Annotated in this window: 46 protein-coding genes and 1 riboswitch (2 of these 47 cut by a window edge); of the genes, 11 read left to right on the top strand and 35 right to left on the bottom strand. The window is 61.0% G+C overall.

The annotated features are described in order from the left end of the window. On the bottom strand, window positions 1-1,181 hold the 5' portion of the coding sequence (gene serB, locus QMK55_RS16070) for a phosphoserine phosphatase SerB (RefSeq protein WP_102358159.1). The gene continues 34 nt to the left of window position 1, outside the view; only the first 1,181 of its 1,215 coding nucleotides appear in the window; it begins with the start codon at window positions 1,179-1,181; the stop codon falls past the left edge of the window. A gap of 134 nt (window positions 1,182-1,315) precedes the next feature. Here serB and QMK55_RS16065 point away from each other — a divergent pair, with 134 nt between their 5' ends. After that, complete coding sequence (locus QMK55_RS16065) at window positions 1,316-2,830, top strand: AhpA/YtjB family protein (protein WP_102358158.1); 1,515 nt, start codon at window positions 1,316-1,318, stop codon at window positions 2,828-2,830. 148 nt (window positions 2,831-2,978) lie between these two features. Here the strand turns inward: QMK55_RS16065 and QMK55_RS16060 are convergent, their stop codons facing one another. The 11 genes from QMK55_RS16060 to QMK55_RS16010 all read right to left on the bottom strand — a co-directional run bounded on the left by QMK55_RS16060 (window position 2,979) and on the right by QMK55_RS16010 (window position 15,109). Beyond that, window positions 2,979-3,926 carry an IS110 family transposase gene (locus tag QMK55_RS16060; RefSeq protein ID WP_102359176.1) on the bottom strand — a complete coding sequence of 316 codons (948 nt, stop codon included), beginning with the start codon at window positions 3,924-3,926 and terminating at the stop codon, window positions 2,979-2,981. A gap of 485 nt (window positions 3,927-4,411) precedes the next feature. Beyond that, window positions 4,412-5,122 carry a membrane integrity-associated transporter subunit PqiC gene (locus QMK55_RS16055; RefSeq protein ID WP_102355533.1) on the bottom strand — a complete coding sequence of 237 codons (711 nt, stop codon included), beginning with the start codon at window positions 5,120-5,122 and terminating at the stop codon, window positions 4,412-4,414. 186 nt (window positions 5,123-5,308) lie between these two features. Then, complete coding sequence (gene parC / locus QMK55_RS16050; protein WP_102355534.1) at window positions 5,309-7,573, bottom strand: DNA topoisomerase IV subunit A; 2,265 nt, start codon at window positions 7,571-7,573, stop codon at window positions 5,309-5,311. Between the two features lie 7 nt (window positions 7,574-7,580). Next, complete coding sequence (locus tag QMK55_RS16045) at window positions 7,581-8,105, bottom strand: TIGR02281 family clan AA aspartic protease (protein WP_102355535.1); 525 nt, start codon at window positions 8,103-8,105, stop codon at window positions 7,581-7,583. Between the two features lie 2 nt (window positions 8,106-8,107). Continuing rightward, on the bottom strand, window positions 8,108-9,106 hold the full coding sequence (locus tag QMK55_RS16040; RefSeq protein WP_178082117.1) for an esterase-like activity of phytase family protein: 999 nt from the start codon (window positions 9,104-9,106) through the stop codon (window positions 8,108-8,110). Window positions 9,107-9,429: 323 nt separating this feature from the next. Then, the gene (locus tag QMK55_RS16035) at window positions 9,430-10,419 is read right to left on the bottom strand and encodes an esterase-like activity of phytase family protein (protein WP_102355537.1); all 990 of its coding nucleotides are present in this window, start codon (window positions 10,417-10,419) and stop codon (window positions 9,430-9,432) included. After that, window positions 10,419-12,326, bottom strand: coding sequence for a DNA topoisomerase IV subunit B (gene parE, locus QMK55_RS16030; RefSeq protein WP_320329541.1), 1,908 nt, complete (start codon window positions 12,324-12,326; stop codon window positions 10,419-10,421). Before parE ends, QMK55_RS16035 begins: the two co-directional genes overlap by 1 nt. Before the next feature lie 42 nt (window positions 12,327-12,368). Next, window positions 12,369-12,977 (bottom strand): YqiA/YcfP family alpha/beta fold hydrolase, encoded by a 609-nt coding sequence (locus QMK55_RS16025; protein WP_102355539.1) that lies wholly within the window; start codon window positions 12,975-12,977, stop codon window positions 12,369-12,371. A 156-nt stretch (window positions 12,978-13,133) separates the two neighbouring features. Beyond that, window positions 13,134-13,949 (bottom strand): 3',5'-cyclic-AMP phosphodiesterase, encoded by an 816-nt coding sequence (gene cpdA / locus QMK55_RS16020; RefSeq protein ID WP_102355540.1) that lies wholly within the window; start codon window positions 13,947-13,949, stop codon window positions 13,134-13,136. A 99-nt stretch (window positions 13,950-14,048) separates the two neighbouring features. Then, window positions 14,049-14,501 carry a DUF1249 domain-containing protein gene (locus QMK55_RS16015; RefSeq protein WP_007967395.1) on the bottom strand — a complete coding sequence of 151 codons (453 nt, stop codon included), beginning with the start codon at window positions 14,499-14,501 and terminating at the stop codon, window positions 14,049-14,051. Further along, on the bottom strand, window positions 14,492-15,109 hold the full coding sequence (locus tag QMK55_RS16010; RefSeq protein WP_102355541.1) for an NUDIX domain-containing protein: 618 nt from the start codon (window positions 15,107-15,109) through the stop codon (window positions 14,492-14,494). Before QMK55_RS16010 ends, QMK55_RS16015 begins: the two co-directional genes overlap by 10 nt. Window positions 15,110-15,337: 228 nt before the next feature. On the opposite strand from QMK55_RS16010, the gene QMK55_RS16005 reads away from it, so the two are divergent. Continuing rightward, complete coding sequence (locus QMK55_RS16005) at window positions 15,338-16,084, top strand: RsiV family protein (RefSeq protein ID WP_102355542.1); 747 nt, start codon at window positions 15,338-15,340, stop codon at window positions 16,082-16,084. Here QMK55_RS16005 and cytX read toward each other — a convergent pair. Then, complete coding sequence (gene cytX, locus QMK55_RS16000) at window positions 16,053-17,345, bottom strand: putative hydroxymethylpyrimidine transporter CytX (protein WP_102355543.1); 1,293 nt, start codon at window positions 17,343-17,345, stop codon at window positions 16,053-16,055. The genes QMK55_RS16005 and cytX overlap by 32 nt on opposite strands. 160 nt (window positions 17,346-17,505) lie before the next feature. After that, window positions 17,506-19,398, bottom strand: coding sequence for a phosphomethylpyrimidine synthase ThiC (gene thiC / locus QMK55_RS15995; RefSeq protein ID WP_102355544.1), 1,893 nt, complete (start codon window positions 19,396-19,398; stop codon window positions 17,506-17,508). Between the two features lie 145 nt (window positions 19,399-19,543). After that, window positions 19,544-19,649: riboswitch (TPP riboswitch) on the bottom strand. Window positions 19,650-19,855: 206 nt separating this feature from the next. Between thiC and QMK55_RS15990 the strand changes: the two genes are divergently transcribed. Then, window positions 19,856-21,289, top strand: a complete 1,434-nt coding sequence (locus tag QMK55_RS15990) for a TolC family outer membrane protein (protein WP_102355545.1) — start codon at window positions 19,856-19,858, stop codon at window positions 21,287-21,289. A 185-nt stretch (window positions 21,290-21,474) separates the two neighbouring features. Here QMK55_RS15990 and waaA read toward each other — a convergent pair whose 3' ends face one another. Both waaA and QMK55_RS15980 read right to left on the bottom strand, forming a co-directional pair. Further along, window positions 21,475-22,749, bottom strand: a complete 1,275-nt coding sequence (waaA, locus tag QMK55_RS15985; protein WP_320329540.1) for a lipid IV(A) 3-deoxy-D-manno-octulosonic acid transferase — start codon at window positions 22,747-22,749, stop codon at window positions 21,475-21,477. 11 nt (window positions 22,750-22,760) lie between these two features. Then, window positions 22,761-23,663 (bottom strand): LysR family transcriptional regulator, encoded by a 903-nt coding sequence (locus tag QMK55_RS15980; RefSeq protein ID WP_102355633.1) that lies wholly within the window; start codon window positions 23,661-23,663, stop codon window positions 22,761-22,763. 103 nt (window positions 23,664-23,766) lie between these two features. Between QMK55_RS15980 and QMK55_RS15975 the strand changes: the two genes are divergently transcribed. The 4 genes from QMK55_RS15975 (at window position 23,767) to QMK55_RS15960 (ending at window position 27,282) form a co-directional block, all read left to right on the top strand. After that, entirely contained in the window at window positions 23,767-24,099 is a 333-nt protein-coding gene (locus QMK55_RS15975; protein WP_102355547.1) for a DMT family transporter, read from the top strand. A gap of 198 nt (window positions 24,100-24,297) precedes the next feature. After that, window positions 24,298-25,473 carry an NAD(P)/FAD-dependent oxidoreductase gene (locus tag QMK55_RS15970; protein ID WP_102355548.1) on the top strand — a complete coding sequence of 392 codons (1,176 nt, stop codon included), beginning with the start codon at window positions 24,298-24,300 and terminating at the stop codon, window positions 25,471-25,473. Then, the gene (locus tag QMK55_RS15965) at window positions 25,470-26,282 is read left to right on the top strand and encodes an aldo/keto reductase (protein ID WP_320329539.1); all 813 of its coding nucleotides are present in this window, start codon (window positions 25,470-25,472) and stop codon (window positions 26,280-26,282) included. Before QMK55_RS15970 ends, QMK55_RS15965 begins: the two co-directional genes overlap by 4 nt. 31 nt (window positions 26,283-26,313) lie before the next feature. Beyond that, window positions 26,314-27,282: a metal ABC transporter ATPase gene (locus QMK55_RS15960; protein ID WP_102355550.1), complete on the top strand. Its 969-nt coding sequence runs from the start codon at window positions 26,314-26,316 to the stop codon at window positions 27,280-27,282. Between the two features lie 90 nt (window positions 27,283-27,372). Here QMK55_RS15960 and hldE read toward each other — a convergent pair whose 3' ends face one another. The 4 genes from hldE to msbA form a co-directional block, all read right to left on the bottom strand. Beyond that, window positions 27,373-28,794: a bifunctional D-glycero-beta-D-manno-heptose-7-phosphate kinase/D-glycero-beta-D-manno-heptose 1-phosphate adenylyltransferase HldE gene (gene hldE / locus QMK55_RS15955; protein ID WP_047600743.1), complete on the bottom strand. Its 1,422-nt coding sequence runs from the start codon at window positions 28,792-28,794 to the stop codon at window positions 27,373-27,375. A gap of 102 nt (window positions 28,795-28,896) precedes the next feature. Continuing rightward, window positions 28,897-29,508, bottom strand: a complete 612-nt coding sequence (gene cysC / locus QMK55_RS15950) for an adenylyl-sulfate kinase (protein ID WP_102355552.1) — start codon at window positions 29,506-29,508, stop codon at window positions 28,897-28,899. Beyond that, window positions 29,501-30,205 (bottom strand): sulfotransferase family 2 domain-containing protein, encoded by a 705-nt coding sequence (locus QMK55_RS15945; RefSeq protein WP_102355553.1) that lies wholly within the window; start codon window positions 30,203-30,205, stop codon window positions 29,501-29,503. The genes cysC and QMK55_RS15945 overlap by 8 nt, the downstream gene beginning before the upstream one ends. Window positions 30,206-30,438: 233 nt before the next feature. Then, on the bottom strand, window positions 30,439-32,241 hold the full coding sequence (gene msbA, locus QMK55_RS15940; protein ID WP_102355554.1) for a lipid A export permease/ATP-binding protein MsbA: 1,803 nt from the start codon (window positions 32,239-32,241) through the stop codon (window positions 30,439-30,441). Between the two features lie 153 nt (window positions 32,242-32,394). On the opposite strand from msbA, the gene QMK55_RS15935 reads away from it, so the two are divergent. Together QMK55_RS15935 and QMK55_RS15930 are read left to right on the top strand one after the other, a co-directional pair. Continuing rightward, window positions 32,395-34,257, top strand: a complete 1,863-nt coding sequence (locus tag QMK55_RS15935) for a bifunctional O-antigen ligase/aminoglycoside phosphotransferase family protein (RefSeq protein WP_102355555.1) — start codon at window positions 32,395-32,397, stop codon at window positions 34,255-34,257. Next, on the top strand, window positions 34,257-35,474 hold the full coding sequence (locus QMK55_RS15930; protein ID WP_102355556.1) for an acyltransferase family protein: 1,218 nt from the start codon (window positions 34,257-34,259) through the stop codon (window positions 35,472-35,474). The genes QMK55_RS15935 and QMK55_RS15930 overlap by 1 nt, the downstream gene beginning before the upstream one ends. An 18-nt stretch (window positions 35,475-35,492) precedes the next feature. On the opposite strand, the gene QMK55_RS15925 is transcribed toward QMK55_RS15930, so the two are convergent. The 15 genes from QMK55_RS15925 to glnE form a co-directional block, all read right to left on the bottom strand. Continuing rightward, entirely contained in the window at window positions 35,493-36,395 is a 903-nt protein-coding gene (locus QMK55_RS15925) for a glycosyltransferase (RefSeq protein WP_102355634.1), read from the bottom strand. Window positions 36,396-36,409: 14 nt separating this feature from the next. Beyond that, window positions 36,410-37,564: a glycosyltransferase family 4 protein gene (locus tag QMK55_RS15920; protein WP_025110200.1), complete on the bottom strand. Its 1,155-nt coding sequence runs from the start codon at window positions 37,562-37,564 to the stop codon at window positions 36,410-36,412. Next, window positions 37,561-38,997: a PIG-L deacetylase family protein gene (locus QMK55_RS15915; RefSeq protein ID WP_102355635.1), complete on the bottom strand. Its 1,437-nt coding sequence runs from the start codon at window positions 38,995-38,997 to the stop codon at window positions 37,561-37,563. The genes QMK55_RS15920 and QMK55_RS15915 overlap by 4 nt, the downstream gene beginning before the upstream one ends. Before the next feature lie 8 nt (window positions 38,998-39,005). Beyond that, entirely contained in the window at window positions 39,006-39,902 is an 897-nt protein-coding gene (locus tag QMK55_RS15910; protein ID WP_102355557.1) for an antimicrobial resistance protein Mig-14, read from the bottom strand. Beyond that, entirely contained in the window at window positions 39,902-41,032 is a 1,131-nt protein-coding gene (locus QMK55_RS15905; protein ID WP_320329538.1) for a glycosyltransferase, read from the bottom strand. Before QMK55_RS15905 ends, QMK55_RS15910 begins: the two co-directional genes overlap by 1 nt. Then, window positions 41,016-42,773, bottom strand: coding sequence for a carbamoyltransferase (locus tag QMK55_RS15900; RefSeq protein WP_102355559.1), 1,758 nt, complete (start codon window positions 42,771-42,773; stop codon window positions 41,016-41,018). The genes QMK55_RS15905 and QMK55_RS15900 overlap by 17 nt, the downstream gene beginning before the upstream one ends. A gap of 171 nt (window positions 42,774-42,944) precedes the next feature. After that, entirely contained in the window at window positions 42,945-43,280 is a 336-nt protein-coding gene (locus QMK55_RS15895; RefSeq protein ID WP_102355560.1) for a YceK/YidQ family lipoprotein, read from the bottom strand. 214 nt (window positions 43,281-43,494) lie between these two features. Next, window positions 43,495-44,946, bottom strand: coding sequence for a lipopolysaccharide kinase InaA family protein (locus tag QMK55_RS15890; RefSeq protein WP_102355561.1), 1,452 nt, complete (start codon window positions 44,944-44,946; stop codon window positions 43,495-43,497). Further along, complete coding sequence (locus QMK55_RS15885) at window positions 44,946-45,698, bottom strand: lipopolysaccharide kinase InaA family protein (protein ID WP_320329537.1); 753 nt, start codon at window positions 45,696-45,698, stop codon at window positions 44,946-44,948. The genes QMK55_RS15890 and QMK55_RS15885 overlap by 1 nt, the downstream gene beginning before the upstream one ends. Beyond that, window positions 45,695-46,429 (bottom strand): lipopolysaccharide kinase InaA family protein, encoded by a 735-nt coding sequence (locus QMK55_RS15880; RefSeq protein ID WP_102355563.1) that lies wholly within the window; start codon window positions 46,427-46,429, stop codon window positions 45,695-45,697. The genes QMK55_RS15885 and QMK55_RS15880 overlap by 4 nt, the downstream gene beginning before the upstream one ends. Beyond that, complete coding sequence (rfaP, locus tag QMK55_RS15875) at window positions 46,429-47,235, bottom strand: lipopolysaccharide core heptose(I) kinase RfaP (RefSeq protein WP_320329536.1); 807 nt, start codon at window positions 47,233-47,235, stop codon at window positions 46,429-46,431. Before rfaP ends, QMK55_RS15880 begins: the two co-directional genes overlap by 1 nt. Further along, window positions 47,236-48,357: a glycosyltransferase family 4 protein gene (locus QMK55_RS15870; RefSeq protein WP_320329535.1), complete on the bottom strand. Its 1,122-nt coding sequence runs from the start codon at window positions 48,355-48,357 to the stop codon at window positions 47,236-47,238. After that, window positions 48,357-49,418 carry a lipopolysaccharide heptosyltransferase I gene (gene waaC / locus QMK55_RS15865; protein WP_047600759.1) on the bottom strand — a complete coding sequence of 354 codons (1,062 nt, stop codon included), beginning with the start codon at window positions 49,416-49,418 and terminating at the stop codon, window positions 48,357-48,359. Before waaC ends, QMK55_RS15870 begins: the two co-directional genes overlap by 1 nt. Window position 49,419: 1 nt before the next feature. Next, the gene (gene waaF / locus QMK55_RS15860; RefSeq protein WP_102355566.1) at window positions 49,420-50,454 is read right to left on the bottom strand and encodes a lipopolysaccharide heptosyltransferase II; all 1,035 of its coding nucleotides are present in this window, start codon (window positions 50,452-50,454) and stop codon (window positions 49,420-49,422) included. A 310-nt stretch (window positions 50,455-50,764) separates the two neighbouring features. After that, window positions 50,765-53,704 carry a bifunctional [glutamate--ammonia ligase]-adenylyl-L-tyrosine phosphorylase/[glutamate--ammonia-ligase] adenylyltransferase gene (gene glnE / locus QMK55_RS15855; protein WP_320329534.1) on the bottom strand — a complete coding sequence of 980 codons (2,940 nt, stop codon included), beginning with the start codon at window positions 53,702-53,704 and terminating at the stop codon, window positions 50,765-50,767. A 384-nt stretch (window positions 53,705-54,088) separates the two neighbouring features. Between glnE and aceE the strand changes: the two genes are divergently transcribed. Continuing rightward, on the top strand, window positions 54,089-56,734 hold the full coding sequence (gene aceE / locus QMK55_RS15850) for a pyruvate dehydrogenase (acetyl-transferring), homodimeric type (protein ID WP_007915682.1): 2,646 nt from the start codon (window positions 54,089-54,091) through the stop codon (window positions 56,732-56,734). Window positions 56,735-56,745: 11 nt separating this feature from the next. Then, window positions 56,746-57,671, top strand: the start of a protein-coding gene (gene aceF, locus QMK55_RS15845) for a dihydrolipoyllysine-residue acetyltransferase (RefSeq protein WP_102355568.1). Its footprint extends 1,039 nt past the window's final position; only the first 926 of its 1,965 coding nucleotides appear in the window; it begins with the start codon at window positions 56,746-56,748; its stop codon lies off the right edge, out of view.

Raw genomic sequence — 57,671 nt, 5'->3', positions numbered from 1 at the left:
AGATACAACACACCATCCAACCCCAGGGTGGAAATCGCTTGCTTGGCCGACTGTTTGACCAGCGGCTTGGCGCGGAAGGCCACACCCAGCCCGGCGATCGCCAGCATCGGCAGGTCATTCGCGCCGTCGCCAACCGCAATGGTCTGCTCCAGACGCAGGCCTTCCTTGTGCGCCAGTTCCGTCAGCAGATCAGCCTTGCGCTGGGCGTCGACAATCGGCTCGATCGCCACGCCGGTGCACTTGCCGTCGACCACTTCCAGTTCGTTGGCGAACACGTAGTCGATGCCGAGCCTGGCCTGCAACTGCTTGGCGAAGTAAGTAAAGCCGCCGGACAGGATCGCCGTCTTGTAACCCAGTCGCTTGAGTTCGGCGAACAGGGTTTCGGCGCCTTCGGTCAACCGCAGCGACGCGCCGATCGAGTCCAGCACGCTGACGTCCAGGCCCTTGAGCAACGCCAGACGCTCCTTGAAACTGGCACGGAAATCCAGTTCGCCGGCCATCGCCCGCTCGGTGATGGCCGAAACTTGCTCGCCCACACCGGCCGCTTTGGCCAGCTCATCGATGACTTCGGCTTCGATCAGCGTCGAGTCCATGTCAAACACCGCCAGACGCCGGTTGCGGCGGAACAGCGAATCTTCCTGAAAGGCGATATCGACGTTCAGCTCTTGGGCGACGCTGAGGAATTCAGCGCGCAGGGCCTGCGGATCAGCCGCTTCGCCACGCACGGAGAACTCGATGCAGCCCTTGCCCTTGTCCTCTGGCGTGTCCAGCGGCATGCGCCCCGACAGACGGTCGATATGGTCGATGTTCAAGCCATATTTGGCGGTGATCGAGCTGACCGCCTGCAATTGGCCGGCGGTCACTTTGCGGGTCAACAGGGTGACGATGTGGCGTTTCTTGCCCTGATTGCCCACCCATTGCTGGTAATCCTCTTCGGACACCGGGGTGAAGCGCACCTGCTGATCGAGCTCGTAGCCCTTGAACAGGATGTCCTTGAGCACGGCTTTGCCTTGCTCGGAATCGGGAATCTCGACCAGGATGCCGAACGACAGGGTGTCGTGGATCACCGCCTGACCGATGTCCAGGATGTTCACACCACCCTGGGCCAGAACGCCGGTAATGGCCGCAGTCAGACCCGGACGGTCGACTCCCGTGATGTTAATCAGGACGATTTCGCGCAACGCGCACCCCCGCAACTGGAAAAAAACCGCATTCTACCCACTTTCAGTGACCATCGGGCACCGCGAGCGCTTTGCCGGTCTAGGGCCTGTCGCTATACTGCGCGTCAACTTCACGGACAAAAGAGCCGAGCTCAGTGAACCGGCCCACGCCAGTTAAAACCGATAACTTCTTCCTGCTGATCTTCCGTGCACTGCGTCATCGCCGTGTACCGATTGCATTGCGCATTGCCAGCCATAACGTGATCCTGGTCGCTCTGGCCCTGGTGATCTATGCCGGGGTGATGGGCTTGCAGTTCAAGCAGGCCATGCACGAGCAGGCCGATGCGCTGGGCGAAAGCCTGACCACGCAGACCGCCACCTCCGCCACTGAACTGTTGGTGTCCAACGACATCCTCAGTCTCAACGTGCTGCTCAACAACCTGACCAAAAACAAACTGGTGGCCCACGCGGCTATCTATAGCGTGGACAACCGCATCCTCGCCGAATCCGGTCAGCGCCCCAAGCACAGCCTGCTGGGCGAAGCCGAGGGCATGTACGAGAGCAAGATCACCTTCCAGGACGTGACGGCCGGGCAATTGCGCATCAGCCTGGACATGGATCAGTTCCAGCAGCCGATGACCATCAGCCTGCAGAGCATGGGTATTCTCAGCGCAATCCTGCTGGCGCTGTCACTGGCCTTGAGCCTGCGCATGGGCCGCTACCTGTCCACGCCGCTCCTGCAATTGCGCGTATGGCTGCGCAATATCGACGAATACACCCCGGGCACCGACCGTCAGGACGAGATCGGCGATCTGGCGCGCCAGCTGCACGCCAACTTCGCTCCGGAGCCTGCGCCAAAGCCTGAGCCTGAGCCGGAACCCGAGTTCGAAGAAGAGGATGAGCCGGAGTTCGAAGTGCGCAATCTGCGTGACCCGAGCTTTGACGAAACCCGCCCGCTGGCCGCGCAAAAGCCGGCGCCGCGCCACGTGGTCAGCACTGTCGAAGACGATGAAGACGACGACGCGTTTGCCGACCTGCGCGACGAATCGCTGGATGAAGCGCCACAACCGGTCGTACGCAAGGCCACGCCGAGCGTGCCGCAACACAGTGCGGTGCTTGCCGTGCAACTGGGCTCGCAGGAGCAACTGCGTCGCCTGCCGCGTGCGCGTCTGGAAGAGTTGCTGGAACGTTATCGCGATTGCCTCGATCAGGCAGCCTCGCTGTATCAGGGCGAAATCGAAACCCTGAACGACGGCAGCACGCTGATGCTGTTCCACACCGAAGACAGTGGCGACGACTACCTGACCAACGCGATCTGCTGCGGCGAGTTGCTGCGGGCGCTGGGTCATCAGTTGCAGATCGAAGTCGCCGACAGCGGCATCACCCTGCAATTGCAGCTGGGCCTGACCCTGGGCGATGAGCTGTTCGGTCTGAGCCAGATCGACCTGCTGCTGACCGATTCGGCTCAGGATGCCCTGGCCCTGTCGCAGCACAGCCGCAACCTGCTGCTGGTCGAGCGCAAGATCGGTGACGACTCGCTGATTCGCCAGCGTGCACGGATCCGCCCGATCGCCAGCCCTGAAGGGGCTTGCTGTGTGGAGCGCTTGATGGAGCCGTATCCATCGATGCTCGAACGGCAACTGGCGCGGATGCATGAGCGCCGGGCGTAAGCCTTAGACCTGAAACACAGAAGCCCGCAGACGAGTGATTGTCTGCGGGCTTTTTTGTTGCCTGTACCGGCCCCTTCGCGAGCAAGCCCGCTCCCACACTTCAGCGCCCACATTCCCTGTGGGAGATTCTATGGTTCATGCCTAGCCCCTAAACGGCTTTAGGTGAGTATTCGCTCTGGTTTTTCAACAGAGCAAATACCACCCGGGCAAGCTTGCGGGCTAGTGCGACCAGTGCTTGGGTAGTGCTCAATCCGCGCTCTCTTAAAGCCTCATAAAACCCTTTCCACGCCGAGGTCCGGCTCGCCGCCATTGCAGCGTTGTGCAGCAATCGACGTGCCTCTGAGTCGCCTCGTTTGGTCAGGCAGCGACGGCCTTTCTTTTTGCCTGAGTCCGATATGCGCAGATCCAGGCCTAGAAAGGCGATGAAAGCGTCGGCATTCCTGAAGTCCCCACGCTGAAAGGATGCGAGCAAGCGGGCGCCGGTCAACGTACCGATGCCTTCTACCTTCATGCAACGCTTGAGCTGAGCGCCTAAACCGGCTTCGTCTATCTGCGCCAGGATCGTTTTCTCCAGCAGGATTTCCAGTCTTTGCATGGCGTTTATCTGATTTTTGAAAGCGGTTTTGAGCAATGGCTCATTCTCCCAGCTCTGCTTGAGGCTGACACGAGCCTGGACCAGAGCCGCACGACGCCGGAAAAGACTGATGAGCCGGCAATACAAGGGCGACGGCGGTGTCCAAGGGCGTAAGTGGTCCCCTTCGTTTGTCAGATAACGGGCCAGTAATCGGGCATCCAGCGCATCAGTTTTGGCGCGAACGTTCACACCTTTGCGGTAATGGCTGAGCTCATAACCGCCAACCATATAGATCACGCAACCATCGGCATACGCCAGATCAGCAAATTCCTGGTGATAGATATTGGTGGCTTCGATGGCGATTGCCACTGGCTTGGCAGCGGTTTTGAGCCATTTCTTGATCGCCGCTTTGGTATTGGAGATTGTCTCGAGCTGATCTGATTCGGCGTGATAAATCACCAGTTCGTCCTTGGCGACATCAACCCCGATAATCGACTGAGTGGTAACGACGGGCATTGCCATGAGAAATCCTCCGGGCTAAGGTTTGAACGCTTGAAGGGTTCACCCAGAGGCGCAGGCTTGTTCCTATCGTCGGTCTAGGCCAGATGCATTCTTTATCGGCGCTTGGGTGAAAGGAGGAGGGGTGAAATCTCCCACGGTCTGTACTGCGCTAACAGTCAGAATCGAGCCTTGTCCCTCCTCCTCCCTTCAAGTCCTACCATACAAGCGAGCCTGCTCGCGAAGAGGCCAGCCCACACAATGCGGATCTTCAACTGCTGCATCGGTTGTACGACGCTCATCACTTCCCCGTGGGAGCGAGCCTGCTCGCGAAGAGGCCAGCCCACACAATGCGGATCTTCAACTGCTGCATCGGTTGTGCGACGCTCATCACTTCCCCGTGGGAGCGGGCTTGCTCGCGAAGAGGCCAGCTGTCATACCGTAGATCTCCAGCCCCCAGACACAACAAAGCCCGCACAAGGCGGGCTTTGTTTTGACTCAAATCAGACTCAGAAGCGGAACACTTCCATGTCGGTGCGAATCGGCGAAGCCATCGGGATCTTCGGCTGCTTCCCGGATTCCGCTGCCGGCGCTGCCGGTTTTGGCGCCGCTTTACGCGGTGCTTCGGCTACCGGAGGCTGGTTGGCCAATGGTTTAAGCGCCACCGACAGTTGCTCGGCCAGACGTTGCAGCAGAATGCCTTGTGCCTGAACCTGCGAAGCCGTCGTGCCAGCGTGCAGCTCTTGCAGATGGACGATGCGGTTATCGCGCACCTGACCACGGCGGTCGATCAGGCGCCATTGCGCATCGAGAATCGCCGGTTGCTTCTCACCGGAGTCCAGACGCGTGATGGTCAGCAATACCTGCACATCCGGGGTAAACCCCAAGGTGGCCGGCGCCAATACCACACGCTGGCTGTCGAGATGACCGGCAACCTGACGCATTAGCAATTGATCAATATCCGACGAAAGGCTGCCCGCCCAGCGACCGTCGGTCGAGGCTTGCAGGCTGCCGTCCGGTTGACGTTGCAGCAGGGTTTCACGTTGCAGGTAATCAGCGATGACTACCGGGCCCAACAAAACCGCCATACCTGTGCTTTGCGCAGGCTGAGCCGGACTTCCGCTGTCCAGCTGATACAGCGACACCGGCTGGTGAACGCTGCAACCCGCCAGGCCAAGAACGCCGGCGAGCAGGAAAATAAGGGGGCGCAGAGAAGTCATCATCCCGTCCAGGTGGCCGCCACAAGGCTGACCACAGTGAAAATACTCAATAAATATGAAGAACGCTCGGCCACGCCGGCGCTTGGAAAGGCCATATCATCCGTGAATATGCGTTCCGACTCCAGCGCCAAAGCGTCGATCTACGCGTTAAATCGTAGATCGACGCCTCTAGATGGGCGTTTTCGCCTAATTGAGGTTTTCGACGAGCAGCGCATCGACCCGCTGGAAGCCACGTGGAAGCTTGTTACCACGCCGTCCGCGCTCACCTTTGTAGTGTTCGAGGTCTTCAGCTTTCAGTTTATATGGACGTTTGCCTGCCTGCAGGATCAACGTAGCCCCCGCGGGGATAACAGCGATGTCCGTGACAAACTCTTCACGGCTGGCGACACGGTCACCCGGGACACCGATGATCTTGTTGCCCTTGCCCTTCGCCAACTGCGGCAAATCGCTGATATTGAAGACCAGCATCCGCCCCTCGCTTGTCACGGCGGCAAGCAAGTCATTCTCGCGATCAGTCACCGGACGCGGCGTGATGACCTTGGCGTTGTTCGGCAGGCTCAACAGGGCTTTACCAGCCTTGTTCTTGGCTTGCAGGTCTTCGCCTTTGACCACGAAGCCGTAACCGGCATCGGAGGCGATCACGTATAGCGCATCGTCTTCCGGCATCAGCACGCATTCGAACGTGGCACCCGGTGGCGGCGTCAGACGGCCGGTCAACGGCTCGCCCTGGCCCCGGGCCGACGGCAACGTGTGCGCGGCGACCGAGTAGCTGCGACCCGTGGAGTCAATCACCACGGCAGACTGATTGGAACGCCCCGCCGCCGAGGTCTTGAAGCCGTCGCCAGCCTTGTACGACAGGCCGGTAGCGTCGATCTCGTGGCCCTTGGCCGAACGGATCCAGCCTTTTTCCGACAGTACGACGGTGACTTTCTCGTTCGGCAGCAGATCGTGTTCGGTCAGCGCTTTGGCCTCAGCGCGCTCGACGATTGGCGAGCGACGGTCATCGCCATAGGTTTCAGCGTCTTTCAACAGCTCGGTGCGCACCAGCTTCTTCAGCTTGGCTTCGCTGCCCAACAGCGCTTGCAGCTTGGCTTGTTCCTTGAGCAGTTCATCCTGCTCGTCGCGCAGCTTCATCTCTTCCAGTCGCGCCAACTGACGCAGACGGGTGTCGAGGATGTAGTCGGCCTGGATCTCGCTGAGGGCGAAACGCTCGATCAGCTTGGCTTTCGGGTGCTCTTCGGTACGGATGATGTGGATCACTTCATCCAGGTTGAGATAAGCGATCAGCAAACCGTCCAACAGGTGCAGGCGGCGCTCGACCTTGTCGAGGCGGAATTGCAGGCGGCGACGCACGGTCAGCACGCGGAACTCCAGCCATTCGACCAGCAACGCACGCAGGTTTTTCAGTTGCGGCTTGCCGTCCAGACCGATGATGTTGACGTTGACCCGGTAGGTCGACTCCAGTTCGGTGCTGGCGAACAGGTGCTGCATCAGCGCTTCGTGATCGACGCGGCTGTTGACCGGAATGATCACGATGCGGCACGGGTTTTCGTGGTCGGATTCGTCACGCAGATCGGCGATCTGCGGCGCTTTCGACGGTTTGGCCTGCATCAGCGCAGCAATCTGCTCCAGCACCTTGGCCCCGGAAACCTGATGCGGCAGCGCAGTGACGATGATGTCGCCGTCCTCGACGTGGTACACAGCGCGCATGCGCACCGAGCCCTTGCCGGTTTCGTAAATTTTCAGCAGGTCGGCGCGCGGGGTGATGATTTCCGCTTCGGTCGGATAGTCCGGGCCTTGAATGTGTTCGCAGAGCTGCTCGACCGTGGCTTTCGGCTCATCGAGCAGGCGCACGCAGGCAGTGGCGACTTCGCGCAGGTTGTGCGGCGGTACGTCGGTGGCCATGCCCACGGCGATACCGGTGGTGCCGTTGAGCAGGATATTCGGCAAACGTGCCGGCAGCACCAGCGGTTCCTGCAGGGTGCCGTCGAAGTTCGGGCCCCAGTCGGCAGTACCCTGACCCAGTTCGCTGAGCAGCACTTCGGAATAACGCGACAGCCGCGCTTCGGTGTAACGCATGGCGGCGAAAGACTTCGGATCGTCCGGCGCACCCCAGTTGCCCTGGCCGTCGACCAGCGTGTAGCGATAGCTGAACGGCTGGGCCATCAGCACCATCGCTTCGTAGCACGCCGAGTCACCGTGCGGGTGGAACTTGCCGAGCACGTCACCGACGGTACGCGCCGATTTCTTGTGCTTGGAATCGGCGTCCAGCCCCAGCTCGCTCATGGCGTAGACGATACGCCGCTGTACGGGTTTCAAGCCGTCGCCGATATGCGGCAAAGCACGGTCCATGATCACGTACATGGAGTAGTTGAGGTAGGCATTTTCGGTGAAGTCAGCCAGCGAGCGGCGTTCTACACCGTCCAGGCTGAGATCAAGGGAGTCGCTCATGCGGGCCTCATCGGTTCGTTGTCTGGCGCAGCAGCATGGTGCCACCGCGCTGGGTAAATTCAAGTTTATTCAGGGCGCTCATGCCGAGCAGCACCTGATCGCCATGCAGCCCCGGCGCGACCAATGCGCGGACGTCCCGCAGCACAATGTCGCCCAGTTGCAGGCGGTCGATCTTTGTCCGGTAGCCCTGGCTCAGGCCGTTGGCCGTGCTCAGGGTCACACCGAAACCTTCTTCCAGTTTCAAGCGCTGGGCCAGATCCGCCGGGATCGCCACATCGGTGGCACCGGTGTCGAGCATGAACTCCACCGGCTCACCGTTGATCTGGCCGCTGGCGACAAAATGCCCTTGGGCATTGCCGGCCAGCTTCACTTCGATAAATCCTTCGCCCTGCTCCGAACTGACCACCACGTTCGGATTCTGCTGGCGTTGCTCCCACTGGCCGAAAAACCGTGTGGCCAGAAACAGCGCTGCGCACCAGGCCAAAATCATAAAAATCCGCCCGGCGCGCTTGCCCGGTGGTTGTTCACTCATGCTCATTGACTCCAGCCACCCTCAGGCGCTGCAAAGCGCCACACAATTGGGCGAGACTCGCCATCGGCACGGGTTGCAAAATTGTTGTCGACGCCAATCCACGCGCCTTGCGCGTCGATCAGCAACGCCTCGGTCAATCCGTGTTCGGAGGCATATTGACGATTCGGAACCAGTGCATCCGCAGCGAATGACCAGCAGCGCTCCTGTTTACCCGTCAACATTTCATGTCGACAGATTTTGAAAGCGTTGCGATCCAGCAGAAACAGCTTGTCATTGAATAGAGCAATATCCGAAAAATCCCGCTCTACCGGTTTGGAACCTGGAAATTGTGGTGGCTGCGGCGCCAGCCCTCCCTCGGTCATCACCACACAATCGGAAGCGCAATACCATGTGTAATAAATGGGCGTAATACGCCGCTCGATTTTTACCAACCCTCTTTTTTGCCGCTCAGCAGCCAGCCAGATTTCAGTGCTCGCAACACCCGTAATCACCAATCCTTCAAACAGCGCATTGGCGTGCGCCAACAACCCGGCTTCCCTCGCCTTCGTCAACATCCTCGGCGAGATGGTCAGCCAGACCAAGGCTCCATTTGTTGAGACCTTGAGAATGGCTGAATACGTTTCACTGAGAACGTAAAGATTCCGGGCAGCGTCGCAGGTGATCCCTTCAAAGTCCAACGCACCGTTTCCCGCAAGCGACCTGAAAAAGCTCTGGGTTTTCATGGCCAAGGTCCGACCGGGATCTTCAGGCACCGGTGGAACATTAATCAAAACAGCCTCGGCCTTCCACACCTTGCCTTGCGTATCGAGCCTGTAGATCCGATCATCATCTCGATCCGACACCGTCCACAACTGCTCGCCACACTTGGCCAGCCCGGACAGATTACCTCCGCGCATCCCATCAACCGGATGCTCTGAAAGCATCCGCAGCTCAGGGTCGGCGGCCAATCCCTGTGCACTCCAGACAAGCAAAAACCCCGCAATAAAGAGGTTGAGTTTCATCATTGAATCTCCCGCAGTCGGCGTTTCAAGTTTCCCCGAGCCTTGCACGACATGTCGGAATTCAACGACCACACAACTCTCTCGACAGCATTGCTTCAGAGCTTCATTGCCTGCTCACCATGGCTCGGACCTCAACCACCGGCCAGCACACATCATCCAGCGCGCCTCATCAATGGCACGCTGTTCATAACCAGCCCGATTGAGCCACCTCAGACGTGCTCAACAATAACCGGGCGATCGTTCCCAATTGAAGTATTGCAGCAGTTTCCTGATCTGCTCGCAGATCGGCGAAAACCCTTGCGCAATACTCCGACACAGCACGGCTAAGGCTGGGCGCTCCAGCCACCATCAGGTGCGGCGAAGCGCCAGACAATCGGGCGTTTCTCGCCGTCAGCGCGGGCACCATCATTGTTGTCGAGGCCGATCCAGGCGCCGTCGGCGTCCACCACCAGCGCTTCCGCCAAACCGAAGGCCTGTGAATAACGTCGCTGCGGCTGCAAGGCCTCCTCGGCGAACGACCAACAACGTTCGACTTTGGCCGTCACCGCATCGCGGCGGCAGATCTGGTACGCGTTACGCTCCAGCGTGAACAGCTTGCCGTTGAACAACGCCAGATCGGCGAAGTCGCGCGTCACCACCCGGGCATTGGGAAACTGCGGCGGCTGCATCTCGACCCCGTCTTCGCTGAACAGCACACAGCCGCCGTCGCAATCCCAGACCGTTTGCTGGCGCTTGATCTTCAGCAGGCCACGGCGCTCGCGCTCGGCAGCCAGCCATATTTCATCGCCCGCCGGGTTGACCGTCAGGCCTTCGAACAAGGCGTTGAAGTGCAGCAACATGCCACTGGCTCGTGCTTCACGGACCAGCATCGGCGAGATTTTCAGCCACGACGCCGTGCCTTGCGGCGATACCTGCAATACGGCTGCATGGGCTTCGCTGACGATGTAGCGATTGCCCGCGTTGTCGCACGTGATGCCTTCGAAATCCAGATCACCGCCACGCACGAACTGCGCTGCCCACGTCCGCACGCGCAAGCCCCAAGGCAATCCGCTGTCTGGCAATGACGGCACGTCGACACGCACCGTTTCGGCCTGCCAGACCTGATCACGGGTGTCGAGACGATAGATCTGGTCATCGTCACGGTCAGAGACCGTCCACAGATCTTTACCGCACATCGCCAGCCCCGACAGGTTGCCGCCGCGCATGCCGTCAACCGGATGTTCGGACAGTAACTTCAACTCTGGTGCAGGCTCCGCCGACACCGTCATCGCACTCAGTAGCAACGCACTCGCCAATACCCAGCCAAACCGCATCAGGCCAGCACCTCGGCCAGGTTGCCCTTGGATTCGAGCCAGGTCTTGCGGTCACCGGCGCGTTTCTTCGCCAGCAGCATGTCCATCATTTCCGAGGTTTCGGCAAAATCTTCGCCCAGCGTCAGTTGCACCAGACGACGGGTATTCGGGTCCATGGTGGTCTCACGCAGCTGTGGCGGGTTCATTTCGCCCAGGCCTTTGAATCGGGTGACCTGTGGTTTGCCACGCTTCTTCTCGGCCACCAGACGGTCGAGAATACCGTCGCGCTCGGCTTCGTCGAGGGCGTAGTAGATCTCTTTGCCGAGATCGATGCGGTACAGCGGCGGCATCGCCACGTAGACGTGACCGGCGTCCACCAGCGGGCGGAAATGCTGGACGAACAACGCGCACAGCAGCGTGGCGATGTGCAGACCGTCGGAGTCGGCGTCGGCGAGGATGCAGATTTTGCCGTAGCGCAGCTGGCTCATGTCTGCCGCACCCGGATCAACCCCGATGGCCACGGCGATGTTGTGCACTTCCTGGCTGGCGAGCACTTCGCTGCCGTCGACTTCCCAGGTGTTGAGGATCTTGCCGCGCAAGGGCAGGATCGCCTGGAATTCCTTGTCCCGCGCTTGCTTGGCGGAACCACCGGCGGAATCACCTTCGACCAGGAACAGCTCCGAACGCATCGGGTCCTGACCCGCGCAGTCAGCCAGTTTGCCCGGCAGCGCAGGGCCTTGGGTGACGCGCTTGCGCTCGACTTTCTTGCTCGCCTTGAGGCGGCGACCGGCGTTGTTGATCGCCAGTTCGGCCAGCGCCAGACCGGTTTCCGGGTTGGCGTTGAGCCACAGGCTGAATGCATCTTTCACGACGCCGGAAACGAATGCCGCCGCTTCACGGGACGACAGACGCTCTTTGGTCTGGCCGGAGAATTGCGGCTCCTGCATTTTCATCGACAGCACGAAAGCGATGCGCTCCCAGACGTCTTCCGGCGCCAGCTTCACGCCGCGCGGCAGCAGGCTGCGGAATTCGCAGAACTCGCGCATCGCATCGAGCAGGCCCTGACGCAAACCATTGACGTGGGTACCGCCCTGCTGCGTCGGGATCAGGTTGACGTAGCTTTCCTGCACCGCGTCGCCACCTTCCGGCAGCCACAGCAGCGCCCAGTCGACCGCTTCTTTATTGCCGGCCAGGCTGCCGCAGAACGGCTCGTCCGGCAGGCGTTCGAATTCGCTGACCGCGTCCACCAGATAGGAGCGCAGGCCGTCTTCGTAATGCCACTCGACTTTCTCGCCGGTACCTTTGTCTTCGAAGCTGACCAGCAGCCCCGGGCACAGCACAGCCTTGGCCTTGAGCACGTGCTTGAGGCGGCTGATGGAGAATTTCGGTGAGTCGAAGTATTTCGGGTCCGGCGCGAAGTACACGCTGGTACCGGTGTTGCGCTTGCCGACGGTACCGACGATTTCCAGCTCGGTGGCCTTGAAGCCATCGTTGAAGGTCATCTGGTATTCGTTGCCGTCACGTTTTACACGCACCCGGACTTCGGTCGACAAGGCGTTGACCACAGAAATACCCACCCCGTGCAGACCGCCGGAGAACTGGTAGTTCTTGTTGGAAAACTTGCCGCCCGCATGCAGTTTGGTGAGGATCAGCTCGACACCCGACACGCCCTCTTCCGGGTGAATGTCGACCGGCATGCCGCGACCGTCGTCGCTGACTTCCAGCGAGTGATCGGCGTGCAGGATCACCTGCACCGATTTGGCGTGGCCGGCCAGGGCTTCGTCGACACTGTTGTCGATGACTTCCTGGGCCAGGTGGTTCGGCCGACTGGTGTCGGTGTACATGCCGGGGCGTTTACGCACCGGGTCGAGGCCCGAGAGGACTTCGATGGCGTCGGCGTTATAAGAGCTAGCGCTGGGAGTGGCCATAGGGTCTCGTCGTCAGTGATTCAATGAAAAAGGGGCAAGACATCACAGTGCGGTGAAATCGATTGCCTGATACAAATCGGCGCCAATGCCGGCAAAACTCAGCAACGCCGGCAATTGCCCGGCAAAACCCTGGAAACTATGGTCGCCGCCGGCCTGAATGCGCAAGGCACAGGCCCGGTAGTACTGCTGGGCGAGGCGATAATCCAGTGTTTCATCGCCGGTCTGCAACCACACCTGATAGCGCTGCGCATCCACGGGGGCCGGCACTTCCAGTTCGGCCAGGGCCGTCACGTGGTCGTGGGTCAGTTCCCAGGTTTCATCGGTATACAGGTTTTTCTGCGGGCCAAGGTATCCGTCGAACATCCGGTGCGGGCTGACCGCCGGGTTGACCAGCAGGGCTTTCAGGCCATGGCGCTCGGCAAGGTGAGTCGCATAGTAGCCGCCGAGTGAGCTTCCCACCAGCAATGGGCTGTCCAGCTCGGCGATTGCCTGCTCCAGCTGACCGATGGCTTCGCGCGGGTGGTGGTGCAGCGCCGGGATACGCAACTTGTCGCTCAAACCCAGCCGCTCCATCACCGCGACCAGCTGACAGGCTTTTTTCGAGGCCGGGGCGCTGTTGAAACCGTGGATATAGAGGATCGAACCGGACATTTGAGCTCCCTGAGTGTCGGCGAAAGATAGCGGAGTTTACAGGGAGTCTGGGAGATCGTGGGTGTTTGTGCGGACGCCTTCGCGAGCAGGCTCGCTCCGACAGTTGATCGCATTCCCCTGGGAGTGAGCCTGCTCGCGATGGCCGCAACGCGGTCTTCAATAACCGTTGGAGCCGTAATCGACGGTGAACTCGAAGTCGGTGACTCGCTCGACGCCAGTCTCCAGCCGTCCATCCGGCAACAGCCGCAACCAGCGATACCCCGGGGCCTGTTCGCCGACCTTGAAGTCGTGACTGTTCGGCTCGAACTGAATGCAGGTCGAAGGCGAAGCCATCAGCCGTACGCCGTTGCGCTCTCGGTCAATTTCCTGATGCACATGCCCCCACAGCACCGCGCGCGCCTGCGGGAAGCGGTCCAGCACGTCGAAGAATGCTTCGGGATTGCGCAAGCCGATCGGCTCCGCCCAGGCACAACCCACCGGTACCGGATGATGGTGGAAACACACCAGATGATGGCGTTCCGGCGCCTCGCTCAGCGAACGGGCGAGCAACTGCAATTGATCGTCCTGCAGATAACCGGGCACGGAGCCCGGCACCGCCGAGTCGAGCAAGGTCACGCGCCAGTTGCCGACATCGACCACTGACTCCAGCAATGCACTTTGCACTGCGGCCTGAGCCATGATTTGCGGCTCATCGTGATTGCCGGGAATCCAGCGCGCCGGCGCATCGATCTGTGCCGTCATTTCACGAAACTGTTGATACGACTCCAGCGTGCCATCCTGGGAAAGGTCACCCGTGGCCAGAATCAAGTCGATCCGTGGTTGCTGCCTGAGCACCTGTTCGATGACCTTTTGCAGGCTCTCGCGGGTGTTCATGCCCAGCAGCGTACCGTCCGCCTCGGCGAACAGGTGACTGTCGGATAGCTGCACCAGCAACGCCGGATCGGCGGTGGTCAATGTGGATACGCTCGGCAAGGCGTTCTCCCAGGGCAAAAGCACGGAATCGGTTGAGTGCCGCAATTATGCTGGGGGAAGACGCAAAGGGGAAACCGGCGAACCGGACGCAGTTCACAACTAGCGTACGACTTCGTACTCGTGCCCCAAAGCCAGACAATGGCTCAGCCATTCCCCCAGGAACAGATTGAGCTGGGCCTTTTCATCCGGCTGATGCATCGCGGCGTTCGGGTAAGGATAGATGCCGCGAAAGCGTCGTGCATGCTCGGCGCTGATCACCTCGGCCATGCGCGCGTCGTGATAGACCTGCACTTCCAGTTGCGGCACCGGCAGCCACGGCAGGCTGTGCTCCTGACGCACCTGCAAAGTGGTGGTGTATGGGCAGGTCTGCAGCACTTCGAGAGCCAGCACGCCGAGCATCTGCTCGCCCTGGGTCACGGCAATGCGCCGCGCCTCCGGGTCGTTGCGCATGTCCGGGACCAGTCGCATCAGGCGCGCGTAGTTGGCCTCGCAGGCGGCTTGCAGCCCCGCAAGGTCAACTCGATAACGATCGCGCAGCTTGTTTACGACCATAACCCCCTCACTTCGGCGCGGTTGAGCGCCAGCCATTGCAAGGCGATGATGCTCGCCGCGTTGGCAATGCGTCCGTCACGGACGGCCTGCAAGGCATCTTCGAAGGCCCAGACCGTGACGCGGATATCTTCTGCTTCTTCCTCCAGCCCATGCAGGCCGCCTACGCCTTCGGTGCTGCAACGCCCCAGAAACAAATGCACGAATTCGTTGCTGCCACCCGGTGACGGGAAATATTTGGTCATCGGCCACAGGGCCTTGATGTCCAGTCCAGCTTCCTCCTGCGCCTCGCGGTGAGCAACCTCTTCCGGCACTTCTTCTTTGTCGATCAGACCGGCGACCAGCTCTACCAGCCACGGGTTGTCGGTCTTGCCCATGGCGCCGACGCGAAACTGCTCGATCAACACCACTTCGTCGCGCTGCGGATCGTAGGGCAGCATGCACACGGCATCGTGACGCACGAAGACTTCGCGGTTGATTTCGCGACTCATGCCGCCGGCGAACAGTTCATGGCGCAAGTGCAAACGGTCGAGCTTGTAGAAGCCCTCGTAGCAGCGCTCGCGCTTTACGACATCGACGGTGGCCGGAGTGGCGTTGGCAAAATCAGTCATGAGCATCCTCTTTACTGCAAATCCAATACGAGGTTCCGTTTTGTTACTTGCAACCTCGACTTCGCGCCATCCTAACGCGCCGTTGATGATTGATGCAGCCCCTTTACCGTCAGCGGGATGGACGGTGGAGGCGAAACCCACTCTAATTAGCTTAGTGGCGAACTGACTGCTTCGGCGAGAGTCGAAGCGGATAACTTTTTGCCTTCCCCTGTTTCAGAAAGGACGCCCATGTCGCTTTTCAAAATTGCCTCCGTGGCCGCCATCGCCCTGACCCTGGGCGCCTGCGCCAACCTGTTCCAACCCAACTACCGTGCGCCGCTGGAAACCACCCGCGACGCGTCGGAAACCCTGAAACCCGGCTGTTCCAACCCTGACTGTCCGCTGGTGAATATCGATACCGTGCACTTCGCGGCCGAACCTGCGCTGGACGGCATTATCGAAAAACGCCTGCTGCAAATGACCCGCACCGAGGCGAATGCGCCGGTGGCACCGACGCTGGCGGCTTATCGTGAACAGTTCCTGCAAACGGCCGGCCCGCGCAACAGCAGCTATTTGCAGGCCAAGGTACGCGAGCAGCATGACGGCTTGGTGATCATCGAGCTGTCGAGCTACCTCGATACCGGCGGCGCCCACGGCACCCCCGGTCGTGGCTTCATCAACTATTCGCGCCAGCAGCATAAAGTGCTGAACCTGTCGGATATGTTGCTGCCGGGTCAGGAAGAGGCGTTCTGGAAGGCTGCGCAAGTCGCGCACAACAGCTGGCTGATCAGCACCAAGCTTGATCAGGAAGCCGACTTCGTGAAGAACTGGCCGTTCGTGAAAACCCCGAACGTGGCGCTGACCTACGGCGGCGTGATCCTCAAGTACGACGTGAGCACCCTCGCGCCTTACGCGCTGGGCCACGTCGAACTGAAGATTCCTTACCCGCGTCTGAACGGCATCATCAAACCCGAGCTGTTTCCGGGCCGTAACTGAAGGCTCGACCGAGCACCAGTTGCAACAGCCCTGCCAGCACCAGTGCCGGCAGGGTCGCGCCGATGTCCGGATACAGATTCGCCAGCAAGTGGTAGGTGCTGATCCCGCCCAGCCACGCCAGCAGCGCCGGCCAGCGCAATGCGGCTGAGGCCACCTGAGCGCTGCGTTTGCGCAGGATGAAGTGATCCACCAGCACCACGCCGAACAGCGGCGCGAACACCGAACCGATCAACAGCAGGAAGTTCTGGTACTGCGCCAGTGGCGCCAACAACGCGATCAGGGTGCAGATCACGCCGATGGCCAAGGCCAGATGCTCGACCTTCAAGCGCAACAGAATCGCGCTCGACACCGCTGCCGAATGAATGTCGGCGAAAGCGTTTTCCGACTCATCCAACAGAATCAGCAACAGCGGAATCCCCAGGCCGGCACCGGCCAAGGCCAACAGCAGCGCGTTGACTTCACCGCTCGGGGCGAACGCCAGGGTGTAGGCCACGCCGAGGCTCATCAGCCAGAAATTGCCGATGAAGAAACCAATGGCCGTGCCACCGAAGACATTCTTCGCGCGCTTGCCGAATCGCGAGTAGTCGGCAATCAGCGGCAACCACGACAGCGGCATCGCGATGGCAATGTCAAAACCCACGGCGAACGGCATCGAACCGTCACCTGTGCGCGCCCACAGTGCAGCCAGATCAGCCTTGGCGAACAGGTTCCAGGTCAGCCAGATGCACGCGGCCAGAATCAGCCAGATGCCCCATTTGCGCAGGATCTTGCGCACGAACGTCAGCGGCCCGCTGACCGCGAGCAAAGTCGCCAGTGCACCGAAACACAAGGTCCACAGCATCGGACTGGCCCATAGCGAACCTTCGCTGAACGCGCGGGTACCGAGCAGGCTGGCGGCGTCGCGCATGACGATGATTTCGAACGAGCCCCAACCGATCAGTTGCAGCAAATTGAGCAGCGCCGGCAGGCTCGCGCCTTTGCTGCCCAGGCTCAGCTTGAGGGCCGCCATTGATGACAGGCCGGTGTCGCTGCCAATCACGCCAACGGCGGCCAACAGCAGAACGCCCACCAGCGTGCCGAGAAAAATCGCCAGCAACGAACCCGACAGGCCCAGACCTGGCGCCAGCAATGCGCCGGTCTGCAGAACCATCAAGCCGATGCCAAGGGAAAACCACAGGGAAAACAGATCGCGACCGCCGAATACACGCTTGTCGGCGGGTACGGCGAGGTCGGGAGAATAGGTGCCGGGTTGAATGCTCAAGGGTGTTATCTCAGAGGGACATTTTTGTTGTGTAGTGATCGTTGTGATCGTTCCCACGCTCTGCGTGGGAATGCCTCTAGGGACGCTCCGCGTCTAGTGACGCGGAGCGTCACGGGCTGCATTCCCACGCGGAGCGTGGGAACGATCAGTGAGAACCGGATCAGACTTTTTTGTAAAGCTGACTGCCTTCCTTCTTGAACCGCTCGGCTTGTTCCGCCAGGCCTTGGGCGACGTCCACGTCGACCGCGTCGATCCGCTGGTTGGCCGCGTACTCGCGGACTTCCTGGGTGATCTTCATCGAGCAGAATTTCGGCCCGCACATCGAACAGAAGTGCGCGACCTTGGCCGAGTCCTTCGGCAGGGTTTCATCGTGATACGAACGCGCGGTGTCCGGATCGAGACCAAGGTTGAACTGGTCCTCCCAACGGAATTCGAAACGCGCCTTGCTCAAGGCGTTGTCACGAATCTGCGCGCCCGGATGGCCCTTCGCAAGGTCCGCTGCGTGAGCAGCGATCTTGTAGGTGATGATCCCGGTTTTCACGTCATCCTTGTTCGGCAGCCCCAAGTGTTCCTTCGGCGTCACGTAGCAGAGCATTGCGCAACCGAACCAGCCGATCATCGCCGCACCAATACCGGAAGTGATGTGGTCGTAGCCCGGTGCGATGTCAGTGGTCAGCGGGCCGAGGGTGTAGAACGGCGCCTCGTCGCAGCACTCCAGCTGCTTGTCCATGTTCTCTTTGATCAACTGCATCGGCACGTGGCCCGGGCCTTCGATCATGCACTGCACGTCGTGCTTCCAGGCGATCTTGGTCAGCTCGCCGAGGGTTTCCAGTTCGCCGAATTGCGCTTCGTCGTTGGCGTCGGCAATCGAGCCCGGACGCAGGCCGTCGCCCAGCGAGAAGCTGACGTCGTAGGCCTTCATGATTTCGCAGATTTCGTCGAAGTGGGTGTAGAGGAAGTTCTCTTTGTGGTGCGCCAGGCACCACTTGGCCATGATCGAACCACCACGGGAAACGATACCGGTCACGCGTTTGGCGGTCAGCGGCACGTAGCGCAGCAGTACGCCGGCGTGAATGGTGAAGTAGTCGACGCCCTGCTCGGCCTGCTCGATCAGCGTGTCGCGGAACAGCTCCCAGGTCAGGTCTTCGGCGACGCCGTTAACTTTTTCCAGGGCCTGATAGATCGGCACAGTACCGATCGGCACCGGCGAGTTGCGGATGATCCACTCGCGGGTTTCGTGAATGTGTTTGCCGGTGGACAAATCCATCACGGTGTCCGAACCCCAGCGAATGCCCCAGGTCAGTTTCGCCACCTCTTCTTCGATGGACGAACCCAGCGCGCTGTTACCGATATTGCCGTTGATCTTCACCAGGAAGTTACGGCCGATGATCATCGGTTCCAGTTCAACGTGGTTGATGTTGGCCGGGATGATCGCGCGACCACGGGCGATTTCTTCGCGGACGAATTCAGCGGTGATTTCTTTCGGGATGCTCGCGCCGAAGCTGTGGCCGGCGTGCTGCTGGTCCAACAGGCCGGCAGCGCGGGCCTCTTGCAGCTTCATGTTTTCGCGGATGGCGACGTATTCCATCTCGGCGGTGATGATGCCTTTGCGCGCGTAGTGCATCTGGCTGACGTTGGCCCCGGCCTTGGCGCGGCGCGGGTTGTTGACGTGGGCAAAGCGCAGCTTGGTCAGTTCCGGGTCGGCGAGGCGTTCCTGGCCAAAGTTCGAACTCAAACCTGGCAGGCGCTCGGTGTCGCCACGGTCGTCGATCCACGCCGAACGCACATCGCCCAGGCCTTTGCGCACATCGATCACCACGTTCGGATCGGTGTACGGGCCCGAGGTGTCATACACGGTGACCGGCGCGTTGATTTCGCCGCCGAAGTCGGTCGGGGTCACGTCCAGGGTGATTTCGCGCATCGGCACGCGGATGTCCGGGCGCGAGCCCTGAACGTAGACTTTTTGCGAACGGGTGAACGGCTTGACCGATTGCTCGTCGACCTTGGCCGAGTCACTCAGGTTGATCGCGTTTTTTGATTTTGTAGTCGTCATCACGGGCTCTCCAGACAGCATCCAGGCATGGATTGTCGGAGCAGAACCTGAAAGGCACGGACGCACCAGGACTGGTGCTGTGCATCGTCGTCGAGCGTTCGATTGTCGAACAATATCCCGGACGAAGCACAAGAGGACTCGCCGGGTGACGAGAAATCTTGTTCCCTACGCAGGCGCTAACCTGATCAGGTTCAACGGGATCCGAAATTATTCGATCTCAGCCTCATAGCAAGGCACCCCGACAAGAACCCGGCCAGTCTAGACACAACCGGCAAAGAACGCCAACACCGCAGCAGCCACCATGATGAATGGCGCAAATACAGAGGCGAGACGGATTGTTGCGATGCGAATGCGCAACTACACTCGCTTTGCCCCGTAACGCCTTGACGCTAAACGGGACGCGCCGTAGCCTTGGCGCGAAGATTATTTCCATAATATTAATGCTAGGGATCGCCTCATGCTGCGCAAACTTTCACTGGCTGTGGCCGTGTCTTGTGCGTCCACCGCAATGGCCTGGGCAGCAGAAGCGCCCTTGTCGACCAAGACCGATCTGGTCAGCGTCTATCAGGAAGCCGTCGACAACAACGCCGATCTGGCCGCCGCCCGCGCCCAGTACGGTGCGCAGAAAGAGGTCGTGCCACAGGCCCGTGCCGGGCTGCTGCCGAACCTGTCCGGCGGTGCCGAAACAGCCAACGTGCGCACCTCCATCGACCAGCCTTCGGCCATCGCCAATCGCAGCGCGCATTCCTATCAGGCGACCCTCGCCCAGCCGCTGTTTCGCGCCGATCGCTGGTTCCAGTACCAGGCCGCCAAGGACGTCAACGAGCAAGCCGCGCTGCAACTTTCGGCCACCGAACAGAACCTGATCCTGCAATCGGCGCAAGACTACTTCAACGTGCTGCGCAGCCAGGACAACCTCGCGTCGACCAAGGCCGAAGAGGCCGCGTTCAAGCGTCAGCTCGACCAGTCCAACGAACGCTTCGACGTGGGCCTGTCGGACAAGACCGACGTGCTGCAATCGCAAGCCAGTTACGACACCGCGCGCGCCAACCGGATCGTTGCCCAGCGTCAGGTCGACGATGCCTTCGAAGCGCTGATCACCCTGACCAACCGTCAGTACAACTCGATTCAGGGCATCGTGCACACACTGCCGATCCTGCCGCCAACGCCGAATGACGCCAAGGCCTGGGTCGACACCGCCGCCAGACAGAACCTCAATCTGCTGGCGAGCAACTTTGCCGTCAGCTCTGCCGAACAGACCCTGAAGCAGCGCAAGGCCGGCCACTTGCCGACCCTCGACGCCGTGGCCAAATACGAAAAAGGTGACAACGACGCCCTCGGTTTCGCCAACCCGAACGCGTTCGGTACCCCGTACAGTGGCAACGTCGAGCAGAGTACGGTGGGCCTGCAACTGAGCATCCCGATCTACAGCGGCGGACTGACCAGCTCGCAAGTGCGCCAGTCCTACGCGCAACTCGATCAGAGCGAGCAACAGCGCGAATCGCTGCGCCGGCAGATCGTGGAAAACACCCGCAACCTGCACCGCGCGGTGAACACCGATGTCGAGCAGGTGCAGGCGCGCCGCCAGTCAATCATCTCCAACCAGAGCGCAGTGGAAGCCACAGAAATCGGTTACCAGGTGGGTACGCGCAATATCGTCGACGTGCTCGACGCCCAGCGCCAGCTGTACACCTCGGTGCGCAACTACAACAACACCCGCTATGACTACATTCTCGACAACCTGCGTTTGAAGCAGGCAGCGGGGACGTTGAATCCGGGGGACCTGGAAGATCTGCGGCGTTATCTGAAAGCCGACTACAACCCGGACAAGGATTTCCTGCCGCCGGATCTGGCCCAGGCAGCGGAAGCGCAGCTCAAGGCGCGACCGTAAACACTCTGGATAAATCCCCTGTGGCGAGGGGATTTATCCACGACGGGTTGCGTAGCAGCCCCAAAACCATTCACCGGGTTGATTCAGTCAGATAGGGCAAGCAGGGCTTACGACTGCTGCGCAGCCGATCGGGGATAAATCCCCTCGCCACAGAGATCTCCTCTGTTCAGACAGTTCCGTATGCCTTAGCGAACCAGCCGGCCCAGTCCATCCAGCAAACGCTGCAACGCGCCCTGATTGCGGCGCATCACCGCCAGCCCGGCCTCGGCCATGCGCTGCGCATCACGCGGCAATTCGAACAGTCGCTGCACTTCCACCGCCAGCCCTTCGGCATCATCCACTTGCGCCAACGCACCGGCTTCGCGCAACTGCGCGGCGATGTCGAGGAAGTTGAACAGGTGCGGGCCACAGATCACCGGTTTTGCCAGTGCCGCAGGTTCCAGCAGGTTATGTCCGCCATTCGGCACCAGGCTACCGCCAACGAAAGCACTGTCGGCCAGGGCATAGAGAAACAGCAACTCACCCATGGTGTCGCCGAGCAACACCGAGGTATCCGTCTCGACGCTGGCGCCGGTCGAACGGCGCACCATGGCAAAGCCTTCGCGCTGGCACAGTTCAAACACCGAGTTGAAACGCTCAGGATGCCGCGGGACCAGAATCAGTAGCGCGTTCGGGTAGTTCGCCAGCAGCCGACGATGGGCGTTGAGCACCACTTCGTCCTCACCCTCGTGGGTGCTGGCGGCGATCCACACCGGTCGTTCCAGCGCCTGCCATTGGCCGCGCAACTCACTGGCGCGCTGCAGCAGTTGCGGGTCGATGGTCAGGTCGAACTTGATCGAACCGGTGACCTCGACCGTCTCCGGGCGTGCGCCCAGATCGCGGAAGCGCTGGGCTTCGGCTTCGGTCTGCACCGCGAACAAACTCATTTCGGCGAGCATCGGCGCGGTCAGCTTGCTGAAGCGGCCATAACCCCGAGCCGAACGTTCGGACAATCGGCCGTTGGCCAGCGCCACCGGGATCCCGCGTCTGGCGCACTGATGAATGTGGTTGGGCCACAGCTCGGTTTCCATGATCACTGCCAGTTTCGGCCGTGCCCGATCAAGGAAGCGCGCCGCAGCACACGGCAAGTCGTACGGCAGATAGCAATGCTGGATGCGCGGCTCGTGGGCGAACAGCGCCTGAATCCGCTCCGAACCGGTCGGGGTCATGCAGGTCACGGTGATCGGCAGCTGTGGATAACGTTGCAGCAAGGCACGGATCATCGGCGCGGCGGCGATGCTTTCGCCCACTGACACCGCGTGCACCCAGATCCCACCGGGTTGCAGTGACGGCATGCCGTAGGAGAAGCGCTCTCCAATCCGCTTGGCATACGCCGGGGCCTTGCGCGAGCGCAGCCACAGCCGAATCGCCACCAATGGCAGCCCCAGGTAAAACAGCACGGTGTAGAGAGTTCTATTCATGGCGGCGGAGTTTATCGACTTTTGTCGCCAATCGCCCGCAAGTGCACGGCAAAACGTTCAGCCAGCCAGCGCGCGGCAGGCCCTAATGGCTCATCCCGGCGCCAGACCAGTTCCACCACCAGCGCTGGCGGTGTCCATTCGCTCTCCAGCTCAACCATCAGGCCCTGGTAAGCCGAGTACTGCACCACGTGCCGGGGCAGCCACGCCCAACCAAGATCACGCACCAGCCATTCGGCCATCACGTAGAAACTGTCGGCACGCCACACCTGCGGGCTGGCTGGCTCGTTGCCGGGATAGACGCTGGTTTGCGTCGACATCAACAGCTGCCGGTGTTGCGCCATCTGCTGGCAGGTGACGTAAGACTGGGTCGCCAGCGGATGATTGATCCCGCAGACGGTGACCATTTCCACCCGGCCCAATACCCGGCGTTCCAACGCTTCAGGGATTTCATCGTGATAGAACAGCAGGCCCAGATCGGCGCGGCGCTCGACCAGTTTGCGCGCGACTTCGCCCTGAGCGGCGCTGGTCAGTTGCACTTCGAGGCTGGGAAATTGCTCGGCCAGAGCGTCGAAGCTTTCCACCAATGCCTGATATGGCATCGCTTCGTCCTGAGCCACGCGCAACTGCGCTTCCTGGCCGCGCATCATCGCCATCGCCCGGCCGTTCAGGCGCTCGCATTGACGTAACACTTCCCGGGCTTCTTCGAGCAGCGCTTCCCCGGCTTCGGTGAGCCTGGGTTGCCGTCCACTGCTACGCTCGAACAGGCTGACGCCCAGATCATCTTCCAGCATGGCAATTGCACTGCTGATCGCCGACTGCGCCTTGCGCTGCTGGCGGGCCACGGCGGAAAACGAGCGTTGCTCGGCGACGCTGACGAAGGCGCGCAGTTGTTCCAGATTCCACTGGGTATTCATGGCTTGACCCATCTTAAAATCAGATAGGTAATGACTTTACCCCATCTGGCGAATCACTAGAATGCCGCCTCAGCAATGCAACGTTTTACATGAGGATTTACACATGAACGCTTACGCCTACCTGGCTATCGCCATCTGCGCCGAAGTGATTGCCACCGTTTCGATGAAAGCGGTCAAAGGCTTGAGCACCCCGCTGCCGCTGATCCTGGTCATCGTCGGTTACGGGATCGCTTTCTGGATGCTGACGCTGGTGGTGCGCACCGTTCCGGTGGGCGTCGCCTACGCCGTGTGGGCAGGCATGGGCATCGTGATGGTCAGCGTCGCGGCGCTGTTCATTTATGGGCAGAAGCTGGATCTGCCGGCGATGCTCGGCATGGCGCTGATCGTGCTGGGTGTGGTGGTGATTCAGCTGTTCTCCAAGACCGCCGGGCACTAACGGCAAAGCACATTCCCCTTGTAGGAGTGAGCCTGCTCGCGATAACTGTCTGTCATCAACATTGATGTCGGCTGATACACCGCTATCGCGAGCAGGCTCACTCCTACAGGTTCGCGGCGTCCCTGTTGATCATCGACAAATCCCCTCTTTTCCCGAGTCTGTATACTGCGCCCTCGTCTTGAACACTGAGGTCGTTGCATGCCATCCGTTATTTCCACCGACGTTCTGATTGTCGGCGCTGGTGTCGCCGGCCTCTGGCTGAACGCGCGCCTGCGCGGTCAGGGTTTTTCGACCGTGCTGGTGGAAAGCGCCAGCCTCGGCGGTGGGCAAAGTGTGAAGTCCCAGGGCATCATTCACGGTGGCGCCAAATACGCCTTGCACGGCGCGCTGACCGGCGCTTCGGAAGCGATCGCCGACATGCCGCGCCGCTGGCGTGAGGCGCTGGCCGGCAACGGCGAACTGGACCTGTCCGGCGTGCGCCTGTTGTCCGAAGCGCATTACCTGTGGTCGCCAGGCACTCTGGCCGGCAACCTCACCAGTTTCTTCGCCAGCAAAGCCGTGCGCGGCCGCGTCGATCAGGTCACGGGCGATCAACTGCCGCCAGCGCTGCAAGACAAGCGCTTCAAGGGCAAGGTCTATCGCCTCGCCGAACTGGTGGTCGATGTGCCGAGTCTGATCCAGCGCCTGGCCGATCTGGCCGGTGACGGTTTGCTCGCCGGACAAACCATCGAGCCACTGCTGGAAGCGGGCGTGCTGGTCGGCCTGAAAGTCGACGGCCGCGAAATTCGTGCTCAGCGCATCGTCCTCAGTGCCGGGGCCGGTACCGCCCAATTGCTGGAGGACCTGGGCCTGACCCAACCCGCCATGCAACGTCGCCCGCTGCACATGATCATCGCCAAAGGCCCGGGCCTGAAGCCGCTGTATGCTCACTGCCTGGGCGGCGGCACCAAACCGCGCATCACCGTGACCACTCACCCGGCCGCTGATGGCAACTGGGTCTGGTACATGGGCGGCGACATCGCCGAAAGCGAAGGTGTGCACCGCGAGCCGGCCGAGCAGATTGCCACGGCGCAAAAAGAAATCGCGCAGTTGTTGCCGTGGATCGACCTCAGCACTACGCAGTGGGCGACCTTGCGTGTCGATCGCGCCGAACCGCTGCAAACCGGGCTGACTCGCCCGGACAACGCTTTCCTCGCCGAACAGGGACGCCTGCTGGTCGGCTGGCCAACCAAACTCGCACTGGCGCCAGACTTCGCCGACCGGGTCATCGCCTCGCTGGAACGCGACGGCATCCAGCCGCAAGCTGCCGAGCCATTGCCGGCGCTGCCGAAACCACCGATGGGCGTACCGGCCTGGGAGCAACTGTTGCCATGAGCGTAGCGACCCTGCACGAACTGCATCGCCCGCTGGGCAGCACTGGCCTGCTGGTTTCTCCGCTGGGCCTGGGCACGGTCAAGCTCGGCCGCGACCAGGGTGTGAAATACCCCAACGGGTTTCAGATCCCTGACGATGACGCAGCACGCATGCTGCTCAAACAGGCGCAACAACTGGGCATCAACCTGATCGACACCGCCCCGGCCTATGGCCGCAGCGAAGAACGCCTCGGCCCGCTGCTGCGCGGCCAGCGTCAGGACTGGGTGATCGTCAGCAAGGTCGGCGAAGAGTTTGCCGACGGCCTGTCGCACCATGACTTCAGCGCCGCGCATACGCGGATGTCGGTCGAGCGCAGCCTGCAACGTCTTGAAACCGACTTTATTGACCTGGTGCTGGTGCACTCCGACGGCAACGACCTGGTGATCCTTGAGCAGGAGGAGGTCTACGCCACCCTCGCCACGCTCAAGGCCGAGGGCAAGATTCGTGGCTTCGGCTTCTCCGGCAAAACCGTCGAAGGCGGGCTCAAGGCGCTGAAGCAAGGTGACTGCGCGATGGTCACCTACAATCTGAACGAACAGAACGAGAAGGCAGTCATTGACTATGCTGCTGCCCACGGCAAAGCCATCCTGGTGAAAAAGGCCCTGGCCAGCGGCCATGTGTGCCTGAGTCCCGGCGTGGACCCGGTGCGCGCCAGCTTCGAGTTGTTGTTCCAACAACCCGGCGTTGCCAGTGCTATTGTCGGGACGATCAATCCGCTGCACCTCGCCCATAACGTTGCGACCGTTGCCCAGGTCCTTCGTGGTCACTGACGCCGCCCCGCGGCCTTAAGCAGGAGCCGACATGCCGCGCACGCTCATCAGAAAGAACCCGAGCAACTTCAAGACCCTGCCGCTGTTCGTCGAAGCCACGCCCGAAGGCCTGACCTATCAGAGCGTCGGCATGCCGCTGAACTTCGCCCAGACCTTGCAGCGGCGCAAACCAGTGAGCGTGGCGGATGCCGAGCGTTTCGCGCTGGAGCTGGCCAACCTCGGAGTCTCGGTGCGCCTGACCCTGCATTGGCAGAATCGCGACTACTGGGTGTTGGTACGCCAACGCCGCCAGGATCGCGGTGACGTGGTGCTCAAGCTGATTTCCGGTTACGTGCCGGCCCATGAGCTGAATATCCCGCTGCACACCGCGATTCAGGAGATTGCCGAAGAGTGCCTGCTGGAAACCCCGGAAGGCTGGCTCGGCGGACGCTTCAACGACACCTGGCTACCGGCGCCCTACTCGTCCGCGCTGCATTATCGCGAGGCCCTGCCGTTTCGCCTGACGCCGCTGTCCGGCTCGGCGCGGCCGGTGCGCTGTGCCAATCTGCAATTATTGGAGCGTCCAAGGGCCTATGTGCATTTGCCCACCGCGTCGCTGCAACTGATCTATGACCTGCGCCTGGACGTGCCCAAGGAAGCCAAATCCCTGAGCCTGTTTCATGTCGATGAGCGGCTGGAAGGTGATCAACTGGTCGCACGTCTGGACCGCAAACGCCCGGACCTGTACCTGATGCCGTTGCAGGACGGCGAGCCGCTGGCCGAACTCTACACCTTGAAAAAAGGCCAGCTGTCTCCGGCAGGCACGCGCGGTCTGTATCTGGCTGAAAGCTTTGCCAAACAGGATGGCTGGCTGGTGCGCGAGGAGCGGATTCGCTGGAAGGACTGGTTGCGCCAACAAGGCCTGACGCCACCGGAGAAACCCACTGGACTGGCGCGGTTGCGTGGCAAGGCCAAGCAACTGCTGAAGAAGATCGTACCGCGCAAGAAAGTCAGTTCCTGAAACGCAAAAAATCGCAGCCTGCGGCAGCGCCTGCAGTGGAATACATTTCCCTGTAGGCGCTGCCGCAGGCTGCGATCTTTTCAGCTTGAATCAGTGACCGCGGATTTTTTCGACAATCGCCGTTGTCGAGCTGTTTTCCACCAGCCCCAGCACTTTCACCGTGCCGCCGTACGCCTTGACGATGTCCGCGCCGACCACCTGGTCGATGCCGTAATCACCGCCCTTGACCAGCACGTCCGGCTTGACCTCGCGCAGCAGGTTTTCCGGGGTGCCTTCCGGGAAGCTGATCACCCAGTCCACCGCACCGAGACCAGCGAGGACCGCCATGCGTCGGTCGACACTGTTGATCGGACGTCCCGGGCCTTTCAGGCGGCTGACGGAGGCGTCATCGTTGATCGCCACGATCAGACGGTCGCCCTGGGCACGCGCCTGCTCAAGATAGGTCACGTGACCGGCATGCAGAATGTCGAAGCAGCCGTTGGTGAAGACGATGCGCTCGTTATGCGCGCGGGCATCAGCGACCGCCAGTACCAGTTGCTCGAGACCCAGAACACCACGTTCCGAGCCTTCTTCACGCTGGATCGCGCGGCGCAGTTCCGGCGCGCTGATTGCAGCGGTACCGAGCTTGCCGACCACAATACCGGCTGCGAGGTTGGCCAGCGCGACGGCGTGCGGCAGTTCTTCACCGGCGGCGATCGCCGCCGCCAGCGTGGAGATCACCGTATCACCAGCACCGGTCACGTCGAACACTTCACGGGCACGGGCCGGCAGGTGCAGCGCCGGATGCTCCGGACGCAGCAGAGTCATGCCGTGTTCGCCACGAGTCACCAGCAGCGCGCCGAGTTCGAGGTCGTGCATCAGGGTGGCGCCCTTGCTCACCAGCTCGTGCTCATCGGCGCAACCGCCGACGATGGCTTCGAACTCGCTGAGGTTCGGCGTGATCAGGCTGGCGCCACGGTAGATCGAAAAATCCTTGCCCTTGGGGTCGGCCAGCACCGGAATGCCTTTGGCCCGGGCGGCCTGAATCAAGGCCTGATGGTTTTTCAACGCGCCTTTGCCGTAGTCGGACAGCACCAGCACCTTGATACCTTCCAGCAGATCGTCGACCTGCGAGGCCAGGGCCAGTGCATCGGTGGCAAACGGTTCTTCGAAGTCGATACGCAGCAATTGCTGGTGCCGGCTCATGACCCGCAGCTTGACGATGGTCGGTTGATGCGCAATGCGCTGGAACAGCGCGCGCACGCCCGCGCCCTTGAGACTGTTGCTCAGGCTGTCGGCGGCTTCGTCATCACCGGTCACACCGACCAGCGACGCCGGCGCACCCAGCGCGGCAATGTTCAAGGCAACGTTGGCAGCACCGCCCGGGCGGTCTTCGATTTGCTCGACTTTTACGACCGGAACCGGTGCCTCAGGGGAAATCCGTGAGGTTCCACCATGCCAGTAACGGTCGAGCATGACATCGCCGACCACCAAGACTGGGGCTTGATCGAATCGCGGCATGGACAACTTCATGGAGCAACCCACATACAAAATGAACAGGGGCGCGATATTAACACAGGGTTGGCGCAGGCTTGAGTGCCGCCTGCAACAGGATGAAACAGCTCGGTATTTTGCTTATTTTTTGAGCACCAACGCCGCCAACTGCTGGCAGGCTTCGGACAAGTCGAGGTCCTCGGTATCGATCTGCCACTCGGCTGTCAGCGGCGGTTCGTAAGGACTGTCCACCCCCGTGAAGTGCTTGATCCGTCCTTCCCGTACGGCCTGATACAGACCTTTTGGATCGCGGCGGGCACAGACTTCCAGCGAGGTGCTGACATGCACCTCAATGAACGCATCCTGCGCAAACAGCCCACGCGCGGCGTCGCGTTCGGCGCGGAACGGCGAGATGGCCGCAACGATCACAATCAACCCGGCGTCGACCATCAGCCGCGCCACCTCCGCCATGCGCCGGGTGTTTTCCCGGCGACAGGCATCACTCATGCCCAAGTCACGGCACAGACCGTTGCGCACGTTGTCGCCATCGAGCAGAAAAGTGTGCCGACCGAACGCATGCAGGTGCAGCTCGAGGGCATTGGCCAGGGTCGACTTGCCGGCACCGGAGAATCCGGTCAGCCACAGGCAGCATGGACGCTGCGCCTTGAGCGCTGCCCGGGCCTGATGCGAGAGTGCCAGACCATAAGGCCGAATCGCGAGCGGCTGTACCGCCTGTGACAAGAACTCATTCATAACCGAGCAACTCGTAGTCACGCTGATAAACCCGACGCACCAGGCGCCGGGTGCGTACGCAACAGAACTCACGCGCAGGCATCGATTGCCGCTCCCGCGAGCTGTTGACGTGAGGCAACTGACTGTTCAGCCCCAACTGCTCGCAGACCAGAGCAAAATCGCGCGCCAGGTGCTCCTGGTAACCGACAAAATCCAGTGCCAGGTGCCCGAGCGAATCAACGAGAAAGTCAGTCTGTGGCGCGAAGTGCAATTGCCGGGCAATGGTTTCCGGGTGCAGCCAGCGGGTGACAAAGTCGTCGAAATCGCGGTATTTGCGCACCATCTGCTGCGCCGGGTGGTCACGCGTGCTCAACGCGTTGCCACGCAGAAAGGCATAGGCCGAATAGGCGCGCTCCAGCGGGTCGCGGACAAAAGCGAACTTGAAAGCCTTCGCGAACTGTTCGGGAAATTGCTCTTCGTACCAGTACAGCGGCAAATGCCCGGGGCGCCAGCCGTCAAACATCGCCGTGCAAATGCTGCTGCCGGCGCATTTGGGGACGTGGATGAACAGGCAGGAATGCTGCTGGAAGGCTTGGGGAAACGTCAGGTTGGCCGACATCGATTTGTTCACCACCTGGCGATCGACCACCGACAGGCGCCCCAACAGAAAGGCCCGCTGCGGCTTGGGCAGCAGTTTCCAGAGATAGCGTTGCAGCATGAAAGCACCCGCGCGACGGGGATGGCCCCCTCGATGAAAGTCAGAGTTCGTTGAGGAACCTTAACAAGCGCGGTGCCCGGATTTATTCCGGTTTGGTCAAGAAGGGTAAAGGTCTGGATACAAACGACTGTGGGAGCGAGCCTGCTCGCGATGGCGTGTGCTCATTCGACATGGATGTCGTCTGTTGCACCGCTTTCGCGAGCAGGCTCGCTCCCACAGGGTAAGGCCTGGAATCAGGCGATGTCTTCGGCCGGGGCATCGAGGCCCATGGCATTGAGACGTGCGTAGTAGCCGTTCTGTGCCAGCAACTGATCATGGGTACCGCGCTCGACAATTCGTCCCTGATCCATGACCAGAATCAGATCGGCCTTCTCGATCGTCGACAGACGGTGGGCAATCACCAGCGTGGTGCGGCCCTTCATCACCTGATCCAGTGCCGCCTGAATGTGCCGCTCGGATTCGGTATCGAGCGCCGAGGTGGCTTCGTCGAGAATCAGCAGCGGCGCATTCTTGAGCAGTGCACGGGCAATCGCCAGGCGCTGGCGCTGGCCACCGGACAGCAACACGCCGTTTTCGCCGACCTGGGTGTCCAGGCCTTCAGGCAGTTGCGCAATAAAATCCATTGCATAGGCATCACGCGCCGCTTTCTCGATGTCCTCACGCGGTGCACCGGCCAGATCGCCATAAGCGATGTTGTTGGCCACGGTGTCGCTGAACAGGGTCACGTGCTGAGTCACCTGGGCGATGTGACGACGCAGGTTGAGCAGTTTGTACTGTTCGACTTCCACATCGTCGATGAGGATTTCGCCCTTGTCGTGGTGATAGAAACGCGGAATCAGGTTGGCCAGCGTCGACTTGCCGCTGCCCGAACGCCCTACCAGCGCCACCATCTGCCCCGGCTGGACCGAGAAGCTGATGTCGTCGAGCACCTGACGTTCGGTGCCCGGGTAGGTGAAGCTCAGGTTGCGCACATCCAGACGACCGCTCACCGCGTCGCGCTCGACCGTACCGGTGTCGACTTCCGGCTCGACGTCCAGTTGCTCGAAGATGCTCTCGGCGCCGGCCACGCCTTTCTGAATGGTCGAGCTGACTTCGGACAGTTGGCGGATCGGCTTGGGCAGCAGGCCCGCCAGCGTGATGTAGGCGACCATGTCACCCGCCGAGGCGTCACCGCGCAGAAACAGCACCAGGAACATCAGCACGGCCATGGCGGTGTAGATCACCAGTTGCAGCATCGGCGTATAGATCGCACCGGTGCGGGTCATGCGCAGTTGCTTGTCGGTGTTGCTCTGGCTGGCGTTGAGGAAGCGTTGTTCTTCGTAAGCTTCGCCGCCGAAGCTGCGTACCACGCGATAGCCCTGGATGGTTTCCGAGGCCACATGCGTGACGTCGCCCATCGCCAGCTGGATCTTCTTGCTCTGCTTGCGGAATTTCTTGCTCGCCGTGCGCACCATCACGGCGATGAGCGGCAGGATCGCTACCATCACCAGCGTCAGCTTCCAGTTCATGAACAACAGCGACGCGAACAGGAAGATCACCGTCATCCCTTCACGGATTACGACCTTGATCGCATCTGTTGCCGCCCCCGTGACCATGGTCACGTTGAAGGTGATACGCGAAATCAGGTGACCGGAGTTATGCTTGTCGAAATAGCGGTTGGGCAGGACCAGCAGGTTATTGAACAACTGCACACGCAAATCATGCACCAGTCCCAGGGAAACCTTGGCCAGGAAGTAGTTGCCCAGATAGGAACCCAGCCCCTGCCATGCGGCGATCAGGATGATCAGCAGCGGTACGGCCTGCAGCAGTTGCAGGTCACGCAGGTACGGAACGGAGGGGAACAGCACCGCTTCAGGGTTGGACAGGCCATCGACAAAGTACTTGAGGATGTAGCCGAGCATCGGCTGCGTCGAGGCGAAAATCAGAAAACCGACGATGCTGATCAGAAACAGACTGATGTACGGCCGGACATAGCCGAGCAGGCGGAAGTAGATTTTCAAGCTCGAAGGGCTTGCGGCTGGACTGGAGTCGGTCATATCACGCGAAAGTCGATAAAAAGGACGCTGACTTTAGCACAGCTTCTTCAGGGTTCTGGCAATCGGCGAAAGGCTGGTATTGTTAAGCACCTTTTCCGCATCAAATAGCCATCATCCGAATGGTCGATCAACTTCAGGATTGAATCTCACAGCATGCAACTTCGCGGCTTCAGCAGTACGTCCAATCGAATTTTCGATTTCATTAGCCTGTGGATTCTTCCCACCGGCTATTTCTTGCTCCTGTGCGCGCTGTTCTTTTTGCCGGGCCGAAGCCTGCATCACAAGCTGTTTTATGGACTCTTCAGCATTCCGACACTGATCGCGCTGTGCCTGCGCCCGCGTGAACTCAAGGAACTGTTGCGCGAGCCGATTTTCCTCGCGGTCCTGCTGTTCGCGGCGTGGGCCCTGCTCAGCCTCGCCTGGGGACCTGGAGGCGAGCCCTTCGGTGGAATGCTGAAGCCGCCACTGCATACCCTGCTGCTGTTCGCCGGCTGCTACCTGCTGGTGCGCTATCGCAGCGATATCCTCCAACCGTTGCTGTTCGGCGCGGCACTGGTGGCCCTGATCGCCACGACCATTTTCCTGCTCATGTTCGCCCGGGTCTACGAACCGGGGATGCGCCTGATCGGCGGTGGCGCCTTCGACAATCCGCTGCTCAGTTCGCACCTGTTCGGGTTCTTCAGTGCCTACTGGCTGAGCGTGACCATGACCTGCAAACGCCGCCAGATGATGTGGCTCAGCGTACCGGCAATGGCCATCATGTTCATGGCGGTGATCGGCACCGGCTCCAGAACGCCGCTGGTGGCACTGACCATGGCGGCGCTGTGGCTGTGCTTCATCTGCTGGAACCGACGCTCGGTCGGGCTGCTGATCGCGCTGGCCCTGAGCGGCGCGGCCGTTCTTGGTCTGTTTGCGCAGATGATCACCGAGCGCGGCGATTCCTACCGCCTGGAAATCTGGCAGAAAGTGCTGCACATGATTGCTGATCATCCGTGGATCGGCCATGGCTACAGCGCCAGTCTTGCCGTCGACCCAGGTAACGGTGTCAGCTTCCAGGAGCCGCACAGCTTTGTCCTGGGTGTCCTGTTTTACGTCGGCATCATCGGCCTGCTGCCCTGGTTGTTTTTCCTCGGGTGGGGGCTGCTGAGCAGTTGGCGCCAGCGTGTGCAGCCACTGCTGATCATTGCCTCGACCTGGCTGGTATTCGGTATCGGTGCCGGGCTGACCGAAGGCGGCGGAATCATTTCGCGGCCCAAGGAGCACTGGTTCCTGCTGTGGATCCCGCTGGCACTGATCGCGGCGCTATGCATCAATCAACGCGCGCGGCGCCTGTTGACCCTGCCGGTGCAAAAACTCACGGCGACAGGCCTTGAGCAATTGAGCAGCGCAGCCCAGATCATTGAAGAAGATGGCCTTGGCCCGAAAGTGCTGCGCCTGTCCGACGGCAGCTTCCTCAAATTGTTCCGCCGTCGCCGCTGGTACACCTCCGGCAGTTTCAATCCTTACTCCGAACGCTTCGCGGTCAACAGCGAACAACTGCGCCAGAAGGGCATTCCCACACCGCAAGTCTTGAATCTGTACCGTCTCGACGACGGCAGCAGCGCGGTGCACTACGCACCCTTGCCGGGGCACACCCTGCGCCAGGTGCTGCAAAGCATCACGGCCCCGGCAGTGCGCCAGGCGCTGGTAGAGCGCTTTGGCAAATTCATGGCGCAATTGCACGAGAAAGGTGTGTATTTCCGCTCGCTGCACCTGGGCAACGTACTGGTACTGGAAGATGGCGAATTCGGGCTGATTGATCTGGCCGACCTGCGTATCTACCCTACCCCGCTCAGTCTTTCTTTGCGCCAACGCAATTTGCGTCATATGCAACGTTACACTGTCGACAAACGCTGGCTGTTCGAGGATCACCTCGATGCGTTGCTCCAGGGGTACGCCATGACGGCGTCTAAATCCGCGGTTGAAAATCTGCACAGGCAAGTGCTGGCCGGCAACACACCGGCCCGAGTTCACTGATGACCGAAACCAATCCTGTATTTGCGCTGGCCGCCTATCTGCTGGCCATCGTCACCTCTGCCCTGCTGTTGCGCGCGGTGCCGAAAATCGCTCGGCACCTGCAGCATTCCGGCGAAAGCCGCTATGCCAGCATCGACGGCCTGCGCGGCTATCTGGCGTTTGGCGTATTCGTGCACCACTCGATCATTACCTGGATCTTCTTGCGCACCGGAGTGATCGACTTCCCCCCGAGCAACTTCTATTCGATGCTGGGCCAGGGCAGCGTTGCGCTGTTCTTCATGATCACCGGGTTTCTGTTCTGGAGCCGCCTGCTCGCCCAGGGACGCAACCACGACTGGCTGGCCTTCGGCGTCTCACGGGTATTTCGCCTGTATCCGCTGTACCTGCCGCTGATGCTGCTGGTGTTCGTTTCGGTCTTCCACTTGCAGAACTGGCAACTGAAAGAGCCTGGCCTTGAGCTGTTCAAGCAGATTCTCGCCTGGCTGACGTTCGACCGGCCGGACATCAACCAGTACCGTCACTCCGGCATGCTGATCTCCAACGTCACGTGGACGCTGGCCTATGAAGTGTTTTTCTACCTGGCCCTGCCACTGGCCGGGCTGGTGTTCATCTACCGCGGCAGTTGGTTGCAAGTGGTGCTGTGCCTGCTCGGCATCTACGCGCTGTACCAGTTCATCGGCTGGGAGCATTCGCTGAAGAAGCACTTTCTGGCGAGTTTTCTCGGCGGTATCGCGGCCGCGTACTGGATTCGCCGGCCGGCGCTCGTGGCATGGAGTCAGTCGCGCCTGGCAGGCATCATCGCCGTGCTCGCGCTGGTGATTGCGTTCACTGCGTTCAGTCGGGCGTTCAAGACGGCACCGCTGTTATTGCTGTCGCTGTTTTTCGTGATCGTGGCGTCCGGCAATAATCTGTTCGGTGTGCTGAAACCGCGCAGCATTCGCTGGCTCGGCGAGATCAGCTACAGCACCTACCTGCTGCACGGTTTCGTCCTGTGGCTGATGGTTCAACGGTTACCGCTGCTGCTGAATATCGATGCGCGGGAAACGTCGGTGTACCTGCCCTTGGTGGCCGTCTGCACGTGTTTGCTGATTCTGATCAGCAGCGCGACCTTCCTCTATATCGAGCAACCGGGCATGGCTGCCGGCAAGAAGGTTGTGCACTGGTTGCGCCAGCGCCAGAAGGGCGAAAAGCATCTTCCGGAGAAAGTCGCTCGCTGAGTGCGGGCGACCGTCGCCTCAGTCCTTTTCCAGCGGAGAAAAGAGCAAACGCCCCAATCCGCGCCAGGTTTTCTTGTTCCAGGCCTTGAACGGGATCTGTGCCAGCAGCTCGCGCGCCAGCTTGCGATTGCGGTTGGCGGTCTTGAGGAACATCGAGTTCAGCGCCTTGAAGCGCACTTCGTCGTACAACGGGTGATCGCTGAACAGCGCATAGGTGCGCAGAATGTTCTCGATCATGAAGCGATGGTTCTTGTACGAGTTGGTGGCGTGCTTGCGGTAGCGTGCCATCACCACGTTCAGACCGTCGATGAAGTAACCGGCGCGGGTCACCTTCAGTTCGATGTACAGGTCTTCAAGACGGATAGTCGGATCGAATCCTCCCACCTTCTCCAGCGCCTCGCGACGGATCATCAGGGTCGGTGCCGGTGGATAGGGCTTGCGCTCAAGGAACATGTCATCGAAATCGAGGCGGCGGAACGGCACGTCGCGACGCTGACGCTTCTCCGGGTAAAGGCTGCCGTCGGCGTGCATCAACTCGATGTTGCCGGCACAGATCCCGACTTCAGGCTTGCCATCCATGTACGCCACCTGGGTGGCAATACGCTCCGGATACATGATGTCGTCGGAGCCGAACGGCACGATCAGGCTGCCCTTCGAGCGGGCGATGGCACCGTTGAGGGTGTTGGTCAGCCCCTGATTCTGCTGCACACGAAAATCGAAACCATACTGCGCCTGCAACGCATTGATGCGCTCGACGCTGTCGTCCTTCGAACCGTCATCGACCACCAGCAGCTCAATGTTCTTGTAGCTCTGGTTGAGGACGCTGAGGATGCTTTCCTCAATGTACGGGCCGTGGTTGTACGAGGCGATAATGACGGTGACGAGGGCGTTTGCTTCGCTCGCGGCGTTCTCTTCGCTCATGGCTTTTTCTTCGCTCACGGCTGCTCCTTGCGAGCCTGCTCCAGGCCTGAATCGATCAGGTCCAGATATTCCTGACGGAACACCTCGATGTCGTGTTGTTCCTGTAGATAACGGTAGGCCTGCTCGCCCTTGGCCTTGAGTTCGTCATCGGACAGCGCCAGATAGTTATCCAGCGCCGCGACCAGACTCGGCACATCCTTCGGCGTAATTGCCAGCCCGCCGGCACCTTCGATCAGCGGCAACATGGCGGGCACGTTCGAGGCGATCACCGGCAGGTGACCGCTCATGCCTTCGAGCAACGCCAGCCCCAGGCCTTCGGCCAGCGACGGCATGGTCCAGATGTCGAACGCACGCACGTACTGCAGGGCGTTCTCCTTGAACCCCAGCAGGTGCGCGCGGCCGCTCAGGCCCAGTTGCTCGATCTCCGCCGCCAGTGGCGCTTGCAGGCGCCCGGCGCCGATGATCGCCAACTGCGTGTTCGGGTATTTGTCTTTCAGCGCGGCAAAAGCCTGCAACAGATAGGTGTGGCCCTTGACCGACACCAGTCGGCCCAGTGCGCCAATCAAACGCACATTCGGGTCGATGCCCAATAGCTCACGAGCTTTTTCGCGGCTGTGCTGCAAACCTTCGGCCTGCTCGATGTCGATGGCATTGGTAATGGCGTAGGTGTTTTGGTCAGTAAAACCGCAATCGCAGTCCAGCAGGTACTGTTTGACCGCCGGCGACACGCCGACGAAACGCCAGTGCCGATCAATCAGGCGCTGGGTCTGGCGGCGCCGGTAAAAACGATCGTATTCGCCGAAACCGTGGGAGATGCCGATGCACAGCGGCACCTTCAACCAGCGGTTGAGCGCGAGCATCATGTTCACCGGCTTGAAACGGTTGCAGATCACCACGTCGAACTTTTCCCGGCGGCAGAACTTGTACAGCTGCCACATCGCCCGCAGGCGCATGCCCTTGAGCGACTTGTCGGAAAACTCGAAATACACCGAACGGTCGGCCCGACTGACCGGCTCGCCCGGCCCCGGTTTGCCACGCAGGAACGCGGCGGTGACTTCATAGCGATCCGACGGCAACGCCTTGACGATCTGCTCGGCCAGGTCGGCGAAATCATGGGCTTTGACGTTGTAGTCGGGTTGCAGCTGCAACACCTTGGACCGTTGACTCATGACTCTCCCCGCTGATCGCCCGGTTCACCGTGCTTCAATAACCAGAACAATTCCTGGCGTCTGACCGCTTTTCGAAAAAACTCGTTTTCCCCATACACCGAGGGTGCCCGACCGGCCAGCAGGCGCTGAATCACTCGGCGCAGGCGGCGCTTGAACGGGGCCGGTGGCTGCAGGTCATGCATCATGCCCAGCGCCATGGCCTTGTCTCGCTGCTGTTCAATGGACAGTGGCAGGCACAGCGGCTGCATCGCCACGGTCGATTCGAAGGCCGGCGGCAGGGCAATGCCCTGCCCGGTGTTGCCCATCGGCCAGCGGTCGTTGTCGTGCAAATGGTTGGCGTAACCGAGCAGCGTCGGCTGCCAGTCCAGACCGTGCAAGGCCTGCAAGACCGCTTGCTGGGCGCAGATATGATCAGGGTGCGGATCGAGGGTAGGATGCGGCAATACGATCACGTCCGGGCGCGCGCGCAGCAGCACTTCACGCAGGTCGGCCAGCAGATTGTTCCAGGTCGGCGCGCCATCGGTGTCGCCCGGCAGGGTGAACGGATTCAACTGGCGAAACAGTCGCGTGTCGTTCAGGTCAGCTTCCCGCGAACCCACCGCCTGATTCGGCGCAACCTGCATCGCTGCCAGTTGCAGGCAGAAATAACCGAGCTGCACGCAGTTTTCCTGCGGCACGCCGGCCCAACGCGGCACGGCGAGGCTGTCCCAGGCACGCAGGCGACCCTTGAGCCGCGCCGCCTCGACTTTGTTCATGCCCATCTGCTGATAATGTTCGGCTTCGATCTCGCCAGCGGTCAGGGTGACGATCCAGGTTTCGTCGGCCTGACTGTACAAGCCGTAGGCTGCCAGCTCGGCATCGTCGGCATGCGGTGCAATCACCATCACCCGTTGACGACGGTAGTCCGGTTGTTCCAGCGCCCACAGCACCGGCTCGCCGGCCACCCGGCAGAACCGTCCGCGCAGACGCAACTGGCCTTGCGACAGGGCTTGCGCCTGACCGCTGAGGTTCAGGTAACGCACGCCATTGGCGCCGCGCTCGAAGCTTTGCGCATCCGGATTCGTTCCGCCGAGCAGTTCGACGCGCGGATCGAAGAAGCGTCCGAGCCAGCTGCTTTTGACCCGCACCGCGAGAATCAGCGTGGCCTCGTCCACCAGCATCACGCCCTCGTCCAGGCGCAATCGCTCGCCGTTCAGATGAACCTTCGGCTGCGGAGTGAATGGTGGAAAGCTGTACTGGTAATCGTCTTTCGGCGAATAGAACAGATGATCGGCAAACCACGCCTCGTGGGCGATCCAGCCGAGCACCGCAAGCACCAGCGGCAACCACCACGCGACCAGCACACCGAGCGTGATCAACACGATCAAGGCGATCAGCAAGGTGATGCGTTTATTGCGACGATGACGCTTGAGCAGTTGCTGTTTGCGGCTCATGGGCTGACTCATACGGTGAACACCGGCACAGGATTGCACCAGCGATCCTTGTATTCACGGTCGGCGCGACCGAAGGAGAACCGCAGCGGCTTGTTCAGTGCTCGCGCGTGTTCCCAGGCACTTTGCGTATTGAGGAAGCTCAACACACTGCCGGGGCTGAATTCGCGGGTTTCGGGATCGACACCGCCGTTGATGTACTCGACGCTGATCCACTCCGGCGCTTCGACGCGGTACACCAGCTGGATCGCGATCGGCGCATCGTTGAGGAAGATCACCGAGCCGATCAGCAGTTCGCGCAGCAGCTCGATGACCTCGGCCATGCGCGCCGCGCCTGTGGCCGGGAAACCCCAACGGCGCTGGAACAGATCACAGTAGATCACCGCCAGTTCGGCACTGGAGAACTCGCTGACCGCACGCACCACACCGCCTGCCTCTTCCAGCAGGCGCAGTTCGCGACGCTGGTTGTAGCGAAATTTCTTCGACAGCTCTTCGGGGGTACGGGCCATGGCCAGTTGTTCGGTCTGCAACTTGATGCCGCTGAAGCGGTTTTCGTTGAGCGCTGACAGATAGCGTGCGCGATGACGCAGCGGTGCCTGGGCATCGACGGCGGCCGGCAGGATCAGCTCGGCGTTACCGAGGTCGAACAGGCCTTTTTTGCCACTGCGCTTGAGCACGTCCTTGGACAGCGCCAGATCGCGCCCCCAGGTCGGAATTGCCGCTTTGACTTCACCGCCCTGCTCCCACGCCAGATAGCGCACCGGGATGCCGGCCAGCGCGGCCAGACGCTCGACCACCAGCGGATGGGTCGCGACGCTGCCGCCAAAACGCTGCCAGGCGGTTGCATAGGTGGAGGCGTCAACGGGCGACCAGCCACGTTCGCGCCAGCCTTGAAATCGGTTGAGCATCAGCCCCTCGGTGCCAGATCGGTAACTTGCGGCAGACGCCAGAAGGTGTCGCGCACCGCACGGTCGGAGAAACGCTCACGCAGGCGATCGAGCATCAGTTCGGCGCACTGCCGGCGCTGCTGATCATCCATACCCGCCAAATGTTGCAGGCCTTGTGCCAGGTGTTCGGCATCGCCCAGCGGGAACAGAATGCCAACGCCTTCGACCACTTCCTTCGCCCCGCCACACGCGGTGGCGAGCAAAGGCACGCCGGCGGCCATGGCTTCAAGCAGCACCATGCCGAACGGTTCGTGATCAGAGCTCAGGGCAAACACATCGAAGGCGCGGAAGTAATTGCGCGCCTCCGGCACCTGACCGAGAAACAGTACCCGGTCACCGATACCCAGTTCGCGCGCCAATTCCTTGAGGTCCTGCTCCAGACGGCCCTTGCCGAGGATCACCAGTTGGCTGTTGCCCGGCAGCCCCGGCAACGCCGCGGCAAAACCGTGCAGCAACGTGGCCTGATCCTTGTCCGGGTGCAGCCGTCCGACGTTGCCAACAATGAATGCACCCGCCGCCAGCCCGAGGGTCTCGCGGGCTGCGCGAGCCGACACCTGACTGGCCTGCAAGGCTGGCACGTCGATGCGGTTGTACAGGGTCTGAATGCGCGTGGACGGCCATTTCGGCAGGCAACGACGCATGTCGTCACGCACCGCGTCGGACACGCCAAGCAGGCTCAGGCGCTTGCGGAAAATCTGCGCGAACAGCTTGCGCGTGGCGCGCTTGTAATCGTCAAACGCGTGATGCACGCCAACCACCGGCAGCGACGTGCCGAGCAAAGCGATGTAGATCGGCTTGAAGCGATGGGCGATGCAGAAACTGAAATTGCGTGAAGCGGCGATCTTGCGCAGATCGCCGATGGCGCCCAGCTTCAGGCCACGAATGGCCTTGGAGCTGTATTCCATGAACAACACTTCATCGGAAGCACACGCTGCGGCCACCTCGCTATCGGCGGCCCCGGTCAGAAAGACCGTGGTCACCCGATAACCGGTGCCCGCGAACAGGCTGGCGTACTGCCGTGCGCAGTCGAGGAACGGCCCGTCATAGCCGTGACAGAACTGCAGCACATGGCGTTCAGCCGAGCGAGTCATAAGCGTTTGCGCCCTCTTTGACCACCAGAATGTCTTCCATGATCAGGTACTGCAGATCGGAGCCGAAGAACATGTTCAGGGCGTCGGTCGGCGAGCAGATCATCGGTTCACCACGACGGTTCAACGAGGTGTTCAGCGACACGCCATTGCCGGTGAGGTTTTCCAGCGCCTTCATCATGTCGTAGTAACGCGGGTTGTATTCGCGCTTGAGCACCTGGGCACGGGAAGTACCGTCTTCGTGGACGACTTCCGGCACGCGGGTCTTCCACTCTTCCGCCACTTCGAAGGTGAAGGTCATGAATGGCGCCGGATGATCGATCTTGATCATCTGCGGTGCAACAGTGTCGAGCATCGACGGGCAGAAAGGCCTCCAGCGCTCGCGGAACTTGATCTGGTGGTTGATGCGGTCAGCCACACCGGCAATGCTCGGGCAACCGATGATCGAACGACCACCCAGTGCACGCGGGCCGAACTCCATGCGGCCCTGGAACCAGGCCACCGGGTTGCCATCGACCATGATCTTGGCGATCTGCTCCGGCATGTTGTCGAGCTTGCGCCAGGTCGGCTTGTTCTCGTGACGGGCGCAGGCGGCGATCACGTCTTCGTTGCTGTACGACGGGCCGAGGTAGACGTGTTCCATCTTCTCGACCGGCACGCCACGGGCGTTGGACACATAGGCCGCCGCGCCAACCGCGGTGCCGGCGTCGCCGGATGCAGGCTGTACGAACAGCTCTTTGACGTCATCGCGGGCGATGATTTTCTGGTTGAGCTTGACGTTCAACGCACAGCCACCGGCGTAGGCCAGCTTGCCGGTTTCCTTGAGCACGTCGCCCAGGTAGTAATCGATCATCTGCAGCGCGATCTTCTCGAACAGCGCTTGAATGCTCGCGGCGTAGTGGATGTACGGTTCGTCGGCGATGTCGCCTTCGCGCTTGGGACCCAGCCACTCGATCAGTTTCGGCGAGAAGTAGTAACCCTTGCCCTTCTCCTTGTAGCGACGCAGGCCGATCACGTTGGCGTAGTCGGTGTTGATCACCAACTCGCCGTTTTCGAACGAGGCCAGACGCGAGAAGTCATATTTGCTGGCGTCGCCGTACGGCGCCATGCCCATGACCTTGAACTCACCGTCGAGCATATCGAAGCCAAGGAACTCGGTGATCGCGCCGTACAGGCCGCCGAGGGAGTCCGGATCGAAGAATTCCTTGATCTTGTGGATCTTGCCGTTTTCGCCATAACCGAAGAAAGTCGTGGCGTATTCGCCCTTGCCGTCGATACCGAGGATCGCGGTTTTCTCTTTGAAACCCGAGCAGTGGTAGGCGCTGGAGGCGTGAGCCAGGTGGTGCTCGACCGGCTCGATCTTGATCTTCTTCGGATCAAAACCCAGTTGCTCCAGGCACCAGACGATCTTGTTGCGATAACGCTTGTAGCGACGGTTACCCATCAGGATCGCGTCGAGTGCACGATCCGGGGCGTACCAGTAACGCTTGGCGTACTGCCAGCGGGCCTTGCCGAACAGGCTGATCGGCGCGAACGGAATCGCCACCACGTCAACGTCGGACGGCTTGATACCGGCCTGTTCCAGGCAGAACTTCGCCGATTCGTAGGGCATGCGGTTCTTTGCATGCTTATCGCGGACGAAGCGCTCTTCTTCAGCCGCCGCCACCAGCTTGCCGTCGATGTACAAGGCGGCTGAAGGGTCATGGCTAAGGGCGCCGGACAGGCCAAGAATCGTCAATGCCACAGGGTCTAGCCTCTTTAGTCTGCATTCAGGCGCGATGCGCCTTGAAAATTGATGTGCCCTCGCACCGGGCGAGAGACAGCTAAAGGGCGGGATTATAGCGTAAACGTGGCGGGAATGACCCTGTGCGAATTACCCCAGGTTGATTGGGCCGGATAAACCTTGTGCTCAGGCTCAATAACCGCGCTGCCGCCAATAGATACCAAGGTTGCCATCACTGGCCTGACGATAAATCGTGTACGGCAGCACCACCGTGTCCAGCACACCCGACAGTGGCAGATCCAGCAGCACGAATGGCAGCAGCACGCCTGTCGGGTCAGGCGGGGCATTGAGTACGCAGAAATCGAATGCCAGACCGCTGTAGATCCGCGGGATCGATTGGCAATAGGTTTTCTGCTTGCGCATGTCGCGGGCGACGTCGGCGTCCATTTGCAGCACCGAGGCGGCGGTGCCGCAACCGGATAGAACCCATGAGCAGGCGCTCAGGGTTACAGCCTTTTTGATGGTCAAGATTTGCCCTCCGAAGTGGTCAGGGCAAACTAGCATCGAGGCTGGAGCGGGCACAGTTCATGGCTTCCGGAGAAGCTGTAGGACAAGTCAGTGGTGCTTGTCCGTCATTGCTCGAGGGGGGATTTCTTGAGGATTTAGAGCCTCATCGCGAGCAGGCTCACTCCTACAGGGGAATGCAATCCCATGTGGGAGTGAACTTGCTCGCGAAGGCGGCTCAGGCCGCGCTGGAGATGTCCTTGGGTAGCCGCTGATCGATCACCTGATGTAACGCGCTGCTCTCGGGCCAGTTGCGCATGAACCGCGCTCGATCCCGCGCATAGGCCGGCGCGAAACTGCTGGCAGAGGCGTGCTGACACATCGAATCCAGGTCGATCAGCGCCCAGCGATCCTCCTGCCAGAACAGGTTGTGACCCTTGAAGTCGCCATGGCTGATGCGCTCGGCGATCAGCCGTGAAAACAGCTGATCCAGCGCCAACAACTCGGACTCCGGCGCAGTGCCGCTTTCGACGTACGGTGCGAAGCGCTCGATGATGTCCGGGCCCGGCAGGAACTCGGTCACCAGATAGGCTCGACTGCGCAGCCACAGAAAGCGCTTTTCCAGCACGGCCAGCGGTTTGGGAGTGGCGATGCCGAGGAACGCCAGGCGATTGCCTTCACGCCACGAGTGCCAGGCGCGGCTCGGGCGCCAGAAACGTTTGAGCCAGTGCGCAAAGCCTTTGATGTTGTAGCGTTTGATCACCAGCGTGCGCCCGGCCACTTCAACCTTGCCGACGCTCGCCGCACCGCCGGTCTTGTACAGATGGCCCTGATCGAGCAACGCATCGGCTTGATCCAGCACCGGCAGCATCGCTGCTTCTTCCTCGCGACGGATCGCCCGCAGGCCAAACGCACCGCGCTGCACACTGAACAGGGTGCACTCGCGGCCGACCTTGATCAGGTAATCCTTCAGGCGCCAGGCGCGAACCTTGGCGATCTGCTTCTGCAGTGCCTCTAGCGGCAGCGCGTGCTCGCTGTTGCTCAGCAGGTAATACACCAGCAATTCTTCGGTGAACGGCTCCAGCGACTTGGGCAACTGGGCGAAAAACACCCCGAGGTTTTCCAGCACCTTCTGCCGCGACAACGGCTGACCGGTGGTCTCGGCGCAAATTCCGGCGCCATCGATCAGGTACAACTGACCGTCATGGCGCAGCAGGTTGTCCAGGTGCAGATCTTCCTGCCACAGGCCCTTGCCATGCAGTTGACCGATGGCCCCCAGCGCTTCGGCCAGTACCGCCGATTGCTCGTCCGCCAGCACTGGCAGCGACTCGACCTGCTGCCAGGTGTCACCGAGGCTTTCGGCGTTTTCAAGGAATTCGAATAGCAGCCAGCCGCCCTCGCCGTCCTGCAGGCCATCGGCCAACAGCAACGGCGTGGTCAGGCCCTGGTCGGCGAGCAACTTTACGCCCGTCAGCTCGCGCTGAAAATGCCGCGCAGCCTTGCTGCCCACCAGCAATTTGGCCAGCACCGGCCGCCCGCGCCAGACCCCGGCACCGACATAGCGCTGTCCGGGCAACACTCGCAGCAGGCTCAGCAACTGCAGATCCGCAGGGCCTGCCGCATCGGCGAGAGTGATCGTCAGCGGCAGACTCGGCGCACGTCCGGCGTTTTTCAGTTCGGACAACCGCATCAACGGGTCTCCTTGCGACTGCGACGTGCGGTCAGTCGCGAAACCCAACTGTCGACCAGCGAACTGTCGATTGGCTGATCGAGATAGGCCGCGAGCAACTCGCGCAATTGCGCCTCGCTCCATTCCGGCGCGCGACGCAGCAACGGCTCCAGATCCTTGACCCGATCACGCAGACCGAACAGCAGGGGCCGGGTCTTTTCCAGGTCGATCAACTGCGCCCGATAGCGCTCGCCATCAGCCCGCAAAAAGATGTGTTTGGGGTAAAAGCAGCCGTGCACCTGACGTACGCCGTGCAGCTGGCGCGCCAGCTGTCCACAGGCCCGGAGAATTGCCGAATGCTGCGCAGCGGTCAGCTCGGACCAGCGCTGCAACAGCGAATCGAGGTCATCCCAGCCGTCGAGGGCGCGGGTCAGCAGGATCGCGTGGACGTCGCCCTTGACCTTGCGCTCACCGAAGAACGCCGCCTGCAACGCGGGAATCCCCAGCTTGTTGTAGCGGCTGATATTGCGAAACTCACGGGCAAAGCTGGGTTCGCCGAACGGCGCGTGCAGGGTGCGGGTCAGGTAATTGCTCTGACGCTTGAGGTAGTAGGCCTGCCCTTCCAGCTCCAGGCGAAACACGCTGCTCCAGCCACCGCCATCGGTGTTCGGCTCGTCCACCGCTTCGAGCTGTTTGGCCCAGAGCGCATCGAAAGTGCCGAGGCCATGACGCTCAAGCAGCGCCCGGTCTTCAGCGGCCAGGAAATCAGTCATTCGCGTCCCTCGAAAAATCTCACCACGTGACGAATCCGTTTCTTGTCGGCGGCATTGAGCCGGTCACGTCCGCGGTATTGCAGGTAGAAGCGCAGGCGCTGGGTGTTCGACAGGTGATATTTGGCCACTTTGTCGAGACAGGCCAGGTCCTTGGTGATGCGGTACTTGAGCCAGAAGCCGCGCCAGAAATCACCGTTCGGGCAGTCGATCAGAAACAGCTGCGCCTGATCGTCGATCAGCAGGTTGCGCCACTTCAGGTCGTTATGGGTAAAGCGCTGATCGTGCATGGTCCGGGTGTAAACCGCCAATTGCCGGCTGATGCCATCGACCCAGCGGCGATCCTTGAGCTTGGGATCTTTACGGTCGGCCAGCGCCGAAAGGTCCTCGGTGCGCGGCAGCTCACGGGTGATCATCGCTCCACGGGCATAGGCGGCGCCACGCCGCTCCAGGCCCCAGCCCACTACTTCAGCGGTGGGAATACCCCATTTGGCGAAGCGTTTGAGATTCTGCCACTCCATCTTCACCCGGGGCTTGCCCAGGTAACGGCGCAAACCCTTGCCCGCGCCGACGTAGCGCTTGACGTAGTAATTGACGCCGTTGCGCTGCACACGAATGACTTCGGACAGCGGATCGCGGGTCAGGCGTTCACCCTGCAGGGCAAACACCGCTTCGAGGCTGCCGAAATCTTCGGCCAGATCGCTGTACTGCGGCTCCAGAGTCCAACCCGCCATCAGAGCGCATCCCCGTAACGCTGTTTGCGCGCATAGAGCTTGTTGGCCTTGCCTTCGAGCCAGCTCAGCAGCGGTGCTTCTTGCGCCAGGATCTGCCGCAGCGGCTGCTGGAAATAGCCTTTGAGGAAGCGCAGTTTGTCGCGGCGGGTCAGGCCGATGTCCAGCGCCGAGAAGTACAGCGCCGCCAGATCCTTGTTGCGCCAACGCTGAGTGATCGCCGGGCGGGTCTGGGCGCGATGCAGGTCGATCACCGAGAGCTTGAAGCTCTTCGGGGTGATCGGCTTGTCGGTGTGCAGCAGAAAGTGGCAGATGTAACAGTCGCGGTGGTTGACCCCGGCGCGGTGCATCATGCCGGTCATGCGTGCCACCTCAGCGATCAGCGCACGCTTGAGCGTTGGCTCTGGCGGCTGCTTGACCCAATCAATGCTGAAGTCTTCGAGGCTGATGGTCGGCGCCAGCTCTTCGGTAACGATGAACGAATGCTGATCGGCCGGGTTGCTGCCCTTCTCGCCATAGGCGACCGCAGTCATGGTCGGCACGCCGACTTCCTGCAGACGCTGGATCGCCTTCCACTCCTGACCCGCGCCGAGCACCGGCAGCTTGGCGGTCAGCAGGTTCTTGAAGATTTCCCCCCAGCCGATGCCACGGTGGATCTTGACGAAAAATCCGTTGCCGTCGACTTCCGTGCGCAGCGTCCGTCGAGCTTCCAGCTCGCGATAGACCTCGCCCTGCAAGCCTTCGACTTCAGCGAACGGGTCGCGTCCGGCCCAAAGGCTCTTGAACGGTTCAGCCAGCATCAACTTCATTTAAGCGTGCTCCGCCAGAATCACATCGGCCGCGTGTTGCGGCATGCTGTAGAGGTCGGCCGTCTCGGCGAAGGCCAGACCATTGCGGCTCCAGGCCGCGCGTGCAGAGACGTCGGTCAACATCTCGGTCAGGTATTGGGTGAGTTGCGCCTGATCGAACGGCTCGTCCAGCACTCGCCCGGCGTCCGCCTCGGCAATGTAATGGGCGTAACCGCAGACCGCGCTGACCAGTACCGGCAAACCGGCGACCAGCGCTTCGAGCAGCACCGTACCGGTGTTTTCGTTGTACGCCGGGTGGATCAACAGATCGGCGCCGAGCAGGAAACGCGGGATATCGCTGCGGCCCTTGAGGAACGTCACGTTGTCGCCCAGGCCCAAAGTTGCACTCTGCATCTGGAACAATTTGGGGTCATCCTGGCCGATTACAAACAGCCGGGTGCGTTTCTTCAGCTCCGCCGGCAGTGCGGCCAGCGCCTTGAGGCTGCGATCGACGCCCTTGGTCTTGAACCCGGAACCGATCTGCACCAGCAGCAGTTCGTCATCCTTGAGGTTGAATTCGGCGCGGAAACCGGCGCGAATCTCATCGGCATCCGCCGGCCGGCGACGGTCCTGGGCAATGCCCGGCGGCAGCAGGTGGAAGCGCTCAAGCGGCGTGTCGTAGTGCTTGATGAACAGCGGCTGCTGCACTTCGGAAATCATCAACACTTCGGTTTTTGCGTCTTTGGCGAACACCGCGCGCTCGTACTCGGCGAAGTGGCGATAGCGGCCCCAGCGGCGGTACAGCGAGTGACGCAGGTTCTGCGCCTTGTCTTCAAAGCAGCCGTCGGCGGCATAGTAGGCGTCCAGCCCCGGCATCTTGTTGAAGCCGATCAGCCGGTCCACCGGACGCCTGGCCAGGTCCGCTTCCATCCACGTGCTGAGTTTCTCGTTGCGACGGTGGTTGAAGAACGCCTTGACCGGCGCCACCAGCACTTCGAACCCGGGCGGCACGTCGCCTTCCCAGATCAGGGTGTAGACGCGAATCTGGTGACCGCGCTTCTGGCATTCGAGGGCGATGCGCATGAAGTCGCGCTGCAAGCCGCCGAACGGGAAATATTTGTACAGGACAAATGCCAATTGCATCAGCGCAGCTCCTCAGCCATTAACAACGTGCTCAGTCGGCTGGCGACACGCTCGGGATTCACACGCGTGAAGCACAGAGGCTGCTCGCGTTTCAGGTCAAACTGACGGGCATCCTGCGCAGTCGGTTGGTAAGTGCATTTCTTTTGCAGGCAAGGGGCGCAGGGGAAATCACTGGCCATGTGAATCTGCACCTTGCCGTAGGCGCCGGTCAGGCCCGGGTTGGTCGGACCGAACAGCGAAATCGTCGGCACGTCCAGCGCAGCCGCCAGATGGCCCAGGCCGGTGTCGACCGCCACGCAGGCCTGGGCACCGGCCAGCACTTTACCGACGCCGGCCAGGTTCAGCTTCGGCAACACTTCGGCGTGCTTGAACCCGGCAGCAATGCGCTCGGCGCGGGCTTTCTCCAGCGGATTGCCCCACGGCAGTTTGACGCCGACGCCAAGATAGCCGACCCGCTCGGTCAGCTCGCGCCAGTAGGCTTCCGGCCAGTGTTTGGTGTCCCACGTGGTGCCGTGCAGGAACACCACGAAGGCGCTCTTGCGTGGCAATTCCACCAGACGCTCGACGTTGAGGCCGTAGTCGCCCAAGCCTTTGGGCAGGTCATAACCCAGGGCGATGGCGAACAACTGCCGCACGCGCTCGACGGCGTGCTGCCCCCGGGCCACGGCCAGTTTGCGGTCATAGAATCGTGCAGCGATCGGCTCGCGCGCCGAACCTTTGTCGAGACCGGCCACCGGGGCTTTGACGTAGCGGGTCAGCCAGGCACTTTTCAGCAGGCCCTGAGCGTCGATCACCAGGTCGTACTTGCTGGCACGCACGCTTTGCTTGAAGCGCTTCCACTCGCCGCTCTTGATGGTCTGCCAGAGGTTCTTGCGCCAGCGGCGGATCGCCACCGGAATCACTTTGCCGACGGCCGGGTGCCAGGTCGGGATCTCGGCGAAGCCTTCTTCCACCACCCAGTCGAACTTGATCCCGGGGATGGCCCGGGCCGCATCGGTCAGCGCCGGCAACGCATGAATCACGTCGCCCAGCGATGAAGTCTTGATCAGCAATACCCGCAACTTATTGAACCTCGACCACAGAGCCCTGCAGTTTCTGCAAGGCATCGTTGACCGCGTCCGGCATCAGCTGGCGCAGGCAGTTGTAATGGCCGAAACGGCAGGTGCGATCAAAGCAAGGGCTGCAATCGAGACCCAGCCGAACGATTTCGACGTGCTCGGCCAGCGGCGGAGTGAACCCCGGCGAAGTCGAGCCGTAAACCGCCACCAATGGGCGGTTGAGTGCGGCGGCGACGTGCATCAGGCCGGAATCGTTGGATACCACCGAGTCGGCACAGGACATCAGGTCGATCGCCTCGGCCAGCGAGGTGCCGCCACTGAGGTTGACCGACTCTTCACGCAGGCCGGGAATCAGCCGCGCGCGAATGTCTTCGCCCACTGCATGATCGTTTTTCGAGCCGAACAGCCACACCTGCCAGCCTTCGCGAATCCGCGCTTCAGCGACCTTGGCATAGTGCTCGGACGGCCAGCGCTTGGACTCGCCGAACTCGGCGCCGGGGCACAGGGCCAACACCGGGCGGTCGAGGGTCAGACCGAACTTGGCCAGCGCCGCTTCGCGGGTCACCGGGTCGATTTGCAGGCTCGGGCGCGGATAGGGTTTCGGCAGCTCGGCGTTCGGCTCATAGGCCAGCGCCATGAAACGCTCGATCATCAGCGGATAACGCTCTTTATCCAGCGCACGCACGTCGTTGAGCAGGCCGTAGCGGAACTCGCCGCGCCAGCCGGTGCGCTGCTTGATGCCGGCAAAGAACGGCACCAGCGCCGACTTCAGCGAGTTGGGCAGCAGGATCGCCTGATCGTACTGGCCGGCCAGCGACTTGCCGATCCGCCGGCGCGTCGCCAATTCCAGCGCGCCGTGGCCGAGCGGAAAGCTCAAGGCCTTGCGCACTTCGGGCATACGCTCAAGGATCGGCCGGCTCCACTCGGGGGCCAGCACGTCGATTTCGCATTGCGGGTGGCGCTGTTTGAGACACTGAAACAGTGTCTGCGCCATCACCATGTCACCGACCCAACTGGGCCCAACGATCAGAATATTCATGTGGTTTCCATAAACGAACCGGGGAGGCATTTACGCCTCCCCGCCTCGAGAATCACAGTGGGAACACCGGCGGCTTGCGATGGGTCATTACCTTCAACATCACTGTCGACAGTCACTCCGCTATCGCGAGCAGGCTCGCTCCCACATGGTTTGTTCGTCCTGCCTTGAATCTGCATACACCGCAGATCCACTGTAGGAGTGAGCCTGCTCGCGATGGGGTCGTTACATTCAACATTAATGTTGTCTGACACTCCGCTATCGCGAGCAGGCTCACTCCTACAGGGTTTTGCATTAGCCACAAGTCTGTGGATCAGCTTAGCCCCAACTCACGCCAGATCCGCAGTACCTGCCGGCGTTCCTCGACAAACTGATCGCCCGGGATTACCCCGGCGTCCTTCTGCAAGGCCTGCCGGTGGGCGGCGGAGCGGTAGGCTTTATAGGCCTCGCGCAACAGGCTGGCGTCTTCGGCAGGCATCAGCCCTTCGTGTTCCAGCTCTTCCAGAATGCGGATGTTATCGGTCCAGCGCAGCAATGGCGGGTGGCTGTGCGACCACGCCAGGGCCGCGTATTGCACCATAAATTCAATATCGACGATACCTCCGGCGTCCTGCTTGAGGTCGAACGGCGCAGTGGCCTCGAAGGCATTTGCCGCCGTGCCGGCCGCGGTGCCCTTGCTGCCGAGGTTGTCGCGCATCTTGGCGCGCATCTCGCTGACTTCCTGCTGCAGCTTCGCCAGATCCCGCGCCTTGCCCAAGACCTGCGCCCGGACTTTCTCGAACGCCTGCCCGACATCCTGACTGCCGACCAGCACCCGCGCCCGCACCAGCGCCTGATGTTCCCAGGTCCAGGCTTCATTTTCCTGATAGCGCTCGAACGCACCGAGCGAACTGACCAACAGCCCTGACGCACCGGACGGCCGCAGGCGCATGTCCACTTCATACAACTGACCGGAGTTGGTCTGCGCCGTCAGCAGGTGAATGATCCGCTGGCCCAGCCGGGTGAAGTACTGCGCACCATCGATCGGCTTCGGCCCGTCGGTTTCCGCCTGCGGATCGCCGTCATGGATGAACACCAGGTCCAGGTCCGAACCATGCCCCAGTTCCAGCCCGCCGACTTTCCCATAACCGACAATGATGAAGCCGGGATCGCACAAGGTGCCGTCGGTCCGCAGCGGCGTACCGTACTTGGCGACCGTCTGGCGCCAGGCCAGGGCCAGCACCTGCTCCAGAATCGCTTCGGCCAGCCAGGTCAGGTAATCACTGACTTTCATCAACGGCAGGCTGCCGGCGATTTCCGAAGCGGCGACGCGCAAACGGTGCGCGAGCTTGAAGTGACGCAAGGCTTCCATCTGCTGTTCGAGGTCGTCTTCGGGAATCCGCGTCAGGCGCTCGCGCAGCTCGGCGGCCAGTTCAGGGGCCAGTGGCGGCTTGAACAGGCGACCTTCGTTGAGCAATTCGTCGAGCAACAGCGGGAAGCGCGTGATCTGCTCGGCAATCCACGGACTGGCCGCACACAGCGTCAGCAAGCGCCGCAAGGCGCCGGGGTTTTCCGTCAGCAACACTAAATAAGCCGAACGCCGGGCCACTGCTTCAACCAGCGGCAATACCCTTTCAAGCACCAGATCCGGATTGGCATGCTCCACCGCTTGCGCCAGCAGGCGCGGAATAAAGGCATCAAGACGCTCACGTCCCAACCGCTGCATCGCACGCAACTGCGGGCTGCTGCGCAAACCGGCCAGCGCTTTCAGCGCTTTGGTCGCGTCCTTGAATCCGCCTTCTTCCAACTGTCGGCAAGCGGCTTCTTCATCCTGCGCCTCTTCCCACAGTGGCAGCCATTCACCGCCAACCACCACTTCGCAATCGGCGCCCTCCTCTTCATCAGGATCGGCGATCACCTGCGCAAAGTGCCAGGCCACCCGGCCACGCCAGAACATCAGTTTCTCGTGGAAAGCGTCCCAATCGGCGAAACCGAGCATGAACGCGATCCGTGCCTGATCCTGAGCACTGTCCGGCAACATCTGGGTTTGGCGGTCGGCAATCGCCTGGATCGCGTGTTCGGTGTAGCGCAGGAATTCGTAACCTTCGCGCAACTCGCTGATCACCGCTGGCGGCAGATAGCCCTGCCCCTCCAGCGTGCTCAATACCTTTAATAGAGGACGTTGCTGCAGACTCAGATCGCGTCCACCGTGGATCAACTGGAAGGCCTGGGCGATGAACTCGACTTCGCGGATACCGCCGGAGCCCAGCTTGATATTGTCGGCCATGCCCTTGCGCCGCACTTCCTGCTGGATCAGCTGCTTCATGGTGCGCAGCGCTTCGATCGCCGAGAAGTCCAGATAACGCCGATAGACGAATGGCCGCAGCATGTCGAGCAACTGCGCGCCAGCCGCTTGATCGCCGGCCACCACCCGCGCCTTGATCATCGCGTAGCGTTCCCAGTCGCGGCCCTGATCCTGGTAATACTGCTCCAGCGCATTGAAGCTCAGCACCAGCGCGCCGGAGGAGCCGTACGGGCGCAGGCGCATGTCGACGCGGAACACGAAGCCGTCGACGGTCATCGGGTCGAGGGCCTTGATCAGACGCTGGCCGAGGCGGATGAAGAACTCCTGATTATCCAGCGCGCGTTTCACACCGACGGTTTCGCCGCCCTCGGGGTAGGCGAAAATCAGGTCGATGTCCGACGACAGGTTCAGCTCGACCGCGCCGAGCTTGCCCATGCCGAGGATGACCATCTGCTGCGGCAAGCCGCTGCGCCGGCCGGTCGGCGTGCCGAACTGCTGGCAATGGCGGCTGTACAGCCATTGATAGGCCTGGTCGATGGTCGCGTCGGCCATGTCGGAAAGATCACGGCAGGTCTGCACCAGATCGGCCTGGCGGTTCAGGTCACGCCAGATGATCCGCACTTGCTGGCGAGCGCGCTGACGACGCAGTACGCGCCCGAGTTCGTCTTCGCCTTGCGCGGTGTTCACGGCGGCGGCAATCTGCGCGCACAGCTCACCCGGCGCGAACGGCCGGTCGAGTTCACCGGACTGCACCAGCGACAGCAACATCAAAGGGTCACGAACGCTCTGTTCAATGAAGAAATCGCTGGCGGCACTGACGCGGGCGAATTGCGCCCAGCGCTCCGGCGTCCAGGTCGAGAAGCCGTAATCGTCTTCCAGTGAGGCGACGGCCGTACGGAACGACTGCTCGGATCGAGTGACCAACGGCAGGAGAATGGCGGGCAGTCCGGCAAGCGCGGGCAGGGTCATGGTCTATCCTTGATCGGCGTGTAAATGGCCGCTTGTAGTGAATGATGAAAACCCGCTACGCGAAGGACTGTCGAACAAAAGTTAGAAATAGCTGAAATTTCTTCTTCTTTAGCACCCAGCATCAAAGTTTCACCTTTTATGGATGGCAATCGACCAACCTTAACGATTATTCTCACAACGCAGTCGGAGGCCACAAGCCTTTCATCTGTAGTTTTACTACTCGTCTATACATCCGAAAGGCTGAAATGCTCAAAGATTTGTAGTAAAACTACACGCCGCCGAAACAACCTGTCGGCAATCCAAGAATTTTAAATCGTCTGCCCACAAGGCCAGTCGCAAACTCAGGCAACCGATTCTGGAAGCCTTTCCGCCCTGGAGCAAGCCATGCAAGACCTCGATCCCGTCGAAACCCAGGAATGGCTGGACGCCCTGGAATCGGTTCTCGACAAAGAAGGCGAAGACCGTGCTCACTATCTGATGACCCGTATGGGCGAACTCGCGACCCGCAGCGGCTCGCAGCTCCCTTACGCCATCACCACGCCTTACCGCAACACCATTCCGGTAACCCACGAAGCACGCATGCCTGGCGACCTGTTCATGGAACGCCGCATTCGCTCGCTGGTACGCTGGAACGCGATGGCCATGGTAATGCGTACGAACCTGAAAGATTCTGACCTGGGTGGTCACATCTCCAGCTTCGCCTCCAGTGCGACCCTGTATGACATCGGCTTCAACTACTTCTTCCAGGCCCCGACCGACGAACACGGCGGCGACCTGATCTACTTCCAGGGCCACACCTCGCCAGGCGTTTACGCCCGTGCGTTCATGGAAGGCCGCATCACCGAAGACCAGATGAACAACTTCCGCCAGGAAGTCGACGGTCAGGGCCTGTCGTCCTACCCGCACCCTTGGCTGATGCCTGACTTCTGGCAGTTCCCGACCGTATCCATGGGTCTGGGTCCGATCCAGGCGATCTACCAGGCACGCTTCATGAAGTACCTGGAACACCGCGGTTTCATCCAGCCGGGCAAACAGAAAGTCTGGTGCTTCCTGGGCGACGGCGAGTGCGACGAGCCGGAATCCCTGGGCGCGATCTCCCTGGCCGGCCGCGAGAAACTGGACAACCTGATCTTCGTCATCAACTGCAACCTGCAGCGCCTCGACGGCCCGGTTCGCGGCAACGGCAAGATCATCCAGGAACTCGAAGGCGTGTTCCGCGGTGCTCAGTGGAACGTGACCAAAGTCATCTGGGGCCGTTTCTGGGACCCACTGCTGGCCAAAGACGTCGACGGCATCCTGCAACGTCGCATGGACGAAGTCATCGACGGCGAGTACCAGAACTACAAAGCCAAAGACGGCGCGTTCGTCCGTGAACACTTCTTCAACACGCCAGAACTCAAGGCGATGGTTGCTGATCTGTCCGACGACGAGATCTGGAAACTCAACCGTGGCGGCCACGACCCGTACAAGGTCTACGCGGCGTACCACGAAGCGGTCAATCACAAAGAACAACCGACTGTCATCCTCGCCAAGACCATCAAAGGTTATGGCACCGGTGCCGGCGAAGCGAAAAACACTGCGCACAACACCAAGAAAGTCGACGTCGACAGCCTGAAGTTGTTCCGCGATCGTTTCGACATCCCGGTCAAGGACGAAGAACTGGAGAACCTGCCGTTCTTCAAGCCAGAGCCAAACAGCGCCGAAGCCCGCTACCTCAGCGAGCGTCGCACTGCACTGGGCGGTTTCGTTCCACAGCGCCGCGCACAGAGCTTCAGCGTGCCGACGCCGGATCTGGACACCCTCAAAGCCATCCTCGATGGTTCGGGCGACCGTGAAATCTCCACCACCATGGCTTTCGTGCGGATCCTCGCACAACTGGTCAAGGACAAGGAAATCGGCCCGCGCATCGTGCCGATCATCCCGGACGAAGCCCGTACCTTCGGTATGGAAGGCATGTTCCGTCAGTTGGGCATCTACTCGTCCGTCGGCCAGCTCTACGAGCCAGTCGATAAAGACCAGGTGATGTTCTACAAGGAAGACCAGAAAGGTCAGATCCTTGAAGAAGGCATCAACGAAGCGGGCGCCATGAGCTCGTTCATCGCTGCCGGTACTTCGTACTCCAGCCATAACCAGCCGATGCTGCCGTTCTACATCTTCTACTCGATGTTCGGCTTCCAGCGTATTGGTGACCTGGCTTGGGCCGCTGGCGACAGCCGCACCCGTGGCTTCCTGATCGGTGGCACCGCCGGCCGTACCACCCTGAACGGTGAAGGCCTGCAACACGAAGACGGTCACAGCCACCTGCTGGCCGCGACCATCCCGAACTGCCGCACCTACGATCCAACCTACGGCTACGAGCTGGCGGTGATCATTCAGGACGGCATGAAGAAGATGACCGAAGAGCAACAGGACATCTTCTACTACATCACCGTGATGAACGAGTCGTACCAGCAGCCAGCCATGCCGGCCGGTGCCGAAGAAGGCATCAAGAAAGGCATGTACCTGCTCGAAGAAGACACCCGCGATGCGGCGCACCACGTACAGCTGATGGGCTCCGGCACCATCCTGCGTGAAGTCCGTGAAGCGGCGAAGATTCTGCGTGAAGAGTTCAACGTTGGCGCCGACGTGTGGAGCGTTACCAGCTTCAACGAACTGCGTCGCGACGGCCTCGCTGTCGAGCGCAGCAACCGTCTGAAGCCGGGCCAGAAGCCTAAGCTGAGCTACGTCGAAGAGTGCCTGAACGGCCGTAAGGGTCCGGTCATCGCGTCTACCGACTACATGAAACTGTTCGCCGAGCAGATCCGTCAGTGGGTACCGTCCAAGGAATTCAAAGTCCTGGGCACCGACGGTTTCGGCCGCAGCGACAGCCGCAAGAAACTGCGTCATTTCTTCGAAGTCGACCGTCATTTCGTGGTGTTGGCAGCCCTGGAAGCACTGGCTGACCGTGGTGATATCGAACCTAAAGTCGTGGCTGAGGCCATCGTCAAATTCGGCATCGACCCGGAAAAACGCAACCCACTGGACTGCTGAGGAGACATTTTGTGAGCGAACTCATTCGCGTACCTGACATCGGCAGCGGTGAAGGTGAAGTAATTGAACTGTTTGTGAAGGTCGGCGACCGTATCGAAGCCGACCAGAGCATCCTGACCCTGGAATCGGACAAGGCCAGCATGGAAGTGCCGGCCCCGAAAGCCGGCGTCATCAAAAGCCTGAAAGTGAAGCTGGGCGACCGTCTGAAAGAAGGCGACGAACTGCTTGAGCTGGAAGTCGAGGGCGCCGCGCAAGCGGCTCCTGCGCCTGCCGCTGCACCGGCGGCAAAAGCTGAAGCCAAACCGGCTGCTGCTCCTGCTGCCGCGCCTGCCGCTGCCCCTGCTGCCGCGTCGGTTCAGCAAGTGCACGTGCCGGACATCGGTTCGTCGGGCAAGGCGCAGATCATCGAGATCCAGGTCAAGGTCGGCGACAAGGTCGAAGCTGATCAATCGCTGATCACCCTGGAATCCGACAAGGCCAGCATGGAAATCCCGTCGCCTGCCGCTGGCGTGGTCAAGGCCATCAGCGTCAAGCTCAACGACGAAGTCGGCACTGGCGACCTGATCCTGGATCTGGAAGTGGCGGGTGCTGCGGCCCCTGCGACTGCCGCTCCGGCTCAAGCTGCTGCTCCGGCCGCTGCACCTGCTCCTGCAGCAGCCCCGGCTGCTCCAGTGGCCGACAGCGTTCAGGACATCCACGTTCCGGACATCGGCTCGGCTGGCAAAGCCAAGATCATCGAAGTGTTGGTCAAGGCTGGCGACAGCGTTGAAGCCGACCAGTCGCTGATCACTCTGGAATCCGACAAGGCGAGCATGGAAATCCCGTCGCCTGCCGCAGGCGTGGTGGAAAGTGTTTCGATCAAGCTGGACGACGAAGTCGGTACTGGCGACCTGATCCTCAAGCTGAAAGTCAAAGGCGCAGCGCCTGCTGCTGCCCC

The sequence above is a fragment of the Pseudomonas sp. P8_229 genome (assembly GCF_034008635.1).
Lineage (GTDB): Bacteria > Pseudomonadota > Gammaproteobacteria > Pseudomonadales > Pseudomonadaceae > Aquipseudomonas.
Note: the sequence above shows the minus strand (reverse complement) of the source record. Positions and strands in the feature narration are given on the sequence as shown.

Bases quoted from the DNA above. Each gene is read 5' to 3' on its own strand.
- msbA (WP_102355554.1), bottom strand. From the start codon at position 32,241: ATGACCGACTCCAGTCCAGCCGCAAGCCCTTCGAGCTTGAAAATCTAC.
- QMK55_RS16060 (WP_102359176.1), bottom strand. From the start codon at position 3,926: ATGGCAATGCCCGTCGTTACCACTCAGTCGATTATCGGGGTTGATGTC.
- QMK55_RS15970 (WP_102355548.1), top strand. From the start codon at position 24,298: ATGCCATCCGTTATTTCCACCGACGTTCTGATTGTCGGCGCTGGTGTC.
- rfaP (WP_320329536.1), bottom strand. From the start codon at position 47,235: ATGAAGTTGATGCTGGCTGAACCGTTCAAGAGCCTTTGGGCCGGACGC.
- parC (WP_102355534.1), bottom strand. From the start codon at position 7,573: ATGAGCGACTCCCTTGATCTCAGCCTGGACGGTGTAGAACGCCGCTCG.
- QMK55_RS15905 (WP_320329538.1), bottom strand. From the start codon at position 41,032: ATGACTCGCTCGGCTGAACGCCATGTGCTGCAGTTCTGTCACGGCTAT.
- QMK55_RS16055 (WP_102355533.1), bottom strand. From the start codon at position 5,122: ATGACTTCTCTGCGCCCCCTTATTTTCCTGCTCGCCGGCGTTCTTGGC.
- parE (WP_320329541.1), bottom strand. From the start codon at position 12,326: ATGGCCACTCCCAGCGCTAGCTCTTATAACGCCGACGCCATCGAAGTC.
- QMK55_RS16015 (WP_007967395.1), bottom strand. From the start codon at position 14,501: ATGGTCGTAAACAAGCTGCGCGATCGTTATCGAGTTGACCTTGCGGGG.
- QMK55_RS15935 (WP_102355555.1), top strand. From the start codon at position 32,395: ATGCAACTTCGCGGCTTCAGCAGTACGTCCAATCGAATTTTCGATTTC.
- QMK55_RS15990 (WP_102355545.1), top strand. From the start codon at position 19,856: ATGCTGCGCAAACTTTCACTGGCTGTGGCCGTGTCTTGTGCGTCCACC.
- QMK55_RS15920 (WP_025110200.1), bottom strand. From the start codon at position 37,564: ATGAGTCAACGGTCCAAGGTGTTGCAGCTGCAACCCGACTACAACGTC.
- QMK55_RS15965 (WP_320329539.1), top strand. From the start codon at position 25,470: ATGAGCGTAGCGACCCTGCACGAACTGCATCGCCCGCTGGGCAGCACT.
- cysC (WP_102355552.1), bottom strand. From the start codon at position 29,508: ATGAATGAGTTCTTGTCACAGGCGGTACAGCCGCTCGCGATTCGGCCT.
- QMK55_RS15945 (WP_102355553.1), bottom strand. From the start codon at position 30,205: ATGCTGCAACGCTATCTCTGGAAACTGCTGCCCAAGCCGCAGCGGGCC.
- QMK55_RS16045 (WP_102355535.1), bottom strand. From the start codon at position 8,105: ATGAGTGAACAACCACCGGGCAAGCGCGCCGGGCGGATTTTTATGATT.
- QMK55_RS15910 (WP_102355557.1), bottom strand. From the start codon at position 39,902: ATGCTCAACCGATTTCAAGGCTGGCGCGAACGTGGCTGGTCGCCCGTT.
- QMK55_RS16035 (WP_102355537.1), bottom strand. From the start codon at position 10,419: ATGCGGTTTGGCTGGGTATTGGCGAGTGCGTTGCTACTGAGTGCGATG.
- glnE (WP_320329534.1), bottom strand. From the start codon at position 53,704: ATGACCCTGCCCGCGCTTGCCGGACTGCCCGCCATTCTCCTGCCGTTG.
- QMK55_RS15925 (WP_102355634.1), bottom strand. From the start codon at position 36,395: ATGAGCGAAGAGAACGCCGCGAGCGAAGCAAACGCCCTCGTCACCGTC.
- QMK55_RS16040 (WP_178082117.1), bottom strand. From the start codon at position 9,106: ATGAAACTCAACCTCTTTATTGCGGGGTTTTTGCTTGTCTGGAGTGCA.
- QMK55_RS16025 (WP_102355539.1), bottom strand. From the start codon at position 12,977: ATGTCCGGTTCGATCCTCTATATCCACGGTTTCAACAGCGCCCCGGCC.
- QMK55_RS15975 (WP_102355547.1), top strand. From the start codon at position 23,767: ATGAACGCTTACGCCTACCTGGCTATCGCCATCTGCGCCGAAGTGATT.
- QMK55_RS15870 (WP_320329535.1), bottom strand. From the start codon at position 48,357: ATGCAATTGGCATTTGTCCTGTACAAATATTTCCCGTTCGGCGGCTTG.
- thiC (WP_102355544.1), bottom strand. From the start codon at position 19,398: ATGACGACTACAAAATCAAAAAACGCGATCAACCTGAGTGACTCGGCC.
- QMK55_RS15890 (WP_102355561.1), bottom strand. From the start codon at position 44,946: ATGCGGTTGTCCGAACTGAAAAACGCCGGACGTGCGCCGAGTCTGCCG.
- waaF (WP_102355566.1), bottom strand. From the start codon at position 50,454: ATGAATATTCTGATCGTTGGGCCCAGTTGGGTCGGTGACATGGTGATG.
- QMK55_RS15880 (WP_102355563.1), bottom strand. From the start codon at position 46,429: ATGGCGGGTTGGACTCTGGAGCCGCAGTACAGCGATCTGGCCGAAGAT.
- QMK55_RS16010 (WP_102355541.1), bottom strand. From the start codon at position 15,109: ATGACTGATTTTGCCAACGCCACTCCGGCCACCGTCGATGTCGTAAAG.
- QMK55_RS15980 (WP_102355633.1), bottom strand. From the start codon at position 23,663: ATGAATACCCAGTGGAATCTGGAACAACTGCGCGCCTTCGTCAGCGTC.
- hldE (WP_047600743.1), bottom strand. From the start codon at position 28,794: ATGAAGTTGTCCATGCCGCGATTCGATCAAGCCCCAGTCTTGGTGGTC.
- QMK55_RS15915 (WP_102355635.1), bottom strand. From the start codon at position 38,997: ATGAGCCGCAAACAGCAACTGCTCAAGCGTCATCGTCGCAATAAACGC.
- QMK55_RS15960 (WP_102355550.1), top strand. From the start codon at position 26,314: ATGCCGCGCACGCTCATCAGAAAGAACCCGAGCAACTTCAAGACCCTG.
- QMK55_RS15930 (WP_102355556.1), top strand. From the start codon at position 34,257: ATGACCGAAACCAATCCTGTATTTGCGCTGGCCGCCTATCTGCTGGCC.
- aceE (WP_007915682.1), top strand. From the start codon at position 54,089: ATGCAAGACCTCGATCCCGTCGAAACCCAGGAATGGCTGGACGCCCTG.
- QMK55_RS16005 (WP_102355542.1), top strand. From the start codon at position 15,338: ATGTCGCTTTTCAAAATTGCCTCCGTGGCCGCCATCGCCCTGACCCTG.
- waaA (WP_320329540.1), bottom strand. From the start codon at position 22,749: ATGAATAGAACTCTCTACACCGTGCTGTTTTACCTGGGGCTGCCATTG.
- QMK55_RS15885 (WP_320329537.1), bottom strand. From the start codon at position 45,698: ATGACTGATTTCCTGGCCGCTGAAGACCGGGCGCTGCTTGAGCGTCAT.